We start from the raw sequence: 40,517 nt of genomic DNA, 5'->3' as shown, positions 1-40,517 counted from the left end.
GCAGACCAACCTGCTGGCGCTCAACGCCACCATCGAGGCGGCGCGGGCCGGCGAGGCGGGCCGAGGCTTCGCGGTGGTGGCCGCCGAGGTCAAGGAGCTGGCCAACCAGACGGCGCGGGCTACGCAGGAGATCGGCGGGCATATCGCCCAGATCCAGGGCTCGACAGCGCGCGCTGTCTCGGCGATCGGCAGCATCACCGCACGTATTCAGGACATCAGCGGGGTTGCAACGACGATCGCGGCGGCGGTGGAGGAGCAGGGGGCGGCCACCCAGGAGATCGTGCGCAACGTGGCGCAGGCGGCGATGGGCACGGGGGCGGTGACGACCAACATCGCGGGCGTGGCGGGCGCGGCCGAGGAGACCGGCGCGGCCGCCGCCCAGGTACTGGGCGCCGCCTCCGAGCTCTCGCGCCAGTCCGAGCACCTCAGCGCCGAGGTCCAGCGCTTCCTGGCCACCGTGCGCGCCGCCTGAGCGGTGCCCACGATCGCCAGAACATGAGAAGGGGCACGTTCGGGGCCCTTCCTGATTTCAGAGTCAGCGGCTGCCGGCGCCGGACTTCGTGCCGGTGCTGCCCGACGCGGTGCCGGCCCCGGATTCATGGGACCCCATGCCTGAGTGGCCGGTCGAGCCCGTGGTCGCGCCCTTCTCCTGGCCGGGCGCGTAACCCGAGGCACCGGGGGAGCCGTACTGAGACCCGTTCTGCTGCATCTCCTGTCCCGGTGCGTTGTTCGCGGATCCCGGACCACTGCCGGCGGCGAAAGCGATCGTGGTCAGGGCGAACGTGCTGGCGAGGGCGAGCGTGACGGCTTTCATGAAGAACTCCTTGCACCACTGCAACTGGGGCCGAACAACGTCGGCTCGGTGCAAGGCGTTCCCAAAAACTTCGATGCGTCCCTGTCCCATTTTTCAAGTGATGCAGGGATGAGACCGGTCGCCGATCTTGTCGCGGCGGCCTGAGCAGCGCGGCAATACCTGCCACGGTGCCGATCTTCTCGGCCTGGAGGGGCTATGGCAGCGCCGCTTCCGCCTGCCGATAGGCCACGCCGTGGGCCACATAGCCCTCGACCACCCGGGCCATCATGGCGCGTTTCTCGGCATCGAGGGGCCCGAGGATGCGGGCCGGGCGCCCGCCCCAGAGATGGCCGCCCTCCAGGAGCTGGCCCGGGTCGGTGGTGGCGCCGGCGGCCAGCAGCACGTCGTCCGCGATCACGGTGCCGGGGGCGACGACGCAGCCGATGCCGATGAGGCCGCGCGCGCCGATGCGGCAGTCGGACAGGCGGACATTGTGCCCGACCGTGGTGTCGCGTCCCAGGACGACGCCCTCGCCCCGGGTCCGGATGACCGTGTTGTCCTGGATGTTGGTGTTGGCTCCGACCACGATGGGACCGACCTCGGCGTGGAGGTCGCAGGAGAACAGCACCGTGGAGCCGGCCCCGAGGGCGATCCGGCCGCGCAGGCGCGCGGTGCGGGCGACGTAGACGCTGGGATCGTGTTCCGGCTCATCGGCGGCCGGCGGGGCCGGCAGGTCGCCGGAGGCCTCGCGCAGGCGCTCCGCCTGCTCGGCGATCTCCGGCAGGCTGATCGCCCGCACCGGCTTGGCGGGGCTGCCCGCATAGGCGAAGCCGGCGGCGAGGTGCGCCCGCGGGAAGACGGTGGCCCCCGCCTCGATCAGCACGCCACTCTCCACGCTCGCCCCGTCGAGCACGATGGCGTCGTCCTCGATCACCACGTCCGAGCCGACGGTGCAGGCATGCACCACGGCATTGCGGCCCACCGTCACCCGGTCGCCGATCAGGGTCGGATAGGTGTTGGTGGCGATGTGGACGGTGGAGCGGTGGCCGAGCCAGAAGCGCTCGCCGATGACGATCCGGTCGCCGTCGGCGCGGATCACGCTGTGGTCGCCGAGCCAGGCCTGGGCGCCGAGGGTGGCGTCGCCGATCACCGTGCTCGCGCGGCCGCACCAGACCGGACGGGCCGAGAACACCGGCAGGACGCCGTCATGGGGCAGGATCAGGTCTGGGGTCACAGCGAAAATGTCCTTCGCATCCCGGTGGTGTCGCCGGGCGTTCGGGGGCATAGAGCGCCCGTGCCCGTGAGGGCAGGTTCGCCGGGCCTCGTCAAGGGTGTACCGCCCGAACGCGGTCCGCCCAAGCCCCGGTTCCCGACCCCTAGTTTCGACCGCCTGTTCCCACCTCCCTTCTTCACTCTCCTTGTACCCACCCGCTCTGTTCCCACCCGCTCTGTTCCCACCCGCCGTTCCGAGACCAGCCCGGGGAAGCCCATGTCCGATGTCAGCATCCAGAGCGCACCCTTCGACGCGAGCGCCGAGATCGCCCGGCTCACCCGCGATCTCGGCGGCAGCGCCGGAGCCATCGTCACCTTCACGGGCCTGTGCCGCGACGAGGGCGGTCGCCTCACGGGACTCGAGCTCGAGCACTATCCCGGGATGGCCGAGGCGGAGATCGGCCGGGTGGTCGAGACCGCCCGCGCGCGCTGGCCGCTCCAGGGCGTGTGCGTGATCCACCGCCACGGCCTCGTCGCCCCGGGGGAGGGCATCGTCCTCGTGGTCACCGCGTCCAGCCACCGGATCGCCGCCTTCGAGGCCGCGAGCTTCCTGATGGATTACCTCAAGACGCGGGCCCCGTTCTGGAAGCGCGAGCACCTCGCCGACGGCACCACGGGCGGCTGGGTCGAGGCGACGGAGGCCGACGACCACGCCGCCGCGCGCTGGGATCAGGAAGCCGGCGCCCCGCGCTAGCGGTGCGCGGATGCCGGCCGGTCACGGCACCAAGCGGCGGAACCCAAGCTGAGCTGGCGACATCCTCCCGCAGGATGGGCCGGGCGCAGCGCGGCCGGGCCTGCCCGGAGACCCGTCCGACATCCGCGTGCCAGACCCGGCATGCCAGGAGTTCACACCGTTCATGGCCATTCCCTTCCTCAGCGAGGAGCCCGCCGGCCCGCGCCCGCGCCGCTGGTCCCTCGCCGTCTCCGGCATCGCCGTCGTGGCCTTCATCGCCGTCCTGGCGCTCGCCTGGATGGCGGCCTCGACGCTGCTCCTCGTCTTCGCCGGCATCCTGCTCGGCGTCTTCCTCGACGGCCTGACGCGGCTTCTCGGCAAGGTCCTGCCGGGAAGCCGGGGCCTGCGCCTCAGCCTCGTCAGCCTCGTGCTCGCCGGCCTGACCCTCGCCCTCATCGCCTTCGGGGGCGCCACGATCGTGCAGCAGGGGCGGGACCTCGGCCAGACCGTGGCGTCCCAGGCCGGCACCGTGCGCGACCGGCTGAAGGATTACGGCATCGACGTGCCCGAGATCGCCCCGGGCAAGGGCGGCGAAAACAAGGGCGGCGAGAGCAAGGACAGCGAGAGCAAGGCCGTTGCCCCCGGCGGCGGTGATGCGAAATCCGGCGGCGGAGGGGATTCGGGCCCTCAGCGCAACGACGATTCCGTGGCCTCCGGCCAGAAGTCGGGCGGCCTCGCGGGCCTCGCCTCGGGGGCGATGAAGAGCCCCGGCTCGCTGCTGTCGGATGCCGGCAGCGTGCTCGGGCCGGCGGCCACCGTGGTGATCGGCCTGTTCAGCGCGCTGGGCAACGCCCTCGTCATCATCTTCCTCGGCCTCTCGGTGGCGGCGGATCCGGGCGCCTACCGGGACGGACTCGTGCGCTTCGTGCCGCCGGCGCACCGGGACCGCGCCACCGCCCTCCTCGACGGCATGGGCGAGACCTTGCGCCACTGGCTGTTCGGCCAGCTCATCACCATGGCGGTGATCTTCGTCTGTACCTGGGCGGGCCTCGCCTTCCTGGGCATCGGCGGCGCCCTCATCCTCGGCCTCCAGGCCGGGCTGCTCGCCTTCATCCCGACCATCGGACCGCTCATCGCCGGCGTCGTGATCCTGCTGGCCTCCCTGGCCTCGGGAACCACCGCGCTCCTCGGGGCCCTCGGCGTCTACCTGGCGGTGCAGACCCTGGAGAGCTACGGGCTGACGCCCTTCATCCAGAAGCAGGCCCTCGACATCCCCCCGGCCACGATCTTCGCCGGGCAGCTCGTGCTCGGCGTGATCTTCGGCCTCTGGGGCATCGCCCTGGCTCTGCCGCTGATGGCGGTGGCCAAGGTGCTGCTGGCGCAGCTTTATATCGAGGACACCCTGCATGAGGAGGCGGAGGGCTGAGGCGCCCTTCCGGGTCGTCAGCCAGGCCTGGGGGGATGTCCGGCGACGGCCCCGTGCCGCCGCCGGGTCTCACGCGTCCATCAGCGGATGCAGGTCGCGGACCATGCTCTTCAGGCGCTCGTCGAGGACGTGGGTGTAGATCTGCGTCGTCGAGATGTCGGCGTGGCCGAGAAGCTCCTGGACGATGCGCAGGTCCGCGCCGTTCTGCAGGAGGTGGCTCGCGAAGGCGTGGCGCAGCACGTGCGGGCTGACCCGGTCCGCCCGGAGGCCGGCCGCCGCCGCCACCGTCTTCAGATCACGGGCGAACGACTGCCGGGTCAGGTGCCCGCTCTCGCTGTCGGCGGGGAACAGCCAGGGGCCGTCGGCGCGCAGGTGGGCGAGGTGGTCGCGCATGGCGCTCCGGGCGATCTCCGTGAGGGGCACCAGCCGCTCGCGTCCGCCCTTGCCCTTGACCACCAGGTAGCGCTCCTTCGTGGAGGCCGCCGCCCGGGGCAGGGCGACGAGTTCCGAGACGCGCAGGCCCGTCGCGTAGAGGAGCTCGATCAGGCAGAGCAGGCGCGTGCCCCGCGCACGCGCCGCCGCCCCATCACCGGCCGCGCCATCTTCTGTCGTCCCTCGGCCGGTCGCCCCTTGGCGCGCCACCGCCAGCAGCCGGTCGACCTCCGCCACCGAGAGCACCTTGGGCAGGGCCCGGACCCGGCGCGGGCCGCCGATCGGGGCGCTGGGATCGTCCTCGGCCAGGCCCTCGGCGTAGAGGAAGCGGTGGAAGCCCCGGATGCAGGACAGGCGTCGGGCCGCCGAGGCGGCCGAGAGGCCGCGCGTCTCGAGGTCGGCGAGGTAGGCCCGCACGGGAGCCGCCTCCATCGCGACGGGGTCGTGCCCGCCCCGCGCCAGGGCGGAGAGGTAGTCGGCGAGGTCGCGCCGGTAGGCCGCGAGGGTGTTGGCGGCCGCGCCCCGCTCGGCGGCGAGCATATCGAGGTAGTCGCGGATCAGGACGTCGCCCGCGGACATTTCGCCCGCGGGGATCTCGACCGCAGGCATCTCGGCCGCAGGAATCTTGGCGGCCCGGTTCGGAGGAGGGGTCGGTGCCCGCGTCACCGGTTCGGCGGCTGGAGCTTCGAGGCGGGGATGGTCACGCTCATCTCGCGCGGCGTCGGCACCACGAAGGTCGCCAGCGCGAACATCCCCGCGAAGGCGAGCCCGGCCAGGATGGCGAGGGTGGCGAGGAAACGGAACAGGGTCGGCACTCGGACGAACCTCGATCGTGCGGCGCTGGGAACGTGAGCGCGCCTCGGGGGCCAGACGGCTTCAGGTGCCGGATGTGGCTGACGACAAGCTTGGGGTTGCATCACGGGCCGACGCCGAAGGCAATGACTTCGCGGCCACAGGCGGCGCGGCATTCCGGTGCGCGCGCCGTCCCGGGTGCTTCGCCCCCACCGGAAAACGCGCTAAGACCCGCCCAACGATGTGTAGATGTCCCTGATGACCGAAGTCCCTCCTCAGGGCGGCGTCCCGCCCCCGGGTGAACCGCCGGCCGCCGCCGCCGGCGAGCCGATCGAACTGCGCCTGCGCCGGGCCCTCGGTCACCGGTCGATCGTGCTCGTCGGCCTCATGGGCGCCGGCAAGAGCACCGTCGGCCGGCGCCTGGCCACGCGCCTCGGCCTGATGTTCAAGGACGCCGACAACGAGATCGAGACGGCGGCCAAACTGACGATCCCGGACATCTTTGCGATCTACGGCGAGCCGAGCTTTCGCGATGGCGAGGAGCGGGTCATCGCCCGCCTGATGCGCGAGGGGCCCCTGGTGCTCGCCACCGGCGGCGGCGCCTTCATGCGCGAAACCACCCGCGCCCGCATCGCCGAGGGCGGCGTCTCGATCTGGCTCAAGGCCGAGCTCGACGTGCTGATGCGCCGGGTGCGCAAGCGCGGCGGGCGCCCGCTGCTCCAGACCGAGGACCCGGAGGAGACCCTGCGCCAGCTCATGGCCCAGCGCCATCCGGTCTACGCCACGGCCGACGTGGAGGTGATCTCCCGCGACGTCGCCCACGACCGGGTCGTGCAGGACGTCATGGAAGCACTCGACGCCTACCTGAACCGCCCCTCGCAGACCGGGATCGCAGCCCAGTGACCGACCGCCTCACCGTGGCCGTTCCCCTCGACCAGGGGCGCGCCTACGACATCCTGATCGGACGCGGCCTCCTCGACGAGGCCGGCCGGCACGTGGCCGCCCTCGGGGCGAAGGCGGCGGTGATCGTCTCCGACACCAACGTGGCCGCCCTCTACGGCGCGCGCCTGCAGGACGGCCTCGCGGCGGCGGGCCTGCGCTCGGGCCTCGTGACCGTCGCCCCGGGCGAGGCCTCGAAATCCTATGCCACCTATGCGGCGGTCTGCGACGGGCTCCTCGCCCACAAGGTCGAGCGCAACGACCTCGTGGTGGCCCTCGGCGGCGGCGTCGTCGGCGACCTCGCGGGCTTCGCGGCCGCCACCCTGCGCCGCGGCGTGCGCTTCGTGCAGGCGCCCACGAGCCTCCTTGCCCAGGTCGATTCCTCGGTCGGTGGCAAGACCGGGATCAACTCGCCCCACGGCAAGAATCTCATCGGCGCCTTCCACCAGCCCCGCCTGGTGCTCGCCGATACCGCCACCCTCGACACCCTGTCGGAGCGGGAGATGCGGGCGGGCTACGCCGAGGTGGCCAAGTACGGCCTCATCAACGACGCCGCCTTCTTCGACTGGTGCGAGGCGCACTGGGCCGGCATCTTCGCGGGCGGGCCGGAGCGCGACGAGGCGGTGGCGATCTGCTGCCGCTCCAAGGCCGGCGTGGTGGTGCGCGACGAGCGCGAGGACGGCGAGCGGGCCCTGCTCAACCTCGGCCACACCTTCGCGCACGCCCTGGAGCGCCTGACCGGCTACGAGTCCGCCCGCCTCGTCCACGGCGAGGCTGTGGCGATCGGGCTGGCGCTGGCCTTCCGCTTCTCCGCCCGCCTCGGCCTGTGCCCGGGCCAGGACGCGGGCCGCGTCGCCAACCACCTCGCGCTCGCCGGCCTGCCGACCCGGCTCCAGGCGGTGCCCGGCGGCTGCGGCGACGCCGACGCCCTCGTGGCGGCGATGGCGCAGGACAAGAAGGTCCGCGACGGCGCGCTGACCTTCATCCTGGCGCGCGGCATCGGCCAGAGCTTCATTGCGCCCGGCATCGACGGCGCCGAGGTCCGCGCCTTCCTGAGTGCCGAACTGAGCGCCGCTTGAGCGATCCCGGGACCGAGGACCTGCATCGCCGCATCGCCGCGCTGGAGGCCGAGCTCGCCCGCCTGCGCGGCGCGCCGGCGGCACAGCGCGAGGCGGAGCTGCGCCTCATCACCGACGCGCTGCCGGTGCTCGTGGCCTATCTCGACCGCGACTAAACCCACCGGTTCAACAACCGCGCCTACAAGACCTGGTTCGGGCGCGGCGTCGACACCCTGGTCGGTCGCCCCGCCCGCGAGGTGCTCGGCCCCGAGATCTTCGCGCAGCACCGCTCCGACATGGACCGGGCGCTGGCCGGCGAGACCATCGCCCGCGACGGCGTCCTGCCGGACGGCCACGCTCGCCTCCGAGCCTGCGCCATCCAGTACATCCCGCGCCGGACCGAGGCCGGCGCGGTGGAGGGCTTCTTCGTCCTCGCCATCGACGTCGAGGAGCGCCGCGCCGCCGAGGCCCGGCGGATCGCGGTGGCCGAACTCGGAGACCGCCTGCGCGACCTCGACGACACCGCCGCCATCGCGTACGTGGCCGCGGAAATCCTCGGAACCACCCTCGGCGTCAGCCGGGCCGGCTACGGCACCATCGACGCCGTGGCGGAGACCATCCTGATCGAGCGCGACTGGAACGCCCCCGGCATCCGGAGCCTCGCCGGGACCCTGCACTTTCGCGATTACGGCTCCTACATCGAAGATCTGAAGCGCGGCGAGACCGTGATCTGCAGCGATGCCGACGCCGACTCGCGCACCGCCTCCGGCGCCGAGGCCTTGAAGGCGATCAGCGCGCACTCTTTCGTCAACATGCCGCTGACTGAGCACGGCGGCTTCGTCGCGCTTCTCTATCTGAACCATGCCACCGCCCGGTCCTGGTCGCCCGAAGAGCTTGCCTTCATGCGCAACGTCGCCGAGCGCGTGCCGGCGGCCACCGAGCGCAGCCGCGCGACCTCCGCGCGACGGGCGAGCGACGCGCAGTTCCACGCCTTCGCACAGGCGGTCCCGATCCACGTCTGGGCGGTCTCCGCCACCGGTGCCCTTGATTGGTTCAACGCCGCCTGCGCCGCCTATTGCGGCCCCGCCCTCGACGGGGTCCGCGGCGCGGCCTGGGCCGCCCTCGTCCACCCCGCGGACCGCGCGGCGGTGGAGGCCTGGGAGGCCTGCCTCGAAGACGGCCGGCCCTACGCCGACGAGTTCCGCATCCGCCGCGACGACGACGCCTATCGCTGGTTCCTGGTGCGGGCCGAGCCGATCCGGGCGGCCGACGGCACCATCCTGCGCTGGGTCGGCACCAGCACCGACATCGACGACCAGAAGGTCACGAGCGCCGAACTGGCGCGCCTGAACAGCAGCCTGGAGCGCCAGGTCGAGAGCCGCACCCGCGAGCGCGACCGCATCTGAGAGACCACCACCGACCTGATGGGGACCGCCGGGCTCGACGGCTACCTGAAGACCATCAACCCGGCCTGGGGCCGCACCCTCGGCTGGGACGAGGACGCCCTGCTCGGCCGGCCCTTCGCGGCGTTGATCGATCCGGCCGACCATGCCGAGACGGCCGAGGTTGTCCGCCGTCTCGCGCGGGGCGAGACCGTGACCGGCTTCGTCGACCGCGTCTTCACGAAGGCGGGTGACCGGCGCACGGTGATGTGGACGGCGGCTCCCGACGGAGAGACCTTCACCGTCATCGGACGGGACATCACCGACCAGCGCCGGACCGAGGAGGCCCTGCGCCAGGCGCAGAAGATGGAGGCGGTGGGCCAGCTCACCGGCGGACTGGCCTACGACTTCAACAACCTGCTCACGGGGATCTCCGGCAGCCTCGAACTGCTTCAGGTCCACATGGCGCAGGGACGGATCACACAGACCTCGATCGCTACATCAACGCGGCGTAGGGCGCGGCCAAGCGTGCCGCCGCCCTGACGCACCGCCTCCACGCCTTCTCGCGCCGGCAGACCCTCGACCCCAGGCCCACCAGCGTGAACGGCCTCATCGCCGGCATGGAGGAGCTGGTGCGCCGCACGGTCGGGCCGGCGGTGACCATCGAGGTGGTCGGCGCAGCCGGTCTCTGGACCGCCCTGGTCGATCCGAACCAGCTCGAGAACGCCCTCCTCAACCTCTGCATCAACGCCCGCGATGCCATGCCGGAGGGCGGCCGCATCACCATCGAGACGGCCAACAAGTGGCTTGATCTCCGCGCGGCCCGCGAGCGGGACCTGGAGCCGGGGCAATTCCTCTCCCTGTGCGTCACCGATACCGGCACCGGCATGACGCCGGAGGTGATCGCCCGCGCCTTCGATCCGTTCTTCACGACGAAGCCCCTGGGCGAGGGGACCGGCCTCGGCCTGTCGATGATCTACGGCTTCGCCCATCAGTCGGGCGGCCAGGTGCGGATCTATTCGGAGGTCGGCCAGGGCACGACGGTATGCCTCTACCTGCCCCGCCACTACGGGGAGGCCGACCTCGGCAACGCACCCCGGGCCGAGCAGGGCCAGACCGTTCTCATCGTCGACGACGAGCCCACCGTGCGGATGCTCGTGACCGAGGTGCTGGAGGATCTCGGCTACACCGCCATCGAGGCGGCGGACGGGGCGGCGGGCCTCAAGGTGCTCGAATCGGACGTGCGGCTCGACCTCCTGGTGACGGATGTCGGCCTGCCCGGCGGCATGAACGGCCGCCAGATGGCCGATGCAGGCCGGGTCGTACGCCCTGGCCTGAAGGTGCTGTTCATCACCGGCTACGCCGAGAACGCCGTGCTGGGCAACGGATACCTCGCGCCCGGCATGCAGGTGCTGACCAAGCCCTTCGTGATGGAGTCGCTCGCCGGACGCATCAAGGAACTCATCGCCGGGACCGACGGGGCGTGAACGGCCCGGCCCGCGCCGTGGTAAGCACCGGCTCGACCTGACGACATCCTCCGGCATCGCACGCATGGAACCCCATACCGATCTCTGGCTGGCCGCGAGCATCGTGGTCATCTCGCTCCTGCTCTCGGCCTTCTTCGCTGGCGCCGAGACCGCCTTCACGGCGGCGTCCCGGGCCCGCATGCTGGCCCTGGAGAATGCCGGCGACGCGCGCGCGCGCCTCGTCAACGCCATCATGGCGAGCCGCGAGCGCTTCATCGGCGCCATGCTCATCGGCTACAACATCGTGGCGATCGGCGCCTCGGCCTTCACCACCGGCGTGCTCACCACCCTCTTCGGCAAGAGCGGCATCCTCTACGCCACCGGGGTGATGTCGGTCCTAGTCATCATCTTCGCCGAGGTGCTGCCCAAGACCCTCGCGATCAACAAGCCGGACAGCGCCGCCCTGGTCATGGCCCGGCCGGTGGCCTTCGCGGTGGCCCTGCTCGGGCCGGCGGCGCTCGCCATCGAGGCCCTGGTGCGCGGCATGCTCCGTCCCTTCGGCGTCCGGATCGGCGAGCGCCAGACCATCCTGTCGGCCACCGACGAGATCCGCGGCCAGGTCGCCCTGCTCCATCGCGAGGGTGGCGTGGCCAAGGCCGAGCGCGACATGCTCGGCGGTCTCCTCGACCTGTCGGACCTCACCGTCTCGGAGGTGATGGTCCACCGCACCAAGATGCGCACCATCGATGTCGACCTGCCCTCGGAGGAGATCGTGCGCGCAGTGCTGGCCTCGCCCTACACGCGCATGCCCCTCTGGCGCGGCACGACGGAGAACATCGTGGGCGTGCTGCACGCCAAGGATCTCCTCCGGGCGCTGGACGCCGCTGGCGGCGACGCCGCCGGTCTCAAGGTCGAGGCCCTGGCGTTGGAGACCTGGTTCGTGCCGGACACCACCTCCCTGCGCAACCAGCTCAAGGCCTTCCTCGCCAAGAAGACCCACTTCGCCCTGGTGGTCGACGAGTACGGCGAGGTGATGGGCCTCGTGACCCTGGAAGATATCCTCGAAGAGATCGTGGGCGACATCGCCGACGAGCACGACGTCACCGTCTCCGGGGTGCGGGCCCAGGGCGACGGCTCGGTGCATGCCGACGGCAGCGTGCCGATCCGCGACCTCAACCGGGCCATGGACTGGGACCTGCCCGACGACGAGGCCACCACCATCGCGGGGCTCGTCATCCACGAGGCCCGGGCGATTCCCGACACCGGGACAGCTTTCAACTTCCACGGCTTCCGCTTCCAGGTCCTGCGCAAGGCCCGCAACCGGATCACCGCCCTCCGGATCACGCCGCTCGGTCCCGGTCTGCGCAAGGTGGAGCCGTGACGACCCGCCATCCGCGGAGGTCGTCGACGGGCCTCGGACGTCCAGATCTGGGTAACCATGATCGTATAGAATAGCTTCGGACGCTGGTCCGCCGTCCCGAAGGGGCGAGCGGCTTCTGGATCATCGAACGAGCGAGGGGGCGGAACCGATCGATGCTGCTCGATGCCTCGACCCTTCTGCTCGTGACCGTGATCCTGACCTTCATGGTCGGCAGCCTGTTTCTGCTGTCCTGGAGCCAGGCCCGCCACGTCCACGCCCTGGCGATCTGGGGCGTCGCCCACATCACCGGCGCGATGGCCTCGGCCTTGCTGTCCCTGCGCGGGATGATTCCGGACTGGGTCTCGATCGGGGTCGCCAACGGCGTGATGATCGGGGCCTATGGCCTGATCTGGACCGGGACCCGCGCGTTCGAGGGACGGCGCGCCCGCTTCGCACCGATCGCAGTGGCGATCGCGCTCTGGGGGACGAGTTGCCTGGTCCCGGCGTTCTTCGCCTCGGTTCCCGCCCGGGTGATGCTGGCCTCGAGCCTCGCGGGAGGTTTCTGCCTGCTGGCCGCTCGCGAGATCTGGCGGGCCCGGGCCGAACCTCTGGTGTCGCGCTATCCCGGCGTCGCCCTGCTGCTGATCTACACCTGCGCCTACTGGATCCGCGTGCCCCTCGCGCTCGTCGCGCCGCCGCAGACCAAACCGAATCCGCTGCAGACGCCCTGGCTGACCATCCTGTGCCTCGCCGGCATGCTCTTCACCCTGGCGATCGCCTTCGTGTTCATGTCGCTGACGAAGGAGCGCGCGGAGCGCCTGCAGCGCCTCGCTGCCGACACCGACGCGCTCACCGGCATCCTCAGCCGGCGCGCCTTCGTGGCCCGGGCCGAGGCTGCGCTGGGGGAGGGCGGTACCATCACCCTGCTCCTGTTCGACCTCGACCACTTCAAGCGCATCAACGACCGGCACGGCCACGCGGTGGGCGATGGCGTCCTCGTCGGATTTTGCCACGCCGTGTCGGCGCTGCTGCCGGGCTCCGCGATCTTCGGTCGGATGGGCGGCGAGGAATTCGCCTGCCTCCTGCGCGGACTCACCCCGGAGGAGGCCTTGACCAAGGCCGAGTTCCTGCGTCGCGCCGTGGCCCGGATCGCCGTGCCGGAATTGCCGCACCTTGCGATCGGCGTCAGCATCGGTCTGGCGGTGCCGGAGGAGGGCTCCGCCGCCGTGGCGTCGGGACGCCGGCTCGATGCCCTGCTCAGCCGGGCGGATGCAGCGCTCTACCAAGCCAAGCGCAACGGGCGCGGGCGGACCGAGCCCGCACCGCACCCGCTGCTCCGAGTCGCCTGAGGCAGGGCAAGTCGCCTTAGGCAGGGCGAGTCGCCTGAGGCGGGTTACGGCGCCTTCTGAGCCGGGGCGGGCGCCACGGCCGGAGCGGCCGCCGTTCGCTCGATCTTGGCCCCCTCGCGCAGTTTCAGGATCAGGTCCTGCTGCGCCTTGCGGGTCAGGTACTGGTCCACCTGCTCCTTCATCTCATCGAAGGTCGGGACCGGCTTGGTGCGCTTCTCCTCGAGCTTGATCACGTGCCAGCCGAACTGGGTCTTGACCGGATCGGACACCTGCCCCGGGCTCATCTTGAAGGCGGCCTCGGCGAAGGGAGCGACCATGCGCTCCTTGGTGAACCAGCCGAGGTCGCCGCCCTCGGTCTTCGAACCAGGATCCTTCGACACCTCGGCCGCGACCCGGGCGAAGTCCTCGCCGCCCTTGATCCGCGCCGCGATCTTCTTGGCCTCGTCCTCGCTCTCCACGAGGATGTGGCGGGCGTGGGCCTCCTCCTCGGGCTTCATCGCCTTGACGGTCTGGTCGTAGAGGGCCTTGGCCGCCTCCGGCGTCGCCGCCTTCTTGGCCTCGCGCTCCAGGTACTCGTCGAGGAGGAGCTTGTCCTTGAAGTAGGCGAGCTTGCGCTGGAAATCCGGCGAATCACCGATCTTGGCGGCTTCGGCCGCCTGGGCCCCGACCTTGAGGTCGATCATGTAGTCGACGAGGAGAGCTTTCTTCTGGGCGTCGTCGACGCCGGGCAGAGAGAGGGCGGGATCTTCGGCCGCGATGGCGAGGTCTCCCGCGGTGATCGGTGCCCCGTTCACCTTCGCCACCACGGTCTCGGGAGCGACGGGTGCTGCGGCCGGTGCCGGGGCGGCCGGCGCCTGTGCCCGGGCCGAGGCCAGCGGCAGGCCGAGCGCCAGGGCGACGGCGCCCGTGCGCAGGAGGCCCGTGCGCAGGAGTCCGGAGCGCGAAAGGGACTTGATCATCGTCATGGAGGCGTCCTTGGGAGCGCCGCCCACGTCCCGGCACGGGGCCGGTCGGAGGTCGTCGCAGGGGGCGGTCGAGCGAGGTGCGGCCGGGGGCCGCGGATTGGCCGCGTCATCAGGTGGCGCGTGCACCCCCCGATGGCAAGCACGGCCGCAGCGTCGAGCGGCCGAATCCAGGCTCCCGTTCGCCGCGCACGCGACGCACCCTCACGCCGTTCCCTCTCCCGTCGCGGCGACGGGTGCGTCGGGCGATCACGATGCGGGGAGATCCCGCGAGCGGCCCGGACACGCGCGCCCGGATCCTTCGTATGAGGACTGAGACCATGAGAACCGGGGCCACGGCACCCCGGCGCCGAATCCGGCCCACGGGGTTCGCGCGGGCGAATCACGCCCCGGATCGAAACGCGGCGCGTCCGCGTTGGCCGGGTCAAAGCCGGCTCAGCGCCCCTCCGGGTATGCGGCCACTCGGCGTCCTCCGCTTGCCCCGCGCCGACCCGGCCCCACCCGATACCCCGGTGTGGACGCGGGCCGGCTCTTTCGGATGCGCCGGCCCGTGTTTACCTCTATAAGCCCGGCCAACATTCGCCTTCAGACTTTTCGATCGACCGTAGGTTCACGATGCTCGGTGCCCTCGCCAAGAAGATTTTCGGCTCGTCCAACGACCGGCGCGTGAAGGGCTATCGTCCCCGTGTGGCCGAGATCAACGCCCTGGAGCCGCAGGTCGCTGCGCTCTCGGACGACCAGCTCCGCGCCCGCACCGACATGCTGAAGGCCGAGCTCGCCGCCGGCAAGACGCTCGATGACATCCTCGTGCCCGCCTTCGCCACCGTGCGCGAGGCGGCCAAGCGCGTGCTCGGCCAGCGCCACTTCGACGTGCAGCTCATCGGCGGCATGGTGCTCCACGAGAGCGGAATCGCCGAGATGCGCACCGGCGAGGGCAAGACCCTGGTGGCGACCCTGCCGGTCTACCTCAATGCCCTCTCGGGGCTGGGCGTCCACGTGGTCACGGTGAACGACTACCTGGCCGCCCGCGACGCGGAGTGGATGGGCCGGGTCTACCGCTTCCTCGGCCTCACCGTCGGCACCATCGTGCACGGGCTCGACGACGGCCAGCGGAAGGAGGCCTACGCCGCCGACATCACCTACGGCACGAACAACGAGTTCGGGTTCGACTACCTGCGCGACAACATGAAGTACGAGCTCAGCCAGCTGTCCCAGCGCGGGCACAACTTCGCGATCGTCGACGAGGTCGATTCGATCCTAATCGACGAGGCCCGGACCCCGCTGATCATCTCCGGCCCGGTCGACGACCGCTCCGAGCTCTACGTCTCGGTCGATGCGCTGATGCCGCATCTCGAGCGGGAGCATTACGATCTCGACGAGAAGCAGCGCACGGTCTCGCTGACCGAGAGCGGCAACGAGTTCGTCGAGGACCTCCTGCGCGGGGCTGATCTCCTCAAGGAGGGCGACCTCTACGACGCGCACAACGTCAGCCTCGTCCACCACGTGAACTTGGCCTTGCGCGCCCACACCCTGTTCACCCTGGACAAGGACTACATCGTCAAGAACGACGAGGTGGTGATCATCGACGAGTTCACCGGCCGCATGATGCAGGGCCGGCGCTACTCGGAAGGCCTGCACCAGGCGCTCGAGGCCAAGGAGCGGGTGACGATCCAGCCCGAGAACCAGACGCTGGCCTCGATCACCTTCCAGAACTACTTCCGCCTCTATTCCAAGCTCGCCGGCATGACCGGTACGGCCTCCACCGAGGCCGACGAGTTCGCCGAGATCTACAAGCTTGAGGTCGTCGACATCCCGACCAACAAAGAGGTCGAGCGCGTCGACGAGGACGACGAGGTCTACCGGACGGTGGCCGAGAAGTACGACGGCATCATTGCCGAGATCGAGAAGGCGCATGCGCGCCACCAGCCGATTCTGGTCGGCACCGGCTCGATCGAGAAGTCGCAGCACCTGGCCGAGATGCTGGTCAAGGCAGGCTTCCGCCAGCTCGACTACTCGGACCCCAACGCCCTCACGGACGTCTACGCCGCTGCCCGCGAAGGCCGGGTGACGAAGCGCTTCGCCGTGCTCAACGCCCGCTTCCACGAGCAGGAAGCCTACATCGTCGCCGAGGCCGGCGTGCCCGGCGCCATCACCATCGCCACCAACATGGCCGGGCGCGGCACCGACATCAAGCTCGGCGGCAACGTCGAGATGCGCGTGGAGAAGGAGCTTGCCAGCGTGCCCGAGGGGCTGGAGCGCAACGCGAAGATCGAGGCGATCAAGGCGGAGATCGCGGAGAACCGCGACAAGGTGCTGGCCTCGGGCGAGGCGGCCGACCCGGCTGCGGGCCGCAAGGTCGCCCTGCCGGGCGGCCTCTACATCATCGGCACCGAGCGCCACGAATCCCGCCGAATCGACAACCAGCTGCGTGGCCGCTCCGGTCGCCAGGGCGATCCCGGCCGCTCGAAGTTCTACCTGTCGCTCCAGGACGACCTGATGCGGATCTTCGGGTCCGACCGCATGGACGGCATGCTGACCCGCCTCGGCCTGGAGCAGGGCGAGGCGATCATCCATCCCTGGATCAACAAGGCCATCGAGAAGGCGCAGCAGAAGGTCGAGGCGCGCAACTTCGACATGCGCAAGAACGTGCTCAAGTACGACAACGTCATGAACGACCAGCGCAAGGTCGTGTTCGAGCAGCGCCGCGACTTCATGGGCCAGGACAGCGTGCGCGAGACCGTGGACGAGATGCGCCACGGCGTCGTCGACGACCTCGTGGCGGTGCACGTGCCCGAGAACGCCTACGCCGAGCAGTGGGACATCGAGGGCCTGCGCGAGCGGGTCCAGACGGTGCTCAACCTCGACGTTCCGGTGGAGGACTGGGCCAAGGAGGAGGGCATCGCCGACGAGGAGATGCGCGACCGCCTGCGCCAGGCCGCTGACGAGGCCTATGCCGGGCGCACCGAGAAGAATACGCCCGAGGTGATGACCTATGTCGAGAAGCAGGTGCTCCTGCAGACTCTCGACCACCTCTGGCGCGAGCACCTCGTCACCCTCGACCACCTGCGCCAGGTGGTGGGCTGGCGCGGCGTCGCCCAGCGCGATCCCCTCAACGAGTACAAGTCCGAGGCGTTCGAGCTGTTCAACAGCCTGGTCGCCGCCCTGCGCGAGCAGGTGACGCAGCAGCTCTCGCGCATCGAGATCATGTACGAGGAGCCGCCCGCGGAGGGCGCCGACAACCCCTTCGCCCCACCCGGCCTGCCGCCGATGTTCGCCCAACACCTCGATCCCGTCACCGGTGAGAACGAGATGGCGGGCACCGGTACGGGTAGCGACGGCGGCGCGGGTCCCGCCTACGGCTACGCCGCACGCGAGATGGCCACGGACACCGCCGTTCTCGAGCGCAACCCGGACGATTCCTCCACCTGGGGCCGCGTCGGGCGCAACGAACCTTGTCCCTGCGGCTCGGGCAAGAAGTACAAGCACTGCCACGGGACGCTGACGGCCTGAGCGTGCCGGCGGTCGCCTACGGCATCGAGCCGGACCTCGACGCGGCGGAGTTCCGCCGCGTCCTGATCGAGTCCGGACTCGCCGTGCGCCGCCCGACCGACGACCTACCGCGCCTGGCCCGGATGCTGGCGCAGGCCGATCTCGTCGTCACCGCCCGGCGGGACGACGACCTCGTCGGCGTCGCGCGCACGCTCACGGATTTCGTGTTCTGCGCCTATCTCTCGGACCTCGCGGTGAGCCGCTCCGCGCAGGGGCTCGGGATCGGACGCGGCCTCCTCGCCGCCACCCGAGCGGCAGTCGGGCCGCAGGCCTCGCTCCTGCTGACGGCCGCCCCCGGGGCCGTCAGCTTCTACGATCGGATCGGGATGCCGCGGGTGGCGGATGCCTTCCGCTACGACCGCGAGGCCTGACCCGCCGCCTCGAAATCGCCGCCCCTGCCCAGAAACGAACCCATTTGGTGATCAAGCCATATGAATACGCTTGAGGGAGTGGAGCGAGACGGCATGCAGGAAACCCGATCGGCGACGACGCTGCCACTACTTGGTCTCCTCCTGGCCGTTCCTAGTCTCGGTGGTTGCAATACCTATGCGGGTGCACCCACGGTGACGGGTTCGACGCTCGCAGCCAAGCCGGTGTCCGTCACCGATGAAGAGCGCGACTGTCTCGGTCGGGCGATGTACTTCGAGTCGAATCGCAGCGACGCCGAAGGCCTGCTCGCCGTCGGCACGGTGGTCATGAACCGGCTCGAGGCCGCCGCCTTTCCGAATGGCGGGATCTGCTCGGTGGTCGGCCAACCCCGGCAATTCGCCCCCGGTGTCCTGACGAAGAAGATGGACGACAAGAGCCTGCAGAAGGTCGCCGAGGTGACCGATGCCGTCCTCGATGGCCAGCGCCACCCGAAGGTCGGGCGAGCGATGTACTTCCACACGGCCGGCCTGCGCTTCCCCTACAACAACATGCACTACGTGGCGGTGGCCGGCGGCAACGCCTTCTACGAGAAGCGCAAGCCCGGCGCCGTGGAGCAGGCCACGCCGCCCGCGCCCGCCACCGCGCTCGCCTTCGCCTCGGCCGAGGCCCCCGCGGCGCCGACGATGCCCGTGGTCGCGGCTTCGGTTTCCCCCGCGGCCGCCCCCATCCCCGCCCCGGTCGAGACCGCGGCCGCCCCCATCCCCGCCCCGGTCGAGACCGCGGCTGCCCGCGCGACCCTGACCGCCTCGGTGCCGGACCATCGTGCGGCCCCGATCCGTACGGTGCGGGCCACCGTCGACGAGAAGCCCGCACCCGCGGCCAGGGCACCGAAGGCCGCCCACAGCCGCGTCGCCCTGACGCCGGCCGCCCTGGCTCCTGAGCCGCTGATCCCGCCGCCCGTCCTCAACCTGCCAAGGCCGTGAGCCGGCCCCCGGGGAACCGCCGCGAGCCGCGGGCCGCGGGCCGATTCCCGACGGGCCTCGGTTCCGGCGCTCTGCGTGCCGCTTTCGGTCGCGGAGACTAACGGGGCCGCCACCCTACCTGAAATCGCACCTTTTCCTTACCGCAGGTCGCGATGAACATGGTTCGGCCGATCGCCCATCTCACAAAGGCGTGCACGCGTGCGATCGTCCGTGCACTCACTGGGGGCTTCGATGCGCTGACGGGTCCGATAGGACGCCTGAACGATCGCGTCGAAGCGCACCTGCGCGATCGGACACCGCTGCTCAGGGCCTATTATGCGCGTCCCGCGCCTCGGCTCGCCGCGCCGTTGCCCGTTCTCGACGGGCCCATCGATCTGGCGCTTCGTGGTGGAATCCGCGAGACCGCGCCGAGCCGACCGGCGGAGACGACGGCGCCGCAGCCATCCGCCATGGCATAAGCCAGGTGCCGCCCTCCGAAGCCACCTGATCCGCTCACTGCGGTGGCGCTTCGCCCGAATGTCGGAAAACCCCCCCGTCGCGGCCCTTCGGACCGGGAGGCCGCCTTCGGCACGGTCCCTACACGGTCACCTGGGTCCCGACCTCGACCACGCGGCCGGTGGGGATCTGGAAGAAGTCCGTGGCGTCGTTGGCGTTCTTGGCCAGGGTGATGAAGATTCGGTCCTGCCACAGGGGCATGCCCGAATGGGCGGCCGGGCGGATCGAGCGGCGGGACAGGAAGAACGACGTCGCCATGATGTCGAACTTGAAGCCCTGCTTGCGCAGCAGCGTCAGGGTCCGGGGGATGTTCGGCGTCTCCATGTAGCCGAACTTCATCACCACCTTGTGGAAGTGCGGGCCGATCGGCTCGATGTGAATACGGTCGACCTCGGCGGCGCGGGGCGTATCCACGGTCTCCACGGTGAGCACCACGTTCTTCTCGTGCAGCACCTTGTTGTGCTTCAGGTTGTGCAGCAGGGCGGCCGGGGCGATGTAGGGGTCGCTGGTCAGGAACACCGCGGTGCCGCGGACGTGATGCGGCGGGCTCTTCTCCAGCATGCTGACGAGCTCGGTGAGCGGTACGTCGGTCTTGCGCGTCTTGTTGATCAGGATCCCGACGCCGCGCACCCAGGTCCACATCATGACGATCAGGGCACCGGCGAACAGCAGGGGTACGTAGCCGCCCTCGAACACCTTCAGCATGTTCGACAGGAGGAACAGGAACTCCACCGCCGCGAAGGGCAGGATCGCGAGGCCGGCGGCCCAGGGCGACCATTTCCAGGTCTTCCACAGCACCAGGAAGGCGAGGCTGGCGGTGATCAGCATCGTGCCCGTCACGGCGATGCCGTAGGCCGAGGCCAGGGCCGCCGAGGAGCGGAACAGAACTGCCAGGATCACCACGCCGACCATCAGCAGCGCGTTGATCTGCGGCAGGTAGATCTGGCCCGAATGCGATTCGGAGGTGTGGCGGATCTCCAGGCGCGGCAGCAGGCCGAGCTGGATCGCCTGGCGCGACAGGGAGAAGGCGCCGGTGATGACGGCCTGGCTCGCCGTGACGGTGGCGGCGGTGGCGAGCAGCACCATCGGCAGCAGGCCCCATTCGGGCACGAGCTGGAAGAACGGATCGGTGGTGTCGGGCTTCGACAGCACCAGGGCCGCCTGGCCGAAATAGTTCAGGACGAGGCAGGGGCCGACGAGGCCGAGCCAGGCGATCTGGATCGGCCGGCGCCCGAAATGGCCGAGATCGGCGAACAGGGCCTCGGCCCCCGTCACCGCCAGGAACACCGCGCCGAGCGCCACCAGGGCGCCGGTGCCGTGCCCGAGGAGGTAATGCACGGCGTAGTACGGGTTGAGGGCCCAGAACACGTCGGTGTTGGCAGCGATGTGGGGCAGCGCGGCGAGCGCCATCGCGGCGAACCACACCACCATCACGGGGCCGAAGAAGGAGGCCACCTTGCTGGTGCCGCGCACCTGGATGAGGAACAGCGGTACGATGATCGCGATGGTGATCGGCAGCACGTACGAATCGAAGGCTGGGGTGACGAGCTTCAGGCCCTCCACCGCCGAGAGCACCGAGATCGCCGGCGTGATGATGGCGTCGCCGTAGAACAGCGAGGCGCCGAGCAGACCGAACATGAACACCACGCGGGAGCCGCCGAGCGCCGTGCGGGCCAGTGCCATCAGCGAGAGGATGCCGCCCTCGCCGTTGTTGTCCATCCGCAGCAGGATGACGACGTACTTGATGGTGACGATGAGGACGAGGGCCCACAGGATCAGCGAGGCGACGCCCAGCACCTCCTCGCGCAGCAGGATGCCGTCGGCCCGCGCCGAGACCAGTGCCTCACGGAAGGCGTAGAGCGGGCTCGTCCCGATGTCGCCGTAGACAACCCCGACGGAACCGAGGACCAGCGTCCACAGGCCCGCCGGGCCGTGGGCCCGGGCGGTCTCGGGCGAGGCCTCGGCGGCCGGAGGTGCACCGGCGCCGTCGGGTTTGGCGGCGGGCGCGCTCGAAGGGGCGGTCTGCGTCATTCGGCTCGATCGAGGCTCGTGGCGAGCCCAACGTCTCGCGGCGCGGGTTTGGTCGCGCGCGAGAACGCCGGGGCCGTCCCGACGGGGTCGGGCGGCGGGGGACGGTCGCGTTCACGCTATCATGCGGCGCAGCACGCGAGAACGGCAACCTGGGCGCGGTTGCCGCTCATCGGGGTTCGAGTCCGGATCGCGTCCGGCAGCTGCGCGTCAGGAGGCTACTCGGCGGCGGTGCGGGTACCCGTGCCGAAGCGCCGCTCGATGTAGTCGGTCACCACGGTCTCGAAATCCTTGGCGAGGGTCGGTCCGCGCAGGGTCATGGCCTTCTTGCCGTCGATGAAGACCGGCGCCGTGGGGGTTTCGCCGGTGCCCGGCAGGGAGATGCCGATGTCGGCGTGCTTCGATTCGCCGGGGCCGTTCACGATGCAGCCCATCACCGCGACGTTGAGCCCCTCGACGCCCGGATAGGCCTTCTTCCATTCCGGCATCGAGGTGACGATCCAGCTCTGGATGTCGCGGGCGAGTTCCTGGAACGTGGTCGAGGTGGTGCGGCCGCAGCCCGGGCAGGCGGCGACGAGGGGCACGAAGGTGCGGAAGCCCATGGTCTGCAGGAGTTCCTGCGCGGCCTTCACCTCCACGGTGCGGTCGCCGCCCGGCTCGGGGGTCAGCGAGTAGCGGATGGTGTCGCCGATGCCTTCCTGCAGCAGCACGCCGATGGCGGCGGAGGCGGCCACCAGGCCCTTCGAGCCCATGCCGGCCTCGGTGAGACCCAGATGGATGGCGAAGTCGGAGCGGCGCGCCACCTCGCGATAGACCGCGATGAGGTCCTGCACCGCCGAGACCTTGGCCGACAGGATGATCTTGTCCTGGGACAGGCCGAGTTCCACCGCGCGCTCGGCCGAGCTGAGGGCCGATTGCACCATGGCCTCGCGCATCACCGCGCGTGCGTCGATCGGCCGGGCCGAGCGGGCGTTCTCGTCCATCAGGTGCGTGAGCAGCGCCTCGTCGAGGGAGCCCCAGTTCGCGCCGATGCGGACGGTCTTATCGTAGCGGATCGCCTGCTCGATGATGGTCGAGAACTGCGTGTCCTTCTTCTCCTTGAAGCCGACATTGCCCGGGTTGATCCGGTACTTGGCCAGCGCCTCGGCGCAGGCCGGATGGTCGGACAGGAGCTTGTGGCCGATGTAGTGGAAGTCGCCCACCAGCGGCACGTGCACGCCGATGCGGTCCAGGCGCTCGCGGATCTTCGGCACGGCGGCAGCCGCCTCGTCCCGGTCGACGGTGATGCGCACGAGCTCCGAGCCGGCCCGGGCGAGCTGGGCCACCTGGGCCACGGTGCCGTCGATGTCGGCGGTGTCGGTGTTGGTCATCGACTGGACGACGATCGGTGCACCGCCGCCCACCGTGACCGCGCCCTCACCGGATCCGATGGTGACGCCGACCGTGCGGTGGCGTGGGCTCGGGCCTGCGATCTCGGGGCCGGTGCCGCTGATCGGGTTGACGGGGGTCGCGTCCATGATGTCCATCGTTGACTGTGCGCTCCGAGGAACGTCCGCCGCCGACCGGGAGCCTCCGATCGGGCAGGTCCGGACCGGGGGCGGCGTTCCGATGCCGCAAACTCTACGCCCTCGATCGTTTAGCTGAGATGACGGCGGGCGGGCGTCAAGTCCGCTGCGTCACCGGGCATTCCGGATGGCACAGCGAACACGCTGATCGTATTCGGCTTCTCCCATGTCCCATCCGGGCGGCGATGTCGAGTTTCCGGACCGGTCCGGGTGGCAGGGCTGCGTCACGGACAGGGAACCGCTGCATCTTCCCGCCTGTTTGTGGCCTTGCGACATCATATATTGCGCTGCAGCATAAATGTTGGGAGATCCGCATGCTTGATCCGCATCAGCAGCCGACGGTCGATTCGCTCATCGACGTCCCGGTCGAACGGGACCTGCGGATGCAGCCCGCCGCCAAGACCCGTGTGATGGCGGGTCCGCATGCGGAGAAGACCGTCGCCCTCGCCCTTCAGGGCGGCGGCGCGCACGGCGCCTTCACCTGGGGCGTGCTCGATGCGCTGATCGAGGACGGGCGCCTCGGTTTCGAGGCGATCACCGGGGCGAGCGCCGGGGCGATGAATGCCGTCGTGATGGTCGATGGCTGGCTCGAGGGCGGGCCCGGGGGCGCTCGCCGGGCCCTGGAGCGGTTCTGGCGCGAGGTCAGCCTCGATGGCGACTTCTGGCCGGCTCAGCGCCGCGCCTTCAGCGGTCTGTTCGAGTTCTGGTCGAACAATCCGATCGCGGAGTTCTGGAGCCGGGCCCTGAAGACCAGCCCCTACACCTCGAACCCGCTGAACTACAATCCGCTCCGCAAGGTGCTCGCCGCCCAGGTGGATTTCGAGCGCCTGCGCGCCGCTGAGACCGCTGCGGTGTTCGTCTCCGCCACCAATGTCTGGACGGGCAAGCTCGCGGTGTTCGAGCGCGAGGCGCTGAACGTCGATCACCTCATGGCCTCCGCCTGCCTGCCGACCGTGTTCCAGGCGGTGGAGATCGACGGCGTGCCCTACTGGGATGGCGGCTATCTCGGCAACCCGCCGCTCTATCCCCTCTATCGCGGGGCCGAGACCCGCGACATCGTCCTGGTGCAGATCAACCCGGTGGAGCGCCGCGAGACCCCGCGCACGCCGCAGGAGATCCAGGACCGGCTCAACGAGATCACCTTCAACGCCAACCTCATGCGCGAACTGCGCGCGATCGACTTCGTCGACCACCTCATCGCCGAGGGCGTGCTCGGCCGGGGCGAGTACCAGTCGCAGTACGTCCACCGCATCGACGGCACGGGCGCCCTCGACGAGTACCAGGCCTCCTCGCGCCTCGATGCCCGCTGGCGGGTGTTCGAGCGCCTGCGAGACAAGGGCCGCGGTGCGGCTCAGGCCTGGATCGCCGAGAATTACGAGCAAATCGGCCGAACCTGCACCCTCGATCTCGAGGCGACCTACCGCTGATGCGCGTCCACACGCCGCGGCTGGATTAAGAGCAGCGGTTCGTGCGTTGATGCTCTTATGACGACCGAACCGAACCGGCCCGGCCCCGCTGCCATCGTCGACCTGCTCGTGCCGCTCCGGCGCTACGCGCGGGCCCTAACGCGCGACACGCTGCGGGCCGATGACCTCGTGCACGATGCGCTGGTGCGGGCCCTGGAATCGGGCCAGGCGGCGCGGCCGAACACCAACCTGCGCACCTGGATGATGACGGTGCTGCACAACGTCTTCATCGACGAGCAGCGCCGGAAGCGGGTCGAGGCCCGCCACGCCGATACCCTCGTGCAGATGAGCGAGGAGATGGCGCCCCCGGCCCAGGAGGCGCAAGTCCGCCTTGCGCAGATCCGGCGCGCCTTCCTCACGCTGCCGGAAGAGCAGCGCGCCGCCCTTCACCTCGTTACCCTGGAAGGTATGGCCTATGCCGATGCGGCGGCCGTCCTCGGCATCCCCATCGGCACACTGATGTCGCGTCTCGGGCGGGGCCGCGCCGCCCTGCGGGCCTTCGAGGAAGGTGAGCGCCAGGGGAGCGGTGTCGCCGAGCGGCGCCAGCGCCTTGCGGCCGAGCGGCCGCGCCTGCGCCTCGTCGCCCAGGACGAGGACGACGCATCGCACCGAACGGGCCGCGCCGTCGGCGACACCTGAGACGTTTTCGAAGACCGGGACGGAGCGCCATAGGCAGGCCGATCCGTTCTCAGCGCGGCCGGGACTCCTCGTCCGGGGACGCGCCCCCTGTATCCGACCGGAGCCGACGCCATGGACCAGACCGCGATGATCGATCCGATCACCGAGAATGACCTCACCGCCTTCGTGGATGGGCAGCTCGATGGCCTGCGCCGCCTCGACGTGGAGGCGCACCTGGCGCGCAATCCCGAGACCGCCGCGCAGATCATGGCCGAGCTGCACGACCGGGACGCGCTCCGGCAGGCCTTCGCCATTCTTCCCGGCCCCGGACCGGAGCGTAACCGGGCCGCCGCACGGCGCCTCGACCGGACTCTGGCCTGGCGCCGGTTCGGTGACCGCCTGCGTCGCGCCGCGGTGATCGCGCTCCTCGTTGGCACCGGCTGGCTGGCCCATTCCGACGGGCCTTTCCTCGGCGTGCCGGACACGTTCGCCTCCCCCGTCGATCCGGCCCTGGTCGCCGATGCCCGCCACGCCCGCGAGGCGGCGCAGGTCCGCGCCCGCATTGCCGCGCAGCGGGGCGATCAGGCCCAGGCTTATGATCGCGCCGGCATTGCAGCAGCTACCGGCATCGCGTTGCCCGACCTGCCGGCGGACTGGACGGTGCGCGACGTGCAGATCGTGCCGGCCCGCAACGGCACCGGCATTGAGGTGGTGATTGACGCCGGCAAGCTCGGCGAAGTCTCCCTGTTTGCCACCCGCAGCCTCGACGGCCACGTCGCTCCGAGCGAGGTCACGAGCCCCGGCGACGGCGAGACCGCCTACTGGACCGCCGGTCACTCGGCCTACGCCCTCAGCGGAGGTCACGACCACGTCGGTCTCGAATCCGCAGCGCGCAACCTCGCCGGCCGGACTGCGACGAAGCTCTGATCGGTCGTCGCGTCGGTCCGGCGCCTGCATTGCCCGGTTTCCGCGACGCGGCGCTCTCTCGGCGCGTCGATGCAGGACGACCAAGTCCGGTCATTCGCCTCCTCCGACGTTTTCCGGGAGCCCGAAAGAAACATCGAAAGCGATTTCGTCAGCGTTCAGACGAGCCGTGCCATAGGCCTGTTGTATAGAAGCCCTATACTCCGATGGCACCTGCTCTGTGCCGACCTCTGACGCCGAGACGCCGATGGCCCGCCTGCTCCCGACCCTGATGTTCCTGGCCGTCCTGCCGGTGGGGATTGCCCCTACGGCGGTTTGGGCGGAGGAGACTGCGCCGAAACCGGCCTCGGCCCCCGCCGTCGGTGTCACGCCCCTGACACCCGGCAAGGCAGCCCGGGCACCCTACCTCTCCGAGGCACAGGCGCCCGACACCGTCGCGATCCTCGGAGCCCCGCCGCGGGGCCAGTCGGCGGCCGAGTCGGCGGACAAGGCCGCGTTCGTCGCAACTCGGGCCCTCAAGGGAACGCCGCGCTGGACCCTGGCCACCACCGATGTGGCCGATGGCGCCTCGGCGATCCTTGACGACTTCGCCTGCGTCATCGGCCAGCGTATCGAGCAGTCCCGGGCGCCTGCCCTGATGACCCTTCTGGAACGCGCGCGCCTCGACATCGCCCAGGCCACTCGTGGTCCGAAGCTGCATTACCGCCGCCTGCGCCCCTTCGTCGGCAACGACGCGGAGATCTGCGTGATGCGGACCTCCGACCTCGGCAATGCCTTCAGCTTCCCGTCGAGCCATGCGACCCAGGCCTGGACCTACGCGGCGATCATGGCGGCCCTGATGCCCGAGAAGGCGACGCAGTTCTTCGTCCGTGCCCGCTCCTACGGCGAGAGCCGTGTCGTCTGCGGTCTGCACTGGGCGAGCGATATCGAGGCCGGGCGCACGGCTGCCAGCGCCGTCTTCGCCGCCCTTCAGGGCGACGCCGGCTTTCGGGCCGATCTGGAGAAGGCTCGCGTCGAACTCGGCAAGCTCAGGGCCGCCGGCGGTCCGGCTCCCGACCAAGCCGTCTGTGCCCGCGAGGAGGCCGCCGCCCGTGAGCCGATCCTGTAGTGTTTGACCGGCGACCCAGCGTTCCCGAACTTCATCACTGAGCAGTACCGGATCGGTTATGCCTTCGAGCATCGCTTCGGCCCCGACCCGATCTTCCGGCAGAACTTCCGCAACCAGCAGATCGACGCTGACCTAAGCTAGACCCAGATCGACGCCCTGAGCGACGATCTCACCCGGGCCCTGCGCTCCACGGGCCGGATCACCAACGTGCTCAACGCGTTCGCGGTCGACAACCAGATCGAGGCGCACGTTGCCACCGGTCCCGTGCAGCGCACCCTGCTCACCGACGAACTCATGCCCTCTGTGAGCTTCGCGCCCTCCTTCGCCTCACACTTGGGCTCGATCGCGACGGCACACCGTTCCAGTCGACGGAAGTCCAGCAGATGGCGGCATCAAGTTCAACGTGCCGGGCACCAACGTCGTCCTGAACACCGCCATCTTCGACATCACCCAGACCAACGTGCTGCGGCCCGACCCCGTCAATCCGTTGGTCGTCCAGGCCGCCGTCGGAGAGGCGCAGGCGCGCGGCGCGGAACCGGAGGCCGTCGCCAATCTCGGACCCGGCTTCAACATCCTGGCTGCCTAGAGCCACGTGGACATCCGAACGACCCGGAGCCTGGGCAGCCCGGAGACGGTCGGGCTCGCCCTTTCGGGCATTCCCGGCAACCCCTTCAAGATGCGCGCGACCTCCGTGCTAACCCCCGGGTCTCGACCTCTACGGTCTCGGGGTCGGCGGCGGCGTGCGCGACGCTGGCAGCAGCTCGGCCAACGACGTGCCAAGCAGCTTCCGCAACGCCACCGTGACTCTGTTCGATGCGGTACTCGGCTACGATTTCGCACGGATCGATCCGAAGCTGCAGGGCATGAAACTGCAGGCCACCGTCCACAACATGTTCGACCGCAGCTATCAGACCTGCTGCCAGGCGGGCTTCTGCTATCGCGGTCAGCCGCGCCGGTTCATCGCGAGCCTGATCGATCTCTGGGAACGCGCCGCCCAACGGAAAGAGGCCCGGCCGATCAGCCCGGCCGAGCCTCCTCGAGGATTTTCCCGTGAAACGTTAACGACGTTTCCTCAGGATTTGGTGATCGTTCCGGTCTGGGCACGCCTGCGGCGTCGGGCCAGCATGTTCAGCCCCTCCACGCCCGCCGAGAAGGTCATGGCAGTGTAGATGTACCCCTTCGACACGTGAGCACCGAAGCCTTCGGCGATCAGCGTCATGCCGATCATGATGAGGAAGCCCAGCGCCAACATCACCACCGTCGGGTTGGCGGCGATGAAGCGCGACAACGGGTCGGCAGCCAGCAGCATCACGGTCACGGCGGTGACGACGGCGATCACCATGATGGGCACGTGCTCCGTCATGCCCACCGCCGTGATGATGCTGTCGATGGAAAACACGAGATCGAGGACGAGGATCTGGCCGATGGCCGCGGTGAAGCCGAGCCGCACAGCGCTGCTCCCGAACGTCTCCGGCTCCGGATCGACGGTGTGATGGATCTCCTTCGTGGCCTTCCACAGAAGGAACAGGCCGCCGGCGATGAGGATCAGATCGCGCCAGGAAAAGCCCTTGCCGAACACCTCGAAGACGGGCTGCGTCAGGGCGACGATGTACGCGATGGTGGCGAGGAGGCCGAGGCGCAGGATCAGCGCGAGGCCGATGCCGATGCGCCGTGCCTTCTGCTGGTGCTCGGGCGGAAGCTTGTTGGTCAGGATCGAGATGAAGATGAGGTTGTCGATGCCGAGCACGACCTCCATCACCACCAGGGTGGCGAGGGCCGCCCAGGCGGTGGGGTCGCTGGCGAGTTGAAGCAGGCTGTCCACTGTGGCCTCGTCGAGTCAGTCAGGGCCGCTCCCCCGGATGGCGTCGCGCCGGGAGCGGGGATGGAGAGGGGCGAGGCCGGTCCCGGCCCCGTTCGGCTGGGTCAGGCCGTCGGACCGGGGCTGCTCGCGGCCACGCCCGGCCGTTCGGCCGGGGCCGGGCTGAAGATCCGCACCGCCTTCGGCACCACCTTGAAATGGGCCGGGGTGTAGGTCGACAGCTCGCCGTCGGTGTTCACGGGGCGCGGCTTCTTGGTGTTCACCACGATCTCTGTGGTGCTGAAGGCCCGCACGTCGGCTGCCTTGCCCTGAGTGCCCTTGCGCAGAGCCGGCAGGAGCATCAGCAGCCGCCACCAATGGGCGACCTCCAGGCTGTAGAAGTCGAGCTTGCCGTCGTCGACGGTGGCCGTCTCCTCGACGGTCATGCCGCCGCCGTAGTGACGTCCGTTGCCCACCGAGACCTGGATGGTGCGCACCGTCTCGGTCTGACCGTCATGCTCGATGTAGACGGTGAAGGGCCGCATCCGCCGAAGCACGCGGACCGCCGCGATGCCGTAGCCGAGGGTGCCCCAGGTCTTCTTCGATTCCGCCGTAAGGTCGCCCGCGAGGTCCGCCGAGAAGCCGATGCTGGCGACGTTGAAGTAGTAGTGCCCGTTGACGCAGCCAAGATCGGCCGGGCGTGCCTCCGCGCTGGTGATGAGGCGAGCGGCCTCCACCGGGTCGACGGGCAGGCCGAGGGAGCGGGCGAGATCGTTGGCCGTGCCGAGGGGCAGGATACCCAGGGGCAATCCCGTCTCGACCAGAGCGGGCGCGGCCGCGTTGAGGGTGCCGTCACCGCCACCGAGGATGACGAGATCGCAACCCTGCGCGTGACGCTTGATGACCGCGGTGCAGTCGGCGTCACCCGGCGGCTCGAAGGGTTCGATCCCTCCGGCGCGGAGGACGTCGCGGACCTCGTCGAGGGAAAAGCTGCCGTTGCGGGCCTTCGGATTGACGAGGAGAAGCGCCTTGCGGGAGGGCGCGCTCATCGGGGGGCTCCGGTCTGGCACGGATCAGTCTGACGATTTGGGAACGGGAGACAACGAGGGACCATGAGGCTCGACACCCTCCGGTGCGTTCGCGCCGCGTCAGCGCAAAAGCATGGAAGGGTCCGACATCACGGTCAACGCCTCGACCGCCAGAGGGGCCCGGACCCGATCCCCAAGGTGGGTTCAGGCTTGGCAATGACAAGAGCCCCTCGGCACAAGAGTCGGTGCCGCGGCGCCTGAGTCCGTGCGCGACGCATCCCCGCAATCCTCGCACCCGTCCACACTTCCGAACCTGGGCCGAACCGTTGCGTGCGCATTCAGGGAAACTTAGCGGCCGCACCCGACGTTTCATTCCGGTCGATCGGTCCCGCACGCGCTTTTCCGAAACCCCGGCCGCGACCCCGGTGATGATGCCATGCGCCACGGTCCAAGCTCCAACGGAACCGGTCTCGTCCGACTTGGCTTCGCCTCGTCCGTCGCGCTGATGAGCGCGGCTCTGTCCGTAGGAACGGCGCAGGCCCAGACGCGCCCGGGTTGGGTCGACCCGCCGGCTCGACAGGCGGTGCAACCCGGCGCGGACAAGGCCGTCGGTGAGAAGCTGTCGCTCGAGAAATCCGCCTCCGAGAAGCCGGTGACCGAGAAGCCCGTGGCTGAGACGCCTGCGACGGCCAAGGCGCAGGCGGATGGCCCGTCGGCCCAGGACGCGGCGAGCGCTGAGCGGACGCCGATGGCCGCGCACCGGCGGCGCGTGGCAGGATCCGCCGACGGCCGCCGTGCGGCGACCCGCGAGGGACGCGCCGCGCCGGAGCGCCTGCATATCCGCCCGCGCCTGGCCGACACGCCCACCCCGATGGCATCACCGGCGGAGGCCTCGGACGCACGCTTCCCCGAATGGGCCGCCGCCGCGACGCGCCTGACCGACCGGTACCTGGACAACGTCTCGGCCCCCGGGGACGCGATGGTGGTGAACGCGCCGAGATTCTACGCCGAGCGGGTCCGTTTCCATGACCGCACCCTGTCACTGGCGGCCCTCATCGCCGAGAAGCGCCGCTTCGTCCGGCGCTGGCCCGAGCGTCACTACGAGGCACAGGGCGGAGCGACCCGAACGGCCTGCAACGCGACGAGCGCAACCTGCATCGTCCACACCATCTTCAATTTCCGCGCCGACAACCCGGGGCGCGGTGTGCGTTCGCAGGGCGTATCCGAACTCACCCTGACCATCAGCTTCGCCGGGGAGCGCCCGCTGATCGTCGCCGAGTCGAGCCGCGTGCTGCGCCGCTATGGTGCGGGGCCGCAGAGCGCTATAGCGAATGCGCAGCGCGGTGCCTGAGGCCGGCCCGTCGCGATCGGTGCGTCATACCCGGAGTTCTGGGCATCTTGGATGATCGAAATCCACCCTCGCCGGGACTGGGTGAGGCGCGACGGGACGGGGCGGCCTCGGAGCGTGAGGCCTTGCGCCTGCGTATCGCCCGAGCCGTCGCGCAGGCAGGCGCCTATCCGGTGGCAGAGCGCACGCTCGCGCTCCTGGCGGAAGCGGCCCTCGCGCCGAGCCCGGAGCCGCCCGGCTACCGCGTGATCGATCGGACGGGCGCACCGCGTCACGTCACCGAGGTGGACGGGGCCCTGGTTCCGATGGATTTGCCGGCCCTCCTCGCGGAGCTCCGAGACCGGCACCCCGCCCTGTTCCGGCCGATTCCCGCGCCGGAACCCGAGTCCGCGCCGGAGCCCGTTCCGACGGAGGATTTCCGAATGGCGACGGCGCGGTTCGTCGAGGCGCAGTCGGTTCTGGCACGGTCCCTGGTCACACGCTCGGCCACCCGAAGCCGTGCCCTTGCCACCTCCCTGTCCAGTCGCTTCGCGACGCTCCGGCGCAGCCGGGTCGCGTCTTCGCCGGCTGAGGCGGTCGCACCGGGACCCGCGGCCGACCCCGCGGGGCCGAGCCGGGCCGGCCTCGTCGCCGGCCTCGTCGCCGGCCGCGTCCGAGAGGGGGCGCAGCGCGTCGGCGGCTATGCCCGCGGTCGCCTCGCTGACAGCGCCTCGCGTCTCGGCGAAGTCGCCCGCGACCGCAACGTGATGCGCGATGCCCTGTCCCGGCGCGCCCTCCCGATCGGGCTCGGCGCCGCTGCGCTCGTGGGCCTCCTCGCCGTCTTCGGAGGGCGGACGCCACAGGAGACCGCCTCGCCCGATACGGGGGGACCGGCTCAATCCCCGCCGCAGGCCTCGTCCACAGCGGCGCCGCCGAGCGCGCCCGACATGAGTCCCGCTCTGCCGGAGGAAACGTCTCCGAAACCGGCCTCGGCCAACGAGATCCGTGGTCCGGTGGAGGTCATCGATACCGCGACCCTGCGGGTCGGCGGCAAGCTCGTGCGCCTCTTCGGGGTGGAGTGGGTGCGCGGCGGACAGGCTGACGAACTCACCCGCTACCTGGCCGGCCGTACCGTGACCTGCCAGCCGGTGGCCGGCAGCGAGGCCCGCCTGTGCGCGGTGGACGGGCGCGACCTCTCCGAGGTGGTGCTGTTCAACGGCGGCGGCCGCGCCTCACCCGAGGCGACGCCCGACCTCGTGGCCGCCGAGGACCATGCCCGTGCCGAGCGCCTTGGAGTTTGGGGACGCTGACACCCTGACCTTGGTCGCCTCCGCGCCCAGGACGCACCGGACACCCTTGCGTCGCACGATCCGGCCGGTCTCAATGCCGGCGGGATCGTCAGGGGAACGGGGCATGGATTTCTCTGTGGGCGTGAGCGTCGCGGCGGTGGTGCTCGTGGCGCTCGTCGTCGTGACCCTCGGGATCGGCATCAACATCGTCCCGCAGGGGCACGTCTACACCGTGGAGCGGTTCGGCAAGTACCACCGCAGCCTGGAATCCGGCCTCGGCCTCATCGCCCCCTACGTCGAGCGAATCGGCCGGCGGGTGAACGTGATGGAGCAGGTCATCGACGTGCCGAGCCAAGAGGCCTTCACCCGCGACAATGCCGGGGTGCGGATCGATGCCGTGGTGTTCTACCAGGTGCTCGATGCAGCCCGGGCCTCCTACGAGGTCTCCAACCTCGAGGTCGCGATGATGACTCTGACGATGACCAACATCCGCACGGTGGTCGGCTCCATGGATCTCGACCAGCTCCTGTCCCACCGCGACGAGATCAACGAGCGCCTGCTGCGGGTGATGGATGCCGCCGCCTCACCCTGGGGCGTGAAGATGACCCGCATCGAGATCAAGGACATCGTGCCGCCCGCCGACCTCGCCGGCGCGATGGCGCGGCAGATGAAGGCCGAGCGCGAGAAGCGCGCCTCTGTGCTGGAGGCGGAGGGGCACCGGCAAGCCGAGATCCTGCGTGCGGAGGGGCGCAAGCAATCGGCGATCCTGGAGGCTGAAGGGCGCAAGGAGGCGGCCTTTCGCGATGCGGAGGCGCGGGAGCGCGGAGCGGAGGCCGAGGCGCGGGCGACCCAGCTCGTCAGCGAGGCCATCGCCAAGGGCGACCTCGCGGCAGCGAATTTCCTCGTGGCCGAGAAGTATGTCGAGGCGGTCAAGGCCATCGCCACCGCGCCGAACCAGCGCGTGGTGGTGGTCCCGATCGAGGCGGCGGCCCTCGCGGGCACCCTGGGCGGCATCGCCGAGATCACCCGCAGCGTCTTTGGCGAGGGGGCTCCTGCCCGGAAGAGCGCGGGCCTGCCTCCGAATGTCGGCGGGTCGGCGCGATGATCGCGTCGTTCGTCGACGCGATCGGCCCGGCCTGGACCTGGATCCTGGTCGGCCTCGTGCTGATCGGAACCGAACTCGTCGCCTCGGGAGTGTTCCTGCTCTGGCTCGGTCTCGCAGCCGTGGTCACGGGGCTGCAAAGTCTCCTCGTGCCGATGCCCTGGCAGGGACAGCTGCTGCTGTTCGCCGTCCTGTCGGTGGCCTTCGCGGTGGTCGCAAGCCGCCGGAACAAGGACGGTCCGAGCGCCCTGAACCAGGGCGCCCAGGGCCTCGTCGGGCGGGACTATTCCCTCGTGGCACCGATCGTCGCCGGCGAGGGTCGGATTCGCGTCAACGACACCCTCTGGCGCGTCACCGGCCCGGATGCGCCGATGGGCGCCCGGGTGCGGGTGACGGGGGTGGAAGGCACGCTGCTCACGGTCGTGCCGGTATAGGCACCGGCACCCCCTCGGGGATCGCGCCCCTGACCTCTACGAATCGGCACGCGATTGAGACGGGGAACCACTTCTCCTAGAAGCAGCGCTGTCGTCTTGCCGGCGCCGCGTCGCGCCCCTGTGATGGGAGTTCTCATGAGCAGCTTGAAGTTCGGGACGAGCGGTCTGCGTGGGCTGGTTACCGACCTGGTGGGCTGGCCGAGCTACGCCTATGCGAGGGCCTTCTTCCACTCCGTCGCCGAGACGACCGGCACCGGTCGCACCGTCGTGATCGGGCGAGACCTGCGCGACAGCAGCCCCGGCATCGCCGCCACGGTGGCGGCCGCCGCCACGGGCGCCGGCTTCACGGCCATCGATTGCGGCGCGCTGCCGACGCCGGCCCTCGCTCTGGAAGCGCTTCGGCGCGGCGTCTGTGCCGTGATGGTCACCGGCAGCCACATTCCGGAGGACCGGAACGGTCTGAAATTCTACCGGCCCGACGGTGAGATCACCAAGACCGATGAGGCTGCGATCCTGGCGGCCCTCGGCGACGTCTCCACGGAGGGCGCCATGGCGGCGGCCGATCCCGCTGCGCCGGAGCCCGGCGCGACGGACCGTTACCGTCAGCGCTATTGCGGATCGTTCCCGTCCGACATCCTGGCCGGCCTCAGGATCGCGGTCTACCAGCAGAGCTCCGTGGCGCGCGACCTGCTCGTGGAACTGCTGACGGCGTTGAGCGCGGACGTGACCTCGATCGGGCGCGCGGACCGCTTCGTTCCCATCGACACGGAGGCCCATCGCCCTGAGGACATCGCCTTCATCCGCGATGCCACGGCGTCGGGCGATTTCGACGCCCTGGTGACGACGGATGGCGACGCGGACCGGCCACTGGTCGCGGATGCCGCCGGACGAATCCTGCGGGGGGATGTTCTCGGGCTGATCACGGCGCGGTATCTCGGCGTCGACACCGTCGTCGTGCCGGTCACGGCGGGCTCGGCCATCGAGCATGCGGGCGGGTTCCGGCAGGTGCTGCGCACCAGGGTCGGCTCGCCCTACGTCATCGCCGGCATGGCCCAGGCGGAGACGGAGGGCGCCGACGCCGTTGTCGGCTTTGAGGCGAATGGTGGCTTCCTGCTCGGTTCGGACGTGACCCTCGATGGCCGAACCCTGCCCGCGCTGCCGACCCGCGATGCGATGCTGCCGATTCTGGCGACCCTGGCTGCGGCGCGCAAAGCCGGACTGTCGCTCGCGGACCTCGTCGCATCCCTCTCCGTGGGCGAGACCGCCAGCGACCGCCTGCCCAATACGCCGGCCGAGAAGAGCGGCGCCTTCCTGCGGCAACTCGGCGAGGAGACGTATCGGCGGGATTTCGTTCGGCCGATCGGTGAGCCGCGCGCCATCGACGAGCAGGATGGCGTGAGGATGGAGCTCGATGGCGGACGCACCATCCACTTCCGCGCCTCCGGCAACGCGCCCGAACTGCGCTGCTACGCCGAGGCGGGAACGGCCGGAGAGGCGGAGGACCTGGTCCGCTGGGGATTGGCGGCCGCGGCGGCCGCGATGACGATGGGCGCGCCGGGCTCGGACGCCGCGCCGGACGGATCGGCGTTCGGCCCCTGAACTTGAGGAGCCGCCGGCGTAACCCGGCGGCCTCGGCGCGCCGGGGCCGCGAGGCTCGGCCTCATCCGAACGCGCCCACCTCGTGCTGGATCATGCCCGAGATCTCGCGCACCCGCTGGAAGCTGCGCCGGATCGGCTCGAACAGCGTCTTGTGCTCGGCCTCGTAGGTGCCGACGTCGCGCGGGCCCGCCGGTTCGCCGAAGTTCAGGCCGAGAGTCGGATCCGGGGTGATCGGGAAGATGTCCTCCAGCAGCGTGAGGCAGCCGTCGATGTCGAGGCGCAGGAAGCGCTCGATCAGCGCTTCGCGGCTCACGCCCGATTGCGGGCGGAAACCCGGAATGTGCACGGCCAGGAACCAGATCCGGTGGATCAGCGCGAGGCGGATCGCGTGCAGCAGGGTCAGGCGGGCCGACATCCGGCCGAGGTCGGGAGCGGCGACCTGCAGGTTGAGCCAGTCGCAGGTGAGGCGGCCGAAGAGGTGGCGCAGGTCGGGGGCGAGCTGCAGCCGGTCGAGGGCGTTGGCGATCACCACGAGTTCCTCGCGCCGGCCGTCGCGCTGGGTGCGCCGGGCCCGCTCCAGCCACACCGCCGGGTCGAGCGTGTCGATATACGCGCGCAGCACGTCGAGGTCGGAGACGCTGGCCGCGTGCTGCACGAGTCGGAAGGCCCGGGAGAAGCGTACGGAATCCCGGCGCATGTCACGGAACAGGTCCGGGGTCCGGCCGGCCGCCCGGCCGACGCCATGCAGGGAATTGGCCAGGAAGCCGAGCTGCTGCAGGATCGCGTTGTTGGGAATCGCCCGCATCTGGCGCGGATGGGTGATCATGGTCGGGCCGCCGCCATCGGTCTGGCGGGCGACGGGCCGGGAGCCCGTGCGGTCGAGGAGGCTCGGACCGAAGGTCCCCAGCAGGGCGGCGTAGCCGGGATCGTCCACCAGCGCCTCCATGTCCTGGCGCACCACGGTGAAGAACTCGGCGGCGAAATCCGGCTCGGCGTAGATCGGGTCGTCGGTCTCGTCGGCCCCGCTGGCGGGATCGGAGAGGACATAGTCGGCGAAGCTGTCGTCGTCGGCGGTGTCGAAGGCGAAGACGTGCTCGGCGATGCGCTCCACCGTGGCCTCGGCCAGGGACAGGGTGCCGAACATCAGGTAGCCGTCCGAGCCCTGGAAGCTCGATTCGAGGCGTACCCGGATCCCGGCATTCCGGTTGCGCCGACGCGAATCCTCCGGGGCGAGATAGGCGAGGCGGTCGCGCAGGGAGCTGGGATGCGCGCCCCGGCCGATGGATTCGCCGTGGGTGTCGAAGATCGCGAGTTCCACGCCCGTGAGATCGTTCTGCACCATCAGCTCGGTGATGCGCAGGCGCAGGCGCTCGATCCAGAAGCTCGCCGCGAGCTGGCCGACATAGCGCCCGGAATCGGAATAGCCGAACTGTACCGTCAGTCGGCCGATGCGCTTGAGATATTGCCGCCAATGCGGGTTGCGGAGCGCATCGTCGAGGACCCGGATGCCCTGTTCGAGGGCGCTGGCCGTCTCGAACAGCGGCGTGATCTCGACCCTGTCGGCGATGCCGTAGTGCCGCGCCAGCCAGAGGGCGGCCAGCAGCGTGTAGCCGGTCTCGGTCTCGGCGATCAGGAAGCGGACCGGGTGGGTGCCGTCCACGTGCTTGAGGATCTGGGTGATCGTCATCATCAGCCGGGCGGCCGAGGCCCGCTCGGCGGCGAGCGCGCCGAAATCCACGTCCACCGCCTGCACGTCGTTGAGCAGCGCGTGGATGGTGGCGAGGTGCGAACGGCGCTGGGCGGCGTCCGTGGGTTCACCCTCGAGATCGGTGACGCGCCGCACCGCGTTGTGGATCTGGCTGGCGTTCAGCCGGAAATGCGGCAGGGCGTTCGAGAGACCGTGGGTGGCGATGCCGGACCGCAGCAGGGCGATGCTGCGCTGGTCGGCCTCGGATTCGGCCGCCCCGAGGGCGCCCGCGAGTCCGGCCAGGATCGCGCTGGCATCGGTCTGGGCCCGTTCGCGCTCGATGATCAGGGCGAGGGCGAAGCGATGCACCGCCTCCAGGGACGGCTTGGTTCCGAGCCGGGGCGCGACGGCGAGCTGGCGGTTCACGGCGGCGAGGGCGTTCCCCGTGAGGTCGCGCACCACCTGGGTCGCGGGCACCTGGGGGAGGTGGCGCATGACCCGATCGAGCTGCATCCGCTTGGATTCGAGGCGATAGCGCAGGGTGTCCCACCACCCGATATCGGTGCGCCCGTCGGTGTCGCACCCGACCCAGCTCGCGATCGCGAAGGGTTTCGGGACGAGCTCCGTCCAGCGGTCGGGCCAGCGCGCCCGGGCCGCATCGAGGAGCATGGCGTTGAAGTCGTCGATGGCGGTGCGGCCGTGATTGGCCGCGATGCAGGCCTGCTCGAACTCGTCGTCGAGGCTGATGTTCGGGTCGGGCCGGGTCGAGAGGGCGGCCGCGCGTGCGAGCAGCGGCGCGCGGGCGGCGCCCTCGGCCTGGCTCGCCGCCTGGGCGATCAGGGCGGCGACGGCGCGCGGCATCCCGAAGGTCGGATGGGCGGTGAAGACCACGGCGAAGCCCGTGCGGCCCACGAGGTCCCGGAAGGTCTCGAAATCGCCCTGGCGCGCGGGGACCGCCGCCACGAGACGGGCGGCCATCCGGCTGTCGGGCGCCGACACCGCGTCCCGGTCCAGCCCCACATAGGCGCGCAGGCGCTCGGCGCGGGACGCCAGGGACTGGGATCGCAGCCGGGGAAACAGGTCGTCTAAGTCGTCCTCGCCGATCTCGCACCGGTCGAAGCGCCGGGTGATGGCGAGCGTGACCGCGAGCACGGGATTGCGGAACGGATCCTCCGCCGCCTGCTCGCGGGATTCCTCGATCAGCCGCAGGAGGTCGCGCTCCAGGCTCTCCGCCCCCTGCGGATCAGGGCCGGGGTCGTGGGCGGCATCGGCCGGATTGAGGTCATGCATGCGCATCGATCGACCTTAAGGTTCGGGAGCGGGCTAGGGCGTCATACGGCATGCGGACGCCGCCGGTGCGTCGGAACTGCGCGAATTCCCCGGCCATCGACACGGAAAGAGGGCCATCCCCGGGGTCGCATGGTCCATCCCTGCGCAGTCCCTGTCTGCACGGCTCATGCCTGACCGCCCCGGAACCGGGGATATCGAGCCGGGGTCGAGCCGTTTCTTCTGACATCGTCGCTCGACGACGCAAGGACCGTTCCGGCGTGGGGCGGCGGCCCGCGAACGTGCCGGGAGAGGATGCAACGCGGCGCGTCCTGGGCTAACGCTGGACCCGGCATGGAAACACTCCTGATCCTGGGGGCCCTGGGCGTCCTCCTGTTCTCCGGCTTCCTCGTGGCCCTTCAGCTCAGAAGGGGGCGTCGGCCCGAACTGCGCATGGCGCGCGAGGAAGACCTCGTGGACGAGGCCGATGGCGAGGATCTGCTGATCCGCAGCCTCGAGCCGCTGCGCCCCAGTCCCATCGATCGCAGCGCGACCGTTCTGGACATCGAGCCGGAGCGGCCGCTCGGGGTTTCGGACGAGGACCCGGCCCGTAAGTTGCCGTCGCCGCCCCGTCCAGACCCGCATCGAGAACGAGAGCTTCGCTGATGGTGTGCTCCCGCACGCGCCGGTGGCCGACCCTCCAGCCCGCGGCTTTCCTGTCGCTGGCCTCCCTGTCCCTGGTTGCCCTGATCGTGGCGGGAGCGGCCCAGGCTCAGGTGTCCGAGCCGGCTCCCGAAACCGAGCGGCCGGCCGCGGCGCCGACCCCGCGCCGGCTTGCCCCGAAGCCCAAACCCAAGCCCGCGCCCAAACCTGCGGTGAAACCGGCGGCCGAGGCCCCCGCGACCACCCCCACCGACCCCAAGCCCGTCGCCACTCCCGCGCCCGTCGCCGCTCCCGCGCCGATGCCAGCGGCCAACCTGCCCGGCCTGACCGTGCAGTGCGAGGCCCGGGCGGCGGTCTACGAGGGACAGAAGGACTTTGTGGTCTGGGTGACCCGCACGGGGGCCGTCGTCGTCGAGAATCCGCTGCGCCCGCTCACGCCGGAGACGACCCGGGTCCTGGAGGTCGTTATCGCCGGCAAGGCCGCCACGGCATACGGCCCCGACCTGTTCGCCCTGCGGCGCGGCGGCAGCCCGGCAGCCCTCGGGGCGCTGCTCGGCGCCCCGGTCCGCTGGGATGCCGTGCCGGCGCCCCTGCCCGACACGCTCAACATCGTCTCCGACACCGGAAAGAGTCTGGCGCAGCTCGGGTTTCGGGAATGCGGGGAGGCTCCAGCCGTGACGCGTGCGCCGGTGGCCGCCGGGAACGAGGCGGCCAAGCCGAGCAAGACCCCGGTCAAGAGGGTCCGGCCGAAGGTGGCCAAGGAGTCGGGGAGCGGATCGTCCGGCGCCAAGGCCCCCCCCGGCCTCAGCCTGCCGCAGGGTGCCATCGAGTGACGCCATCTGCAGGAGTTCGCCCATGAGTGCCGGATCCCAGGGACCGACCGCCGCCGAGGTGATCGCCCGCCTCGGCCTCGCGCCGCACCCGGAGGGCGGGCATTACCGCGAGACCTTCCGGGATCCCCGCACCGTCGAGGGGCGCTCGGTGGGCAGCGCGATCTACTACCTCCTCGATCTCGGTGAGGTCTCCGAATGGCACCGGGTGGATGCGGCCGAGATCTGGCACTGGCACGCGGGCGCCCCCCTCGTCCTGACGGTGAGCCCCAACGGTCACGATGCCAGCGCGGCCTATCTCGGCCCCGACCTCGCGCGGGGTCAGCAGCCGCAGATCGTCGTCCCGGCCGGCCACTGGCAGACCGCCACCAGCCTCGGGGCCTGGACGCTGGTGGGCTGCACGGTCTCACCGGCCTTCGAATTCGCCGGCTTCGAGATGGCGCCGCCGGACTGGCGCCCGATGCCCAGGTCGTGAGGTTCAGGTC

At 70.4% G+C, this 40,517-nt stretch carries 37 protein-coding genes and 1 pseudogene (1 of these 38 only partly in view); 27 read left to right on the top strand and 11 right to left on the bottom strand.

Annotated elements, in window-relative coordinates; all coding sequences use genetic code 11:
- Positions 1 to 472 (top strand): methyl-accepting chemotaxis protein (locus ASF20_RS17520; protein WP_244476471.1); only part of this gene is annotated, 472 nt, incomplete at its 5' end.
- Between the two features lie 63 nt (positions 473 to 535).
- Here ASF20_RS17520 and ASF20_RS17515 read toward each other — a convergent pair.
- Complete coding sequence (locus tag ASF20_RS17515; protein WP_056276216.1) at positions 536 to 814, bottom strand: hypothetical protein; 279 nt, start codon at positions 812 to 814, stop codon at positions 536 to 538.
- Positions 815 to 1,007: 193 nt separating this feature from the next.
- Positions 1,008 to 2,027 carry a gamma carbonic anhydrase family protein gene (locus ASF20_RS17510; protein ID WP_056276213.1) on the bottom strand — a complete coding sequence of 340 codons (1,020 nt, stop codon included), beginning with the start codon at positions 2,025 to 2,027 and terminating at the stop codon, positions 1,008 to 1,010.
- Between the two features lie 255 nt (positions 2,028 to 2,282).
- Between ASF20_RS17510 and ASF20_RS17505 the strand changes: the two genes are divergently transcribed.
- Positions 2,283 to 2,759: a molybdenum cofactor biosynthesis protein MoaE gene (locus ASF20_RS17505; RefSeq protein WP_056211581.1), complete on the top strand. Its 477-nt coding sequence runs from the start codon at positions 2,283 to 2,285 to the stop codon at positions 2,757 to 2,759.
- A 163-nt stretch (positions 2,760 to 2,922) separates the two neighbouring features.
- Complete coding sequence (locus ASF20_RS17500) at positions 2,923 to 4,164, top strand: AI-2E family transporter (protein ID WP_056276210.1); 1,242 nt, start codon at positions 2,923 to 2,925, stop codon at positions 4,162 to 4,164.
- Positions 4,165 to 4,233: 69 nt separating this feature from the next.
- Here the strand turns inward: ASF20_RS17500 and ASF20_RS17495 are convergent, their stop codons facing one another.
- On the bottom strand, positions 4,234 to 5,175 hold the full coding sequence (locus ASF20_RS17495; RefSeq protein ID WP_056276679.1) for a site-specific tyrosine recombinase XerD: 942 nt from the start codon (positions 5,173 to 5,175) through the stop codon (positions 4,234 to 4,236).
- An 83-nt stretch (positions 5,176 to 5,258) separates the two neighbouring features.
- Positions 5,259 to 5,411, bottom strand: a complete 153-nt coding sequence (locus ASF20_RS17490) for a hypothetical protein (protein WP_055946764.1) — start codon at positions 5,409 to 5,411, stop codon at positions 5,259 to 5,261.
- Between the two features lie 235 nt (positions 5,412 to 5,646).
- Here ASF20_RS17490 and ASF20_RS17485 point away from each other — a divergent pair, with 235 nt between their 5' ends.
- The 6 genes and pseudogenes from ASF20_RS17485 to ASF20_RS17460 all read left to right on the top strand — a co-directional run bounded on the left by ASF20_RS17485 (position 5,647) and on the right by ASF20_RS17460 (position 12,942).
- Positions 5,647 to 6,291, top strand: coding sequence for a shikimate kinase (locus tag ASF20_RS17485; protein ID WP_056211803.1), 645 nt, complete (start codon positions 5,647 to 5,649; stop codon positions 6,289 to 6,291).
- Positions 6,288 to 7,406 carry a 3-dehydroquinate synthase gene (aroB, locus tag ASF20_RS17480; RefSeq protein WP_056276207.1) on the top strand — a complete coding sequence of 373 codons (1,119 nt, stop codon included), beginning with the start codon at positions 6,288 to 6,290 and terminating at the stop codon, positions 7,404 to 7,406. The genes ASF20_RS17485 and aroB overlap by 4 nt, the downstream gene beginning before the upstream one ends.
- Entirely contained in the window at positions 7,403 to 7,561 is a 159-nt protein-coding gene (locus ASF20_RS24245; RefSeq protein ID WP_156394042.1) for a hypothetical protein, read from the top strand. The genes aroB and ASF20_RS24245 overlap by 4 nt, the downstream gene beginning before the upstream one ends.
- A gap of 57 nt (positions 7,562 to 7,618) precedes the next feature.
- Positions 7,619 to 10,254 (top strand): annotated as a pseudogene (locus ASF20_RS25365) (PAS domain S-box protein).
- A 64-nt stretch (positions 10,255 to 10,318) separates the two neighbouring features.
- Positions 10,319 to 11,614, top strand: coding sequence for an HlyC/CorC family transporter (locus tag ASF20_RS17465; protein ID WP_056276201.1), 1,296 nt, complete (start codon positions 10,319 to 10,321; stop codon positions 11,612 to 11,614).
- Between the two features lie 152 nt (positions 11,615 to 11,766).
- The gene (locus tag ASF20_RS17460; RefSeq protein ID WP_056276198.1) at positions 11,767 to 12,942 is read left to right on the top strand and encodes a GGDEF domain-containing protein; all 1,176 of its coding nucleotides are present in this window, start codon (positions 11,767 to 11,769) and stop codon (positions 12,940 to 12,942) included.
- Between the two features lie 44 nt (positions 12,943 to 12,986).
- Here ASF20_RS17460 and ASF20_RS17455 read toward each other — a convergent pair whose 3' ends face one another.
- Positions 12,987 to 13,901 (bottom strand): peptidylprolyl isomerase, encoded by a 915-nt coding sequence (locus ASF20_RS17455; RefSeq protein WP_156389766.1) that lies wholly within the window; start codon positions 13,899 to 13,901, stop codon positions 12,987 to 12,989.
- 618 nt (positions 13,902 to 14,519) lie between these two features.
- On the opposite strand from ASF20_RS17455, the gene secA reads away from it, so the two are divergent.
- The 3 genes from secA to ASF20_RS17440 all read left to right on the top strand — a co-directional run bounded on the left by secA (position 14,520) and on the right by ASF20_RS17440 (position 18,805).
- A complete protein-coding gene (gene secA, locus ASF20_RS17450; protein ID WP_056276192.1) occupies positions 14,520 to 17,414 on the top strand; it encodes a preprotein translocase subunit SecA in 2,895 nt (964 codons plus the stop codon).
- Entirely contained in the window at positions 17,411 to 17,824 is a 414-nt protein-coding gene (locus ASF20_RS17445) for a GNAT family N-acetyltransferase (protein ID WP_056276676.1), read from the top strand. Before secA ends, ASF20_RS17445 begins: the two co-directional genes overlap by 4 nt.
- 93 nt (positions 17,825 to 17,917) lie before the next feature.
- Positions 17,918 to 18,805: a cell wall hydrolase gene (locus ASF20_RS17440; protein WP_056276188.1), complete on the top strand. Its 888-nt coding sequence runs from the start codon at positions 17,918 to 17,920 to the stop codon at positions 18,803 to 18,805.
- Between the two features lie 576 nt (positions 18,806 to 19,381).
- Here ASF20_RS17440 and ASF20_RS17435 read toward each other — a convergent pair.
- The gene (locus tag ASF20_RS17435; RefSeq protein ID WP_056211597.1) at positions 19,382 to 21,331 is read right to left on the bottom strand and encodes a potassium transporter Kup; all 1,950 of its coding nucleotides are present in this window, start codon (positions 21,329 to 21,331) and stop codon (positions 19,382 to 19,384) included.
- 215 nt (positions 21,332 to 21,546) lie between these two features.
- Positions 21,547 to 22,854: a flavodoxin-dependent (E)-4-hydroxy-3-methylbut-2-enyl-diphosphate synthase gene (gene ispG, locus ASF20_RS17430; protein WP_056276185.1), complete on the bottom strand. Its 1,308-nt coding sequence runs from the start codon at positions 22,852 to 22,854 to the stop codon at positions 21,547 to 21,549.
- 353 nt (positions 22,855 to 23,207) lie between these two features.
- Between ispG and ASF20_RS17425 the strand changes: the two genes are divergently transcribed.
- From ASF20_RS17425 to ASF20_RS24235, 7 genes are all read left to right on the top strand, one after another.
- Positions 23,208 to 24,320 (top strand): patatin-like phospholipase family protein, encoded by a 1,113-nt coding sequence (locus ASF20_RS17425; protein WP_056276181.1) that lies wholly within the window; start codon positions 23,208 to 23,210, stop codon positions 24,318 to 24,320.
- 57 nt (positions 24,321 to 24,377) lie between these two features.
- The gene (locus ASF20_RS17420; RefSeq protein WP_056276178.1) at positions 24,378 to 24,998 is read left to right on the top strand and encodes a sigma-70 family RNA polymerase sigma factor; all 621 of its coding nucleotides are present in this window, start codon (positions 24,378 to 24,380) and stop codon (positions 24,996 to 24,998) included.
- A gap of 111 nt (positions 24,999 to 25,109) precedes the next feature.
- Positions 25,110 to 25,904, top strand: a complete 795-nt coding sequence (locus ASF20_RS17415) for an anti-sigma factor (RefSeq protein ID WP_244472684.1) — start codon at positions 25,110 to 25,112, stop codon at positions 25,902 to 25,904.
- A gap of 244 nt (positions 25,905 to 26,148) precedes the next feature.
- Entirely contained in the window at positions 26,149 to 27,009 is an 861-nt protein-coding gene (locus ASF20_RS17410) for a phosphatase PAP2 family protein (RefSeq protein ID WP_056276175.1), read from the top strand.
- A gap of 3 nt (positions 27,010 to 27,012) precedes the next feature.
- On the top strand, positions 27,013 to 27,150 hold the full coding sequence (locus tag ASF20_RS24240; RefSeq protein WP_156389749.1) for a hypothetical protein: 138 nt from the start codon (positions 27,013 to 27,015) through the stop codon (positions 27,148 to 27,150).
- Positions 27,151 to 27,412: 262 nt separating this feature from the next.
- Positions 27,413 to 27,595: a hypothetical protein gene (locus ASF20_RS17405; protein ID WP_056276172.1), complete on the top strand. Its 183-nt coding sequence runs from the start codon at positions 27,413 to 27,415 to the stop codon at positions 27,593 to 27,595.
- Between the two features lie 154 nt (positions 27,596 to 27,749).
- Complete coding sequence (locus tag ASF20_RS24235; RefSeq protein WP_156648117.1) at positions 27,750 to 28,178, top strand: TonB-dependent receptor; 429 nt, start codon at positions 27,750 to 27,752, stop codon at positions 28,176 to 28,178.
- On the opposite strand, the gene ASF20_RS17400 is transcribed toward ASF20_RS24235, so the two are convergent.
- Entirely contained in the window at positions 28,082 to 28,831 is a 750-nt protein-coding gene (locus tag ASF20_RS17400) for a TerC family protein (protein ID WP_056276169.1), read from the bottom strand. The genes ASF20_RS24235 and ASF20_RS17400 overlap by 97 nt on opposite strands.
- A gap of 101 nt (positions 28,832 to 28,932) precedes the next feature.
- Positions 28,933 to 29,856, bottom strand: a complete 924-nt coding sequence (locus tag ASF20_RS17395; protein WP_056276166.1) for a lipid kinase — start codon at positions 29,854 to 29,856, stop codon at positions 28,933 to 28,935.
- Positions 29,857 to 30,271: 415 nt separating this feature from the next.
- On the opposite strand from ASF20_RS17395, the gene ASF20_RS17390 reads away from it, so the two are divergent.
- The 5 genes from ASF20_RS17390 to ASF20_RS17370 all read left to right on the top strand — a co-directional run bounded on the left by ASF20_RS17390 (position 30,272) and on the right by ASF20_RS17370 (position 35,586).
- The gene (locus tag ASF20_RS17390) at positions 30,272 to 31,186 is read left to right on the top strand and encodes a hypothetical protein (protein WP_056276163.1); all 915 of its coding nucleotides are present in this window, start codon (positions 30,272 to 30,274) and stop codon (positions 31,184 to 31,186) included.
- Between the two features lie 122 nt (positions 31,187 to 31,308).
- Complete coding sequence (locus ASF20_RS17385) at positions 31,309 to 32,472, top strand: hypothetical protein (protein ID WP_056276160.1); 1,164 nt, start codon at positions 31,309 to 31,311, stop codon at positions 32,470 to 32,472.
- Positions 32,473 to 32,575: 103 nt separating this feature from the next.
- Positions 32,576 to 33,556 carry an SPFH domain-containing protein gene (locus tag ASF20_RS17380; protein ID WP_056211619.1) on the top strand — a complete coding sequence of 327 codons (981 nt, stop codon included), beginning with the start codon at positions 32,576 to 32,578 and terminating at the stop codon, positions 33,554 to 33,556.
- Positions 33,553 to 33,987, top strand: a complete 435-nt coding sequence (locus ASF20_RS17375) for an NfeD family protein (protein WP_056276157.1) — start codon at positions 33,553 to 33,555, stop codon at positions 33,985 to 33,987. Before ASF20_RS17380 ends, ASF20_RS17375 begins: the two co-directional genes overlap by 4 nt.
- Before the next feature lie 135 nt (positions 33,988 to 34,122).
- Complete coding sequence (locus tag ASF20_RS17370) at positions 34,123 to 35,586, top strand: phosphomannomutase (protein ID WP_056276154.1); 1,464 nt, start codon at positions 34,123 to 34,125, stop codon at positions 35,584 to 35,586.
- A gap of 61 nt (positions 35,587 to 35,647) precedes the next feature.
- On the opposite strand, the gene ASF20_RS17365 is transcribed toward ASF20_RS17370, so the two are convergent.
- The gene (locus tag ASF20_RS17365) at positions 35,648 to 38,569 is read right to left on the bottom strand and encodes a phosphoenolpyruvate carboxylase (protein WP_082501414.1); all 2,922 of its coding nucleotides are present in this window, start codon (positions 38,567 to 38,569) and stop codon (positions 35,648 to 35,650) included.
- A gap of 324 nt (positions 38,570 to 38,893) precedes the next feature.
- On the opposite strand from ASF20_RS17365, the gene ASF20_RS17360 reads away from it, so the two are divergent.
- Genes ASF20_RS17360 through ASF20_RS17350 form a run of 3 tightly spaced genes read left to right on the top strand, consistent with a single transcriptional unit; the run spans position 38,894 to position 40,507 of the window.
- Positions 38,894 to 39,205 carry a hypothetical protein gene (locus ASF20_RS17360; protein ID WP_056276148.1) on the top strand — a complete coding sequence of 104 codons (312 nt, stop codon included), beginning with the start codon at positions 38,894 to 38,896 and terminating at the stop codon, positions 39,203 to 39,205.
- Positions 39,205 to 40,035 carry a hypothetical protein gene (locus ASF20_RS17355; protein WP_156648116.1) on the top strand — a complete coding sequence of 277 codons (831 nt, stop codon included), beginning with the start codon at positions 39,205 to 39,207 and terminating at the stop codon, positions 40,033 to 40,035. Before ASF20_RS17360 ends, ASF20_RS17355 begins: the two co-directional genes overlap by 1 nt.
- Positions 40,036 to 40,057: 22 nt before the next feature.
- Positions 40,058 to 40,507 carry a cupin domain-containing protein gene (locus ASF20_RS17350; RefSeq protein ID WP_056211625.1) on the top strand — a complete coding sequence of 150 codons (450 nt, stop codon included), beginning with the start codon at positions 40,058 to 40,060 and terminating at the stop codon, positions 40,505 to 40,507.
- A 3-nt stretch (positions 40,508 to 40,510) separates the two neighbouring features.
- Here the strand turns inward: ASF20_RS17350 and ASF20_RS17345 are convergent, their stop codons facing one another.
- Positions 40,511 to 40,517 carry the 3' portion of an EamA family transporter gene (locus ASF20_RS17345; protein ID WP_056276145.1) on the bottom strand. Its footprint extends 884 nt past the window's final position, so only the last 7 of its 891 coding nucleotides appear in the window; its start codon lies beyond the right edge, outside the window; the stop codon is at positions 40,511 to 40,513.

It is taken from the genome of Methylobacterium sp. Leaf88 (genome assembly GCF_001422795.1).
Lineage (GTDB): Bacteria > Pseudomonadota > Alphaproteobacteria > Rhizobiales > Beijerinckiaceae > Methylobacterium.
This window is presented reverse-complemented; position numbering and strand designations above follow the sequence as displayed.

Excerpts from the sequence above, each read along its gene's own strand:
- ASF20_RS17360 (WP_056276148.1), top strand. The coding sequence starts at position 38,894 with ATGGAAACACTCCTGATCCTGGGGGCCCTGGGCGTCCTCCTGTTCTCC.
- ispG (WP_056276185.1), bottom strand. The coding sequence starts at position 22,854 with ATGGACATCATGGACGCGACCCCCGTCAACCCGATCAGCGGCACCGGC.
- ASF20_RS17515 (WP_056276216.1), bottom strand. The coding sequence starts at position 814 with ATGAAAGCCGTCACGCTCGCCCTCGCCAGCACGTTCGCCCTGACCACG.
- ASF20_RS17465 (WP_056276201.1), top strand. The coding sequence starts at position 10,319 with ATGGAACCCCATACCGATCTCTGGCTGGCCGCGAGCATCGTGGTCATC.
- ASF20_RS17495 (WP_056276679.1), bottom strand. The coding sequence starts at position 5,175 with ATGTCCGCGGGCGACGTCCTGATCCGCGACTACCTCGATATGCTCGCC.
- ASF20_RS17425 (WP_056276181.1), top strand. The coding sequence starts at position 23,208 with ATGCTTGATCCGCATCAGCAGCCGACGGTCGATTCGCTCATCGACGTC.
- ASF20_RS17410 (WP_056276175.1), top strand. The coding sequence starts at position 26,149 with ATGGCCCGCCTGCTCCCGACCCTGATGTTCCTGGCCGTCCTGCCGGTG.
- ASF20_RS17375 (WP_056276157.1), top strand. The coding sequence starts at position 33,553 with ATGATCGCGTCGTTCGTCGACGCGATCGGCCCGGCCTGGACCTGGATC.
- ASF20_RS17460 (WP_056276198.1), top strand. The coding sequence starts at position 11,767 with ATGCTGCTCGATGCCTCGACCCTTCTGCTCGTGACCGTGATCCTGACC.
- ASF20_RS17440 (WP_056276188.1), top strand. The coding sequence starts at position 17,918 with ATGCAGGAAACCCGATCGGCGACGACGCTGCCACTACTTGGTCTCCTC.
- ASF20_RS17370 (WP_056276154.1), top strand. The coding sequence starts at position 34,123 with ATGAGCAGCTTGAAGTTCGGGACGAGCGGTCTGCGTGGGCTGGTTACC.
- ASF20_RS17455 (WP_156389766.1), bottom strand. The coding sequence starts at position 13,901 with ATGATCAAGTCCCTTTCGCGCTCCGGACTCCTGCGCACGGGCCTCCTG.
- ASF20_RS17505 (WP_056211581.1), top strand. The coding sequence starts at position 2,283 with ATGTCCGATGTCAGCATCCAGAGCGCACCCTTCGACGCGAGCGCCGAG.
- ASF20_RS17350 (WP_056211625.1), top strand. The coding sequence starts at position 40,058 with ATGAGTGCCGGATCCCAGGGACCGACCGCCGCCGAGGTGATCGCCCGC.
- ASF20_RS17415 (WP_244472684.1), top strand. The coding sequence starts at position 25,110 with ATGGACCAGACCGCGATGATCGATCCGATCACCGAGAATGACCTCACC.
- ASF20_RS17390 (WP_056276163.1), top strand. The coding sequence starts at position 30,272 with ATGCGCCACGGTCCAAGCTCCAACGGAACCGGTCTCGTCCGACTTGGC.
- ASF20_RS17395 (WP_056276166.1), bottom strand. The coding sequence starts at position 29,856 with ATGAGCGCGCCCTCCCGCAAGGCGCTTCTCCTCGTCAATCCGAAGGCC.
- ASF20_RS17365 (WP_082501414.1), bottom strand. The coding sequence starts at position 38,569 with ATGCGCATGCATGACCTCAATCCGGCCGATGCCGCCCACGACCCCGGC.
- ASF20_RS17435 (WP_056211597.1), bottom strand. The coding sequence starts at position 21,331 with ATGACGCAGACCGCCCCTTCGAGCGCGCCCGCCGCCAAACCCGACGGC.
- secA (WP_056276192.1), top strand. The coding sequence starts at position 14,520 with ATGCTCGGTGCCCTCGCCAAGAAGATTTTCGGCTCGTCCAACGACCGG.
- ASF20_RS17380 (WP_056211619.1), top strand. The coding sequence starts at position 32,576 with ATGGATTTCTCTGTGGGCGTGAGCGTCGCGGCGGTGGTGCTCGTGGCG.
- ASF20_RS17420 (WP_056276178.1), top strand. The coding sequence starts at position 24,378 with ATGACGACCGAACCGAACCGGCCCGGCCCCGCTGCCATCGTCGACCTG.
- ASF20_RS17485 (WP_056211803.1), top strand. The coding sequence starts at position 5,647 with ATGACCGAAGTCCCTCCTCAGGGCGGCGTCCCGCCCCCGGGTGAACCG.
- ASF20_RS17500 (WP_056276210.1), top strand. The coding sequence starts at position 2,923 with ATGGCCATTCCCTTCCTCAGCGAGGAGCCCGCCGGCCCGCGCCCGCGC.
- ASF20_RS17355 (WP_156648116.1), top strand. The coding sequence starts at position 39,205 with ATGGTGTGCTCCCGCACGCGCCGGTGGCCGACCCTCCAGCCCGCGGCT.